Genomic DNA, 57671 nt, shown 5'->3' on the forward strand with positions numbered 1-57671 from the left:
AGCTCCTCAGGCGTTCTTCCGGCCTTCACCAGCTCGACCATGTGGGCCCGGAATTCCACAGGGTATGGGGTACGATGTCTGCCCATTTCGACACCTCCTGATCAAAAGGATAGGTGTCCGTTTTCGCGGGTCAATCTCAAGGTGGCCTTGGGGGTCGCTCGGAGCGCGAGTGATCTTGGACGGATCGTCGTACAGAAGCGTGGCATTTCCCCACGAAAAGTCGGTGTGGCCCGTTTCCAGGACCGTGGTCAACCGCTGTCTGGCTTGCACAACGTAGGGAGAGTCATGTTCCGATCTGATGTATTCGTCCAGCTTCACGCGGTAGGCGGCTAACGCGGTCGGATCCGCCGGATGTCCCATCAGTTGTTCGATTGAGTAACTCGATCCAGAATTCCAGAACTCGTCGAAGGCGTCGGAGACCTTCCTGACAATCGGACCGTGCACCAGAACATCGAGGTCCCCAAACGTAACGACACTCGATGCACCAAAGTATTCATCGCCGATATTTCGACCACCAAGAATGGCGGCCTCGTTGTCCGCCATCAGTGCCTTGTTGTGCATGCGCCGATCGACCCGGGAAAATTCCAGCGCAGCAGCGACTGACTTGAAGTGGCGATTCGCGACCGGGTTGAATAACCACACCTTCACATTCGGGTGCGAGCTGAGCGTGAGCAGAGCCTGGTCATCTGCATTGGTGCCAAGGTCGTCAAGCAGGATACGAACGCGTACTCCGCGGTCAGTTGCTTTAAGCGCCGCTGCAGCCAGTTCACGGCCTGTCAGGTCGCCGTGCCAGATGTAGTACTGCAGATCAAGCGAGCGCTCGGCCGTTTCGGTGAGCACAATGCGGGCGACAATCGCGTCGGTGGGGTCCGGCAGCAGGTGAAACGCGCTGCTGCCTGGATGATTCTGCTCTTCGGGCGCCAGGAGGTTGCCGAGTCGTGTGGACTCCGTGTTTTGAAGGGCAAGAGTTCGTGGCCGGTTGCTCTGCGGCGGCAGGCTGGCGCACGCGGTCAACACACCGGCTAGAACGCATACGATGAGACGCTGAAGCCTTGTCATGTGCGCACCTCGCTGATGCATCCGACGGGAGATTCACTGAGCGACGTGACGGATTTGCGAAAAACGCCCCGCTTGTGCTCACAGCGGACCTTCTATCGACAGAGCCGGCCACCAGACGAAGCGGTGCCCTGCGTAGGGTTGGCCGTTTCAGACGCCCGGCCGATGTGCTCACGCGTGCTGCCGGTCCGATGCCAGGAAGTCCTGATATCGATTCGACGCAGCCGACACACCCTCTCGCGCTCAACACGCCGTCCGCCAGGGGCGACAAGAACACACAATACGTCCTGTCACCCGGGCCCACGTATCTCGTCGTGATGGCTCGTCATCCGCGCCTTGCACCACCAAAGGGTCGTCCTTGTGTTTGTCGGTGGCAACCACCGACGAGCGCGAAGTGCTAGCCCGTCAATACATCAATACATCAATACATCAATACAATGTCCGCCAGCTTCAAATACGGGACACTACCGGCAAGCCGGTGCATTCGGATCGCGCTTTGCATGCGCAAGCACGAAAGCCGGCGCGCCGAAATGAGGTCTATTTATTGCCCTACCTCCTTGACTGTCAGTGAATTTTTCACGGACGTAACGCCCTGTACACCCTTTGCAAGCTCGCCCGCCTTATCGATTTGCGCCGGGTCAGGAACCGATCCCTCAAGCACCACTGCACCGCCCTTTGCGATCACGTTGATTCCCGAAGTCTTGACACCGCCCTTCGAGAGCGTGTGACGCACGTTCTTGCTGAGCGTGCGATTGGCCTGCTTGGTGGCGTGCGGACTTTCGGTTGACGGCGTAACCGGTTCGCTGGTTTGCGACCAGGCATTGATGGAAATGGCAACGATCAACGTACCGCCGGCCAGGGTCAGTGGCTTGATTACATTCATTGCTCGCTCCGGTTGTAAACCGCCGCGATGTCTTCCGGCGGCCTGTTCTTCAATCCGATCGAAGTACGCCAGCCCACATGCCTGACGCCACTGTGTGGGCGACGCCCTCTGTCACTAGCATATGAAATCCGTTGCAGGCCGCGTATTGGACTTTGGACCCATAACCGCGCGGTGGAAGGCAGCAACGACCCTGCACGGGAGCGGAGTAAGTAAGACGCTAAAGCATCCACGCTGGTCGACAGCGGGGACGACCGTCAGCAAAATGAAATTTCGCGTCCGCCCCTTAAATAGGGAAATCCCAGGATCGCGCGTGGCCGGGGCCCCACCTCTGGGTTCGCGGTGCAGCTTGTCCATTTCCTTCTCGATCTGGAGGATCCGCAACCGAAAGGCGTGCTTCCATGCGCAACCCGATTTTGGTGTTGACTTGCGTCAATTCTCGTAATCATTCCGGCGCTACCCTTTGAGTCGACATAGCCGGCGCGCATGAAACGTATGTACAGATAGTGACGTGTCGATGAGTAGAGGCATTGACTGCCTTGTGAACGCGATAGCGCTTGCTACCTCAGCGTCACCTGTCAAACCGTCACCGAGTTGAAGAGGTCCAGTCCGCAATGAACCGGCTCGCTGCAGCACCCCCGCCTGCCGCACCACGGACAGCGGCGGTCGCCGGGCTCGCCTTTTCGTTGTTGATGCTCATCAGTCTCGTGATCATGCGCCTTGCGGTCCCGGATGTCGCTACAGAGCGGGTTCCCGTAGAGCACGGTGTTGGCCGTGCCGTCTCACTTGCCCTTCACCTCATACCCTTTGCGGGCGTGGCGTTCCTATGGCTACTCGGCGTGCTGCGGGACAGGATCGGCGCACTGGAAGACCGTTTCTTCGGAACAGTGTTGCTGGGGAGCGGACTACTTTTCGTGGCAAGCCTGTTCGCGTCGGCGGCTGTTGCCGGAGCGCTCGTGAGTTCATCCAGTGCGCGATCCGCTGTCCGGATCAGCAGCGAAGTCTACTTTTTCGCGCGGGAAGTGTCTTACGCGTTTATGAACATATTCGCCATCAAGATGGCGGGCGTCTTCATGGCGTCAGCCTGCGTCATTGCCCGGCGCACGGCAATTTTCCCGCGCTGGATTGCGTCCATCGGATATGCGTGCAGCCTGACGCTTCTGCTCGTCATCTGGGGCTGGTTGTGGATAGTGATGCTGTTTCCGCTATGGACGCTGATGGTCAGCATCTACTTTCTCGCCGCAAAGAAACTCGATGCGGGCTGAGGTGTTCGTCAAACGGCGCCACGTACTCGAGCGAGACGAGCACCGTCGGTGACCAGAGGATCAATGAAAGACTATGCCGACGATATTGAATGCGTTAAGCGGCAGCCCGTTACTTGAGTCGAACACAGTCGATAGCGTGTAAAGGGCGCTCGTGCCTATGTCGCCATAGACGACGCAGAGTGCAGCAATTGCGAGCGCCGGGGGTGGCCGGTGCGGGCGGGACACGCCCATGTAGTCGGCCTGGCGTGCTGCGGAATGTCCCATGTTTCCCTCCTGACGCCGGCCATGACAGCAGATCGTCGTTACGGATCAACTGCACAGTTATTCTGCAGCGAAGGCTGATATCCCTGCACTCGCTCAGTTAAAGCACGCTTTTGGATTGGCAATGACCCCGTCTGACGGAGCTGTGGTCCCGGTGCCGTCACTGGCTTTTCCAGCAACTTCCACTCGCGAAGGCCGTCGACGAGTACGACGCGCTGCCACCCCGGAAAATGTGCGGTTGATTCCGCAAAACTTCCTCTCCCAGCAAGGTATTTACGGTCCTTTCGTCGCGATTCGCGGTGACGTTACCGAGTTCAATTCACCTCTCTTTCGCGGCACCGGGTTTGATCGCAGCACTCGTTCGAAAGAAGCGCTTGTCCGCCTTGCGCCGCACCGCCTTGGCGCACCTGGCGAACTCAGCACCGAACTCGTCATACCAGCAACGGAATCGATGAAGCGATCAACCAGACGAAATTGCTTTATCACGGCCATCGCTTCCCTGCCGTCGTCATCAGTTGCGCGTTTCGCTGGTATTTCTGGTTCAGCCTGATCCTGCGCGACATCGAAGAGTTGTTGCTCGAATGCGGCGTCGTGGTCACATACGAAACGCCTACCCCGCCCGTCCACCAACCTGATACAGCCTCGTGCGCCTCTCTTTCGCACAAGTCTCGGACTTCCAACGGCGTACGTAAATACTTGGCGAAAATCAACGAGGCGTGTAAGAGAACTTCTGGCCGCCGACGCTTGCTTCGTACATCAGCCCACCCTTGGCCACTGTAAATATGGCCATGCCTTTTCGATAAGCACCCGTCGTTTTGGCGTCTTTCTTGCCACCACTCACGTTAGTCGACGTGCCCGTCGTGCCTGTCTTTGCGCCAGCCGCCGCAGTGATCGCGATCGCATTGGCATCTGCGCCGAATTCAAAGTTGCCATTGGTGAATTCCTTGAGGGCTTGTTCATCCTCGAACAGAATGAGTTCACTGTACACTTGGCCGCCTAGTTGCAAGCCCACGGTGACCTGAGTCATCGACGTATCGCCGATATATTTCCCTTTCTCATAGACGCGGCCCTTGCCATGGGCACCGCCTATACCGACCCCTCCCTTGCCAATCTTCGGAAACACAGCGTACCCATAGGCACTATGCAGAAGACTGCCGCTTTCTCCCGCGTTCCTGAACAGGTTGAGTGTGTCCGTATATTCGTCGGCCCGAGCAGCAGAAACAGGCAACATCAGCAGGATGGTGAGCATCAATATCAGACGTTTGAGCATGATATGTTCTCCATGGTGAGGCCTCCGGCCCTCAGGACTAGCGTAATGCACGAGTTCGGTATTCGCTATTGGACCAAAGTCCAATGGCTTTTGAAGGTGGCGTTGCCGGATACTGATGCTGTCGAGCGCATTCCCAGCCACCCCCTCGGCTGTCGCGAGCAAACGTTCGTGTCGTTGGGTACGTGTACGCCGCTACAGGCACCGGCGACGTCAAAGGGGAGACGCTCATGGCGTTTTTGTGAAATGAGCGACGAGACCTCTTCCGCTGATCTCGGGCATATGGCGCGGATCATGCCATTTGCAATGTCGTTCCGTCTGCGGCTGGTCGAAATGTGAGGGCAAGCGGAATGAGTCGCCCACCCGAGCTACCGAACGCCGTCACCGCGCCGCGCAAGCGCTGGCGCATCCAGTGGATCTGGCTCGTGCCCACTGTCGCGGTGCTGGTTGGCATTTGGCTCGCAGTGCAGGCGGTGCTGTCGCATGGCCCGACCATCACGATCAGCTTCAAGACGGGCGAGGGTCTCGAAGCGGGCAAGACCAAGATCAAATTCAAGGACGTCGACATCGGCGTCGTCAAGAAAGTCGCGCTGTCGAAAGACTACAAGCGCGTGATCGCCACGGCCGAACTCACGCGCGACGCAAGCAACATGCTCATCGACGACACGCGCTTCTGGGTTGTGAGGCCGCGCATCGCGGGCGGCACGGTCTCGGGCATCAGCACACTGCTGTCGGGCGCCTACATCGGTATGGACATCGGACACGCGAAAGCGGAGCGGCGCGATTATACCGGCCTGGAAGTCCCCCCGGTGATTGCGAGTGACGTGCCGGGCCGCAAGTTCGTGCTGAAGGCGGCGGACCTGGGCTCAGTCGCCGTCGGCACCCCGATCTACTTCAGGCGCCTGCAGGTCGGACAGGTCACGTCATTCGATCTCGACAAGGACGGCGGCGGCGTCACGCTGCACATCTTCATCAATGCGCCCTACGACCGCTATGTGAACGGTGACTCGCGTTTCTGGCAGGCGGGCGGCATCGATGTGACGCTCGGCACCGGAGGCGTGCAGATCAACACGCAGTCGGTGGTGTCGATACTCGTTGGCGGCCTTGCGTTCGAAACGCCCGCGGCATCGCTGAACCAGCCCGAGGCACAGGTAAATGCAATCTTCCCGCTGTTCAACACGCGTGACGACGCGATGAAGCTGCACGACCGGGTGGTCGAGACGTACGTACTCGTTTTCCCTGGCTCGGTGCGCGGACTGGTCGTGGGCGCGCCAGTCGATTTTCGCGGCATCACGGTCGGCGAGGTTTCGGCGATCTACACACGCTTTGATCCCGACACGAAGCAGATCAGCATTCCCGTCGAAATCAAGTTCTATCCCGAGCGCTTCACGTCACGTTATGCAGCGGCGCTAAAGGGCGGCCGCCTGAGCGACAACCCCCGGGCGATGGCCGATTTCCTCGTCGATCGTGGTCTGCGCGGTCAGCTCAAAACGGGCAGTCTGATTACGGGGCAACTGTATGTCGCACTCGAGTTCTTCCCGAATGCGCCGAAAGCGCACATCGACTGGAGCCGCACGCCGCCTGAGCTGCCCACCACGCCAAGCGGAATGCAATCGCTGCAGGAGGCGATGAACCGGATCATCGCGCGCATCGACAAGCTGCCGCTCGAACAGATCGGCAACAACGCACAACAGACGCTCGCCAATAGCGCGCTGCTCATGCGCAACCTCAATACGCAGGTGGTGCCGCAGGCGAAGAGCGCGTTGTCGGCGGCGCAAGCGACGCTCGACTCCGCGAACACAGCGTTGCAGCCGGACTCGGCATTGCAGCAGGACACCAGCGACGCAGTGCGCGAACTGGCCCGCACGGCCGCCTCGTTCCGGGCGCTGTCCGACTATCTGCAGCGGCATCCGGAAGCGCTGGTGCGCGGCAAAGCGGGGGACTCGAAGTAAGGCCGTCCATGGAATCCGTCACGCCGCCGCCCTGGTCCCGCTTGCCATCGCGGCGGGCTCACTGAGCGGCTGCAAGTTGCCGCGCACGAACTCCTACACGTTGAGCCCCGATGCATCGCTCCAGCAAAGCGGCGATGCGCTGGCGGGCACCGTCGTCCGGCGATGTTCCGTGATCAACCGGATGCAGCTCGCAGCGCTGCAGATCCTCGACGGTGATTGGTGTCAGGCGCGAGCCCGGGAAACCGGGAGAACTCGCGTACGATGCTCAGATAGCTGTCCTGCGTCTTGGGGAAGGCGCGCATGGGCGTGCGCAGGGGACTGATGTTTGCGTGTCAGGAGATCAGGGATTGGGCTCCCGCTGGAGAACGAGGCGGATTGCCTGATTCGCCAACACAAGCAACGGCATCATGGACCTCTCAATAGCCACTAGCGTCGGGCCGGAGCCTTCCCACATGGAGGTAGTCAGACGCGAACGACCGACTACAATGAATGGTTGCAAGCGAAGCTGAAAAAGCGGGCTATCCGGAAATAGCCGTCAGCAATGTAACGTTTCAATTCCTTCATTGGAGGCATGCCCATGACGTGCCTGAACGAAAGGATTCTCGTTGCGCTATTTTTTCTGCTCAGCGGTTATGCGTACGCAGACGGTTTTGTCATCGACTCGCGCGAAGCGATGACGGTTGCGAACATCGCGCCTTTGCCCATGGAGCTTGTTCCGCCCATTCCGGAACCGCAACGCTATTTGCAGCGATACGAAATGGAATCCCGGTCGAATCAGTTAGAGCCGTATTACGCGCAAATCAAGGACTTCTATAGCGCGCCGCTAACGCACGACTTGCAACCCGGCACCTGGAAAACCGCACCACCTCGGGACCTGGCGCCGCAACAGGCATCGAATCTTCTACACCTGGGTCCGTCGACGGCGCCCCAACTCTCCATCGTCCAGTTACCGAACACGACTCTAACGCTCGGTGCACAACCGCAGCGAAGGCTGTCATTGACAGTCAATGACTGGGTCTTTTCCGCCACGGCGCGTGTCGCGGTTCTCCATTCACACGATACGGGCGCGACCTTTTCCGCTCGGCACCGCTATTAATCTGGAAAGCCGCGGTTGACTCGATGCCATTCGACCGCTAACGCTGCGTCAATACAATGTGAATGTCGCCTGTCCTGGAGAGCTGTCATTTCCGGGTAGCTCCGTCGAGCGGCAGTTCAGGCTCAACCGGTTGCTGACGCTTCGGTCCATGACCATGCCGATTCCGACTCCAGCAACAACGCCAGGCACAACTCGTGTAATTCCCGCCACGTCCAGAGCTTCGCGAGCGACTGCGCTGTGCCCGAAGAACAGGACACGGCGATTACCTGCTAATGGCTCATATCGCCAGAAACGCTTTAGTGTTATTTCGGCCGGACCAGTTGTTACAATTTGCAAAAGCTGTAACACAATGGTACTGGGATGGAATAGAAGATATTAGAGATTGGTTGCGCGCTAATGTGGCGGACTCATGACGATTCGTATACAAATCCGTTCGCGCCTTGCTGTGTCTGCTTGAGAGCCCGATGGACGCCTCTTTCTGCGGCAGACCGTTTGTCCGGAAAATTGGAGAAAATTCACGGTTAGTGCAATATCCCTGCATCCGAAATCTTCCACCCGGCAATAATTACACTCATGGTGACAATTCCGCCATCTTTCCAGAAGATTCCGACAACCCTGGCCGTCGCCTTCGCCGTAAGCTAACCTTTCTGCATAGGGGAATAGATATTCATTTTGGAGATCTAATGACTCTATCGGTTACTCATTCGGCCGCGTCGCTCACCCACCAAACGATCGAAGATCTTAAGCCCCGAAAACGTATTGGCCTTGTCATCTCGCAGGACTGTTCGATGGCGATCGTGGGCGCCGTTGCAGATGCCTTTCGGCTCGCGAACGAACTGACGCAAGCGGACAGTCGATCATCGTGGTACGAGCTGTCCTTGTTGTCGTCAGGCGGCGGTACCGTCGACGTCTCCTTCAGTCTTTCGTTTGGCACGCAAAGGCTCGACCAGTACGAACTCACCGACTTTCATGCCCGACCAGGCAGAAAATATGCAAATCTGCGTGCTGGATGAGGAACAACTACAGCGGACCCATATCCGTTGCGAACGCCGCGCAATACGCGGCGATGAGCAAGCGCAATTACCAGCGGCGCTTTAAGGTCGAATTTGGCATCACGCCCCTCGAATATCTGCTGCGTACTCGATTCGAGGCGGTGTGCTCAATGCTCGAAGACACTGAGTTGCCGATCGACAAGATCGCACGGTGTTGCGGTATGGGAGATGGGAACAGACTTGGCCGGATTTTCAAAGCGCGCACTGGAATGTCGCCCACGCAGTACCGGGCGCGAAAGTACGCGGCAAAGCCGGAAGACGCCCTTACGCCGCCATTACGCCCGTGATGCATTCGACACATGGCATCTCCAATGGGTACGGCCATCTGGACTCGACGGATCGATGGCCCCTTTTGGAAGCTGCAGTGCTATAGCTAAAGGATCCATCGGAGCCATTGTTAACTGGCGGACTGCGAACTGCACTGGCTGGCAAAAAACACCATGAGCGCATACGTTCATGTCGCGCAGGAGCTCGCGCATATCGGGCGGATGATCTCGCAGCTGGAGCGCATGGCTCCGAAGGACCTGTGCGGGCCAACAACTTCAGTGATATCGCCGACTTACTGGCGTGCACGGATCGAGGAACTAGCGACGGGGCTGCCTCCAGTTTTCGAACCGCAAGTGCGTGCGCTGCTGGTGCGCCTGGACGCGCTCTCGGAATCGCGCAGAACCCACGATGCGCGGCATCAGGCGTCAGTGGAATTCACGCTAACCCGTCAGCGTGCCGCCCATGCTTGAACCACCGAGAATCTGATCGCGAAGAAAGCCCCGAACATGTGGTTCAACCTATATCGTCAGCGCTTTGAGAAGCTTTCGCAAGACCCGTGCGGGTGGAAGCCAATTTGCCTGGCAAAGCGGACACTTGATGCCATTGCACGACACAACGTTTGCAGAATGGTGGACCCCGCAAGGCAACAGCCGGACTTCATTTTGCGTTAGCCCGACGTATGCCCGTGCCTATAGAGATGACTGCCTCGCCGCACGGAACCCCACTGGCGCAATATTGCGGCGCGTGACATAAATCGCGCTGCGGTTTACTGATCTGGTCGCCAGGCGCGATTGTCCGGTTTGCTTGCCGGTTGATCTGTATCAACTCCTCGCCTATCGTACATTGCAGGTCGGTCGGCAATCGCCGCATTCAGAAAGACTGTGTGAACGGGGCCGACGAGCTCAATGCGTCCCTTGCTTCGCGTGTCGGCCATCGCGGAGCCGGAAATGATGCCCTGCCTGACTTGCGGTTCGGGACGACACATCCGTTATCAAGCCGGAATCCGAACCGTCGCAAGCAGGCTTCTGCAGAGTGCGGCGAATGCTGAATCGTGAGACCGCCACGCATGGAGTGAGCGCGCCAGCGAACCGACCCGACACGGTCGACTGACTTTGTCAACCGGCTTTCTTCGAGAGAAATTTCCAGAAGGAGTTAACGTGAAATACTTATCGAGTATAGCCATGGCTGCGGCCCTCTCCGCGTGCGCCGCGCAACCCCCGGCCGGGGTGCAGTCCGTGGGAACCAGCCAGCAGCAGCCGAATGCCGTCGGCCATTGTATTGCCCAAAAATGGGCTGACCGGTCGCAGCAGCAGGTCGTGTCGCAAACCACGCTGGCCAACAACATGGCGATGGACGTGTATGTCCCCGGCCAGCAGCCGCCCAATGGAGCGGCCGCCGTCGTACGTCCAAACTATCAGGGCTCGGGCACGTGGGTGGGATTCCGTGCCTCGGGCGGCGCCAGCAGCGATGCGACAGGCGACGTCAGCGCCTGCCTATGACATGTCGGGTTCTCGCGGTCCAGCGGCATGCCGGACGAGCGATTGACTTGCCACTATCCCGCGGGTGTCACAGCCAGTAGCCGTCGCAATTCCCGGGACGACGACCTGCGCGACGGTTACCGGGCTGCCATCGCGATTCGAACTCGCAGCAAGACGGGGAAGCATTTGCCCGCAACCATGATGTCATCACGTGTGTGCTGTTCATCAACACAGGATCACTCGAACACCGGGTTGTCCTTACGTCCGGCTTGAGAATCACCTATTCTCTACGTTGTTCATCGGATGCCGCGCTGCTTTTCTCCTTGCCCGATGGTGGACAGGAGATCAATAACCAACCCTGGTGGAGGGCACGATGCAAAGAAGAAGCTTTATCTGCGCAACAGCCGCATTGACGGTGGGAGGCATCACCCTTGCAGCATGTTCGACCAGCGGTGACACGACGGACATGGCGAAGCGCCAGTCCATCGACACAGGCGTCGACCAGACGCTCACCCGACTCTACTCGAGTGTGCAGGGTTCGCGTGAACTAGCCGACCGGGCTAAAGGTGTACTTGTTTTTCCCTCGATAATCGAGGCGGGTCTGATCGTCGGAGGACAGCACGGCGACGGTGCCTTACGCGTCAACGGCACGACAGTCGGCTACTACAGTACGACGTCAGCATCGTTTGGTCTTCTTGCGGGCGCACAGTCGAAGGCGCTCATCATGATGTTCATGACTGCGGATGCACTCGACAAGTTTCGCAACTCGAACGGATGGACCGCGGGTGTCGATGCATCGGTTACGGTCATGAAAACTGGCGCCAGCAAGGCGATCGATACCGCTTCGGCAACTGCACCCGTCACGGCGATGGTGCTTACGAACGCCGGCCTGATGGGCGACCTGTCGCTGCAAGGGACCAAGGTCTCACGCCTGAAGATATGAACTACCTATGCTGTGCTTCAGCGACCATTGTGTCAGGATCTGCGTAGTGCTTCCTGTTCGCTCGGGAAGTCCGTCAACCGGTGCCGGCACGCTTTCCAGCTATCGGGCGAGACACTGACAACGCCGACATCCGAACGAGCACTGTCGCGACAGTTGTTCGATGTACTGATCCGCGCCGGATTGATTGCGGCGCTGTCAGTGTTCTGCTTTCGGATCTTTGTCCCGTTCCTGGATCTGATGGTATGGGCGCTGATCCTCGCAATCACGCTTTATCCGGTGCAGGTCCGGTTGCGGAGCAGGTTTCCGAACCGCGTATGCCTGATCGTGGAAGAAGAAGCCGACGGGCTCGCTCTCGCTTACGATGCTTACCGTCAATCCGCTCCTGAGAGGCTTTCACAAACCGCGCGATGAACAGCGCTCTGTCCGTGATCGTCCCCCGACGGAATACGCAGACTGGCTGTCGTGCAGGTCCACCGATGAGGCGCATTCACTTCTGCAGCTTTATACTGCCGAGGCGATGCACGCCCAGCCATATCCGCTGCACCTCGCAATCGGGTGCCGACGCAGCCGGAAGACGATCAACCGCCGCTGCCTTGAAGCCGCCGCATTGCCATGACCAGCAATCTCCACACGGATGCGCGGACACGCGCAGCAATGGGTCACACGCGCCGTCACGGGCGAAGTGAGGATCAAGCTGCGCCGTGGCAACGACCAATCTGGTTTCTGTGCGAGTCCCAGTTCTTTCAGGACGAAGCATGCAATTAATGCACACGCTTGAAGTTCATTTTGTTGAGCACCTGCTTTATTGCGGCGGCTACGCGTACGATTCCTTTGTGAAGTCTCCTGGTCTGTCCTAGACTCGGACTGAGTAGGCTTTACCTGCGGCGTTCCTCTGGCGGCGGAAAGATCTCCGTTAGATCAATAAACCGTCATGGCCTGATCCCGGCGGAGTCGCTTCTGTAACACCGGGCACTGGCGAGGCTCCCGCATGCCGGCGGTGGGGAGGCCGGCCCCACTGATCATGGTCCCTGGCAAGTGTGGTCTGCCGCCCGGATACCCCGCGGCAAGCTGCGAGGAGGCATGTGATGATGCTCACGCCGATTCCCCAACGCCCGTATCCCCGAGAGCTGCTCGACGTCCTGATCCGCGCGGGGCTTATAGCGGTTCTCGCCGTCTTCTGCTTTCGGATCTTCGTCCCGTTCCTCGATCTCATGGTCTGGGCGCTGATTCTCGCGATCACGTTGTATCCGCTTCAGGTCACACTCCGGGGCCCGCTTGCCGGCAAGGATGGCCTCATCGCCACGCTGATCATCCTCGTCGCATTCGCCGTCGTTCTCGTGCCGACCTATCTGCTCGGCGTCGCGGTGGCCAATTCAATAGAGCGCGCGATGGCCATTTTCAGGAGCGGCAGCTTCCACATTCCGCCGCCTGCCGAGTCAGTGGCCGCATGGCCAATAGTGGGTCAACGCGTGTATGACTTCTGGGCGCAGGCCGCAACCGATATCACTGGGCTCGCGCAACGGTTCGCCCCCCAGGTCAAGGAAGGCGGTCTCGCAGTGCTCGGCACGGTCACGGGCCTGGGAGCCGCTCTGGTCGTGTTCTTCATCGCGCTGGTCGTCGCGGGAATTTTCATGGCTTATGGCGAGAAGGGTTATCACAGCGCGGTGCAGATTGCTTCGCGCATCTTCGGACCTGAAAACGGCCGGCAGATCGCCGATCTTTGCACGGCCACCATCCGGGCTGTGGCCCAGGGCGTGGTCGGGATCGCGTTCATCCAGATGCTGCTGATCGGCATCGGGTTCGTCGTGATGGGTATTCCCGGTGCGGGCCTGCTTGCGCTCGCCGTGCTGCTGATCGGCATCATGCAGTTACCCGCGACATTGATCACTGTTCCCGTAATCGTCTATGTGATCGTTACGGAGGGCGTGAGCACGACGACGATCATTTTCTCGGTCTATGTTTTTGTCGCGGGACTCGCTGATAACGTGCTCAAGCCTCTCCTGCTTGGACGTGGTGTCGCCGTACCGATGCCCGTGGTGCTGATCGGGGCGCTTGGGGGCATGGTCACGGGCGGCGTGATAGGCCTCTTTATCGGTCCCGTGATGCTTGCTGTGGCTTACCAGCTATTCTGGCGGTGGGTGAAAGAGCAGCCGGAACGAGCCGCGCGTGTCCAGGAGGACCAACAGCAACTCAGGCAGCAACGGCAACCCGGACCGCGACATGTACAGCAGCGCCACCGGCACCCTTGAAGCTGAGGGGACGCCGTGTCGCCGCCTTCCATTCGCCCCTACGGGATGGCCGTAGTGCTCGGGGCAACCTGCTGCCTGAGTGGGTCGTGCGTGGAGCGCGGACTGACTTTCATCCGCAGGGCGCGCGGTGAATCAGTTGAAAAATTAGACCGCCGAGAACAAGCGAAAAGTCACGGATAGACGACAGCAACAAATGACCTCCCAAAGGTCGCAGCGATACTGGCTGCGCAATCCGTTGGAACGGGCATGCGTTGCGTTCCAGGGAGACAGAAAGCGCGTATAAGCCTTGACCGGTTTAACCGGGACTAAGAATGTCCGGCATTGATCCAGGCCATGGCATCAGCATGCAAGCAGCGAAGACTGACTGATATCGCGGTGACAAATCGCAGCGTCGGGGTAAGCACGGTCGCGTTGTCTATCTTGAGTGGAGGCCATATGAGCACCGTCACCCCGGCCGGGCATGTTGAACCGGAACAGCGTGAACCGATTCTGAATACCGTTGACCGCGTCTGCGAACTGTGTTTTGGTCTGTTCATGGCTCTGACGTTCATCGGCGCCGTCAAGGCAGTCACCGCTGGCGAAGACGCTGGATACAAGATGTTCCTCGCCGCCCTCGGGTGCAATCTCGCCTGGGGCCTCGCCGACGCAGTGATGTATCTCGTACGCACGCTTGCCGATCGAGGTCAGCGCCTGAAGCTCGTACTGACTGTGCGGCGGGAGGAAGACCAGGCGGTTGCCGTGCGTGCGCTGCGCGACGCATTGCCTGAGACGCTGGAACCACTTGTCGAAGACGCTGACCTCGAGCGGATTCGTGCGCGCCTGGCGACCTTATCGACGCTGCCATCTCGAGCGAATTTCGTGCGTGACGACTTCATCGGCGCGTCGGGCATCTTTCTGCTTGTTGTCCTGGGAACCTTCCCGGTCGCGGTGCCGTTTCTGGTCATCAAGGATCTTACGATGGCACTCATCGCCTCGCGCGCGCTCACACTCGTGATGCTTTTCACCGCGGGCCTAGCATTGGGACGCTATTCCGGCGCGGGGGCGATGAAAGCAGGCTTCGCAATGATCGCGCTTGGCGTTGTGCTGACGATGGCAATCATTGCGCTGGGCGGGTGATCGAGGCCTGAAGCTTGATTCGGACGCGCGTGATAGCGATATCGAATATCCAGCAGATATCGCGTGTGGCCATTCGATAAGTAAGTCGCGCGTCTCCGTTCAGCACGGAAATCACACCACTTCCCAAACGCCAGCGTGTTGTGGTCAGCGTCATGCTCAGCTCGGATGCCTCTGCAGTACAACTATCCGTCAATCAGGGAACACCATCAGGCTAGACTGACGACTTCCACCCCCAAGCTGTTGCGCATGTTCGGCGCACCAAGAAAAACCCGCCTCACGGCGGGTTTCTCCTCAATACCAAAGCAGACTGCCGCGAATCACGCCAGCAGCTTCCGCTCCGTCTTCCCGTACTTCACCGACTTCTCATCCGGAATCATCAGCCCGGTGTGCTCGTCCCGCCCCTGCAGAATGAAACGCGCGTTCGGGTTGCCGAGCTGCTCGGCCGCGAGCTTGCTATCCGCGCCGATCTCGCCCTTCTTCATCCGGTTCACGATCACGCCGACCGCAGTGTCCTTAAAGTCGCGCAGCATCCACGCGTCGCCGTCGCTGTCGCCGAACACGAGCAGCGGGCCATAGCCCTTCTTCGACTCCAGTTCGCCGCGAATGCCCACGGTCTTGCCCGGACCGTAGTTGAAGTGCCAGCCGTTCTTGTAGTCGCTCGTGTATTTGCCGTCCTTCATCTCCAAACGCATGCCGATCACGTTTTCCGGCGGCACGCCGTAGCCGTAGTTCGGATGGCCGGCAAACACGCGCACGACATCGTCGAGCGACGCGGTGCTCACGTACACGTCGATCCCGTTCGCACGCAGCGTATGCATCACCGCGCGAATTTCCTCGTGAATGCGGATGCCGTGGAAATGCTTGTCCGACACGACGCCAGCCTTGCCCGGCAGCGTATTCGGGCTTTGATACGCGACCTTGCGCAGCGCATCGCCGATCCCGTGGTCGTTCGACGCCGCCGCCATCGCCTGCATCTCGACAGGCGTCATGTTCTTGTAGAAGTAGATGATCCACTTGTATCCGACTTCCAGCGGATGCGTATCGCAGATCGCGTCGTACATGAAGTACAGCTTCGCGCGGAAATCCTTGAACTGGTCGGTTTCCTGGATCGCTTCGAGGCTCTTGTCGCCGGCGAGGCCCTTGTAGTTCGCATACAGCCAGCGGTAGTCGGATTCGACGTCGGCGGCGAGATCCTCCATCGTCACCGGTTTGCCTTCCGCCGTCGTGTAGTCCTTCATGAACGGGCCCTTAGGCACGTCCTTCCACATCACCTGAACGAATTCATCCGGCGTCATCTTGTACTGCAGATGATTGATCTGGTACATCAGCAACGCTTCTTCGCAGTCGTTCATGATGCACGTGTTGTCCCAATCGAACACCGCGTACGGACGACGATTCGGGTTGTATTGCTTGCTTTTCACGCCGTGCTGGTCGAGCACCGACTGCAGGCGCGCCGCGTTCAGCGGCGACCAGCGGCCCGGGTCGAGCGAGTCGGCCGTCGGCTTCCCGGCTTCGGCCGCACCTGCTTTGGTGACGAGCGAACCGGCCGCAGTGGCGACGGCAAGGGTGTTCAGAAACTGGCGGCGTTGCATGGCCTCTCTCCGTTGATTTGGCGACCCTGATTCCGCTTGGGTTGCGCTCGGCCGCTGCGCACAACGGCCGGCGTTCGTTCTCACGCCCACGCCGCCGGACGAGGCGTTAGAGCCTCGGGGCGACAGCGCATGACCCTGTGAAAATATGACGGAAATATGACAACGACCCGCCGCCTTGCGACGGCAAGCTGTCCAGGAACGACATGCGGAGGGATACGCCGCCAGCTAACGCCTCTTTCCCGCAGTGCCTAACACGCTCTTCCATGTGGCTCGGCCCGATGTGCAAGAGATTCACCAATTACCTGCACAACGGTCGAACTGCCCGCACCGTCGCCGCGTTCTCAGTACGCGCTTGGCCCGGCTGGCTATTTCGTTGCCGATCGCGTGAGACGAGTTAAAGGAGATAAATAGCGGGAGGTCAACCTTGAGGATGGCCCCCCTGGCCGAATAGTCCCGCCAGCACAGTCAGCCGTCCAATGGCGGTTGTGCACCCGGACTATGACACTACGCGCTTTATGCGCTCACCAGCAGCAACGGGTTGGGCTGCGTCAGTCCGCTCTTCAAACTGATCGCTGGAAAGCGGCCAGTGGAATTGAGCTCCCCGGAAGCGGCCAGTCGGCAGTGCGTACTCCCGACCCGTTACTGTGCTTGGAGAAACGTCAGCGAACGTCTCACGGCCGCCCAATCGCAGCCGCTCAAAGTCAACGACTAAACGTCCTGTAGATAGCCCACGGAAGTTTAGATATTCGAGCGACGATGCGACACTCACTACGCCCTTGGATGCCGAAGAACAGAAAGACAGCCTCATCAATCCGGAGGCGAGCAGCATATACGACATCGCTTCATGCTGGACCCCGCGCTTCGCGCCGTACCGCCTGCGGCGGCAGGCCAAAGCCACGCACAAAGGCTTCGCGCATATGGCGTCGATCGCGAAAGCCGGTCTCTCTCGCGATCACGTCCAGCGGATGCCGGCTTTGCTCAATCATCAGCCGCGCAGCCTCCAGGCGCAGCCCCTCGATGGCCCTGGCGGGTGACTGCCCTGTCTCCAGCGTGAATACGCGGCTGAACTGACGCGGGCTCAGGTTGACCTTCTGGGCCAATTCGTCGACGGTCAGCGGCCGACTCAAGTTTTTGCGCGCGTAGTTCAACGCGTTCTGGATACGGTCCGACTTCGGCGCGAGCTCGAGTATTTCGGAGTGCTGAGACTGTCCTCCCAAACGGTGTTGATGCATCACCAGTTTGTGCGCGACCGAACGCGCCACGTCCGCGCCCAGGTCCCTTTCCACCATCGCCAGCGCGAGATCGAGCCCAGCGGTCATCCCCGCAGACGTCCACATCGGACCGTCGACGATATAGATGCGGTCGGCCTCCACGCGGATGTCAGGAAAGCGCTTCTGCATCTCTTGCGCGAACGCCCAGTGAGTCGTGGCACGCCGCTTCGAGAGCAAGCCTGCTTCCGCGGCGATGAATCCACCGGTGCAGATCGCGGCGATTCGCCGCGCCCGGCTGCTGGCCTTGCGCAAGAAGGCGATCACCTCGGCGGACGGGGGCGACGCGATCGGGTCCCTGACGCCTACGACGATCCACGTGTCGATCGCGCTACGCGTGGCGAATGAATGCGCTCCGACCGCGATACCCATCGACGAGTACACATCCCCGCCCCCCACCGAGAAATTTTCCACTTTATAGAAGGCTTCACCCGCCACCACGTTGGCGAATTCGAAGACGGCCTGGGTCGCGAGCGCCATCACCTGAAAACCGTCGCTCAGCAGGTAACCAATGCGGTGCATGTCCGTTCTCCGTCGAAGGCATGGCATAAAAAACGACCATATTCGTCATTTGCGTCACCGTCACGGCAAACCATAATCCACTCACGCTATTCGGCAACCTCCAAACAAGGAGTGACATCATGACGCAAACACATCACGGGACAGCGCTTATCACCGGCGCATCCTCGGGTATCGGTGCGGTATACGCGGACCGCCTCGCCCGCCGCGGATATGACCTTATCCTCGTCGCACGCAATCGCGAGCGTCTCGTTAGCCTCGCCAATCGCATCACGACCGAAACGCGCCGGAACGTCGAGATTATGGACGCGGATCTCAGCGACAAGGATGGGCTGGCTGTCGTCGAATCAAAGCTCAGGCAAGACGCCACCATCACGCTGCTGGTCAACAACGCGGGCGTCGGCACGCACACGCCGCTGCTCGGCAGCAACGTCGATGCGATGTCGCGGATGATCGACCTGAACGTCTCCGCTCTGACGCGCCTAACATACGCCGCCGTGCCCGGCCTTGTCTCACGTGGCAAGGGCGCCGTCATCAATATCTCTTCAATCGTCGCCATCGCACCGGAGATCCTCAACGGCGTGTACGGCGGCAGCAAGGCTTTCGTGCTTGCTTTCAGCCAGTCTCTCCATCATGAACTGGCCGACAAGGGCGTCCAGGTCCAGGCAGTCTTGCCCGGCGCCACGGCCACCGAGTTTTGGCAGACGGGCGGCCTTCCTCTGGAGAATCTCGACAAGGCGATTGTCATGTCCGCCGACGACATGGTCGACGCGGCCTTGACCGGCTTCGACCGCCGCGAACTCGTCACTATCCCGTCGCTGCATGCCGTGGAGAAGTGGGAAGCCTATGAAGCCGCGCGCGGCGCAATGTCCACGCTTCTGTCTAGCAACATACCCGCGCCGCGCTATACCGCCGCGCAGTGAACGTGTGCCTTCGATAGTGCTAACGGAACGCATAACCCTGCGCGCGCCTCAGACTCGCGCGCTCTTGTTCGGAAATGATCATGTTTATTGTATCGCCAGCGCCGGCCCGGCGCAGCTCATTTGCATCGGCGACGGCTGCCCTTGGCATTGTCCTGAGCGCTGCCTTTAGTTACGCCCATGCTGCTCCAGTTGCCGATCAGCCTTCCGCGACACGGCGTGCGACCGCTGAAGACGACTCAATCCGTCCGTTCCCCAAAATCCATGTGCCGCAGCGAGCCCTTGACGACCTTCGTCGGCGGATCGCTGCCACCCAATGGCCCGAGAAGGAGACCGTCACAGATACTTCGCAGGGCGTGCCGCTCGCGACCATGAAAAGGCTCGCCCATTATTGGGCGACGGACTACGACTGGCGGAAGGCGGAAGCAAAGCTGAACGCGCTTCCCCAGTTCGAGACGACGATCGACGGCGTGAAAATCCACTTTATCCATGTGCGCTCGAAGAATCCCCACGCGCTTCCATTGATCATCAACCATGGCTGGCCCGGCTCTGTGCTCGAACAGACCAAGCTCATCGGTTTGCTGACGGATCCCGTCGCGTATGGTGGCAAGGCCGAGGACGCGTTCGACGTTGTGATTCCGTCGATGCCGGGGTACGGTTTCTCCGGCAAGCCGACCGGCACCGGTTGGGGTCCCGAGCACATGGCGCGCGCGTGGGCCGAGCTGATGCGCCGTCTCGGATACCAGCGCTACGTTGCCCAAGGCGGCGACTGGGGCGCGTTCGTTGTCGACCAGATGGGCTTGCAAGCTCCTGCGGGACTGCTCGGGATACACACCAACATGCCAGCGACTGTGCCGGCCGAGGTCGACAAGGCGCTCCAGATCGGCGCTCCCGCACCCGCCGCACTGTCGGCGGACGAGGAGCGTGCCTACGAGCAGTTAGCCCGGACGTTCAAGCAAGTGGATTACGCACGGATCATGGGTTCGCGTCCGCAGACGCTTTACGGCATTGCCGATTCACCCGTGGGACTTGCCGCGTGGCTGCTCGACCATAACGATGCCGATGGCCAGCCGGCCGCGGCTGTCGCTTCGGCCTTGGACCGCGCCACGAGCGCCACAGGTGAACTGACGCGCGACGAAATCCTGGACAACATCACCTTGTACTGGCTGACCAACACGGGCGTATCCGCGTCTCGTCTTTACTGGGAATACAAGGGTGGCTTCTTCAACGCCAAAGGCGTCAAGATCCCGGTGGCCGTGAGCGTGTTCCCCGGCGAGCAGTATCAGGCGCCGCGAAGCTGGACGGAGAAGGCCTACCCGAACCTCGTCTACTACCATCAGGCCGAGAAAGGCGGCCACTTCGCTGCGTGGGAGCAGCCAACGATCTTTGCTCAGGAACTGAGGGCGGCATTCAGGACGCTGCGTTGACCGACTTTCGCATCGCGCCACATCAGGCCGCAGCAAGGATATGTGCTCCGACAGAGTCGGCCTTCATGCGCTCGCGCAATACATTGTTCTCCTTAAACGCGTTCCTGGCGGGCAGCGATGTGATTGCCACCAGCGCAATACCCAATGCGCCAATCAATAAGTTGTTCGAACTGAACCCAAACATTGAGGAAACTGTTGTGACCAAGCTGGAAAAAGTCGTTTACTCGGGTAAGACCCATACCACTGTCAACCGCGACCCAAGTGCCCAGCGTGGCGACTACGGCGTCGTCGACATCAGGCTGTCCGCGCCTGGTGGTGACACCCATGAGATCGTCGCTGCCGAACCACACCCGACCGCTGAGCAGTTGTTTGCAGGCGCGTGGTCGGCCTGTTACATCACCGCGCTGGGGCTTGTGGCTGCGCAGAAGAAGGTGGTGCTACCGTCCGACTATTCCGTCGACATCCAGATCGATCTGGGCCAGACGGGGCCGGGCTGGTTCTTCAATGCGCGGTTCACTATCCACATGCCTGGCTTGGCACAGGACATCGCCGAAGCCATCGCGAACTCGGCGCATCAGCTTTGCCCATACTCGAGGGCGGTGCACGAAACCATCGATCTTGAGCAAACCATCATTACGTCGTGATGTGCTGCCGGCCGGTTGACCGGTCCAGCGTTCGCCGCACCGGCCAGCGGTGACGGCGAACGCCAGCCCGACTACCGAGGGGGCTCACGCTCTCGCCTGCAACATTGGTCGCTGGGCGGCGGTTCGCCGTTTTCGCCGGCGGCCTGCCGATCAATGTCATGCCGACCAACGGAGCCGTGTTATGAATGATCTTCTGAAGCAAGTGCTTGCTGCTCATGGCGGCCTTGACCGCTGGAATGCCTTCACGACGGTAAGCGCCAGAATCGTTTCCGGAGGTGAGTTCTGGGCGACCAAGGGTATTGCCACGGATGCTAACCCGCGCAGTCTTACTACTAAGACACAGGAAGAGTTGGCGACCATCACCCCCTATGGAGCCCCTGAGTTTGTCATGACGTTCGTTCCGGACCGCGTTGTGATCAGGAACAGCCAGGGAGAGACCATCGCGGGGCGCGACAATCCCAGGTCAGAGTTTGACGGGCACGGCGTGGACACACCCTGGGACCCACTACACCGGGCCTATTTCAGTGGCTATGCTCTGTGGACCTATCTGTCGACGCCATTCGTGCTTGCCATGCCAGGGGTTGCCGTACAAGAGGTCGCCCCTTGGGACGAGTACGGTGAAATCTGGCGGGTTCTGCGTGCGAAGTTCCCCCCGGCTATCGCCACCCACAGTGCCGTTCAGGATTTCTACTTTGGGCCTGATTTCCTGCTGCGCCGCCACGACTATGAGCTAGAAGTGTCTGGTGGCTTGGCGGTGGCTCAGTATGTGCATGACTTCGTCGCAATGCAGGGCATCCGCTTTCCGAGTCGCAGGCGGGCCCACCCACGTGGCGCTGACATGCGACCGGATCGCAGTCACACCTTGGTCTGGATTGATCTGTCCGATTTCGAGTTGCGCTAAGCCAACAGCTATGCGTAGCCGTTGAAAGGCGAGACATCGCTGGTAAATCCTGCCGGAACGCGAAAGGAATCAACGACCTCCATATTCATCCGGCCGAGCCGAGGACGTTCCGCGTGGGCGTCGTATGGAGTTTCTGAGCGTCGACGCTTCTCGATGCTTTCCGAAAGCAAGTCGAACGTCATGAGTTGGCCAGCAAGCAGTCATTGCGAAGATGGCTAACCCTGCGATCTGCTCGCCGAAGAATTCGACTCCCGCCGTCCCGGCCTTTCAGCTGGCATTGGGACATTGCCCGCGGTAGCGAAGGGACATTGGCGGGCGTCGCCCCCAGGGGCGAAGTACATGCCAGAAACCGAATCTAACCATCGAGTGAACGATATGGCTTTGCACAAAGCAGTCTTGGTAGCAGTGGCACTTGCAGCATGTATCGATGCGCACGCACAGATCGCCGGCACACAGCCTTTGAGCGTGACTATCGAGCAGTCCCAGGCGCTTCTGCAGGGATGGAGCGTCAAGAAGAGCGTGCTGGGCAAATCGGTCTACAACGACCAGAACGAAAAAATCGGCGCAGTCAAAGATCTGATCGTGGCCCCGGACGGCTCCGTGTCGGCGGCCATTGTCGCTACAGGCGGCTTCCTCGGCGTCGCCACGCATGACGTAGCGGTTCCCATCGCGGCTCTCGACCGATGTTGCTTGCGTTGAATTGCATGCCGTCGGTGAAGAATGGGTCCGCTTATGTTTTCGCCTCGGGATAATCGTGGGCATGCAGAAACCTGCTCGCAGCGTCCGCGCCATCGCATTACACCCCCACGTATTCATCATGGTTGAACCAGGTCGAGAACTGGCGACTTCGAAGCGCTTATCTGCACATGGTCCTCCGACAATCCCAGGTCGTGAAGCAGCGATGCGAGATAAACCAGCTCGCGGTCATACTTCATTTGCCGCTTCTTGCCGATAAACTCCGCGAACCACCATGTCCTGTGGACATGATTGAGGAGCGGCCTCGAATGAGCATCCGCGGCGAGCGCCGCCGCTTTCCGGGCGAGCTCGGAATCTGGTGCGACCATGCCACCGATAGTGACAGCGGATTTCATAGCCCTCCCTCGAATGACTACTTGTTTGACGAACCACGTTGTTGCCGCAATGCATCCGGAGGCTTAGTCTTGCGACGAACGCATCGACACGTCGCCGATCAGCACCCCTCTCAACCCTTCTCGCAACGCCGTAACATTGTCCACACCGTTCAGTTGCTCGAACTCCCGTTGCGCTTCCTGCCACAGAGGGGATGCTCTTTCGTGCAGGCGCCGTCCCTCCTCGGTGAGTTCGACAAGGCGGCTTCGGCCGTCGGTGGGCGAGGGCTTGATCGTGACGAAACCGTCGCGCTCCAGGAAGCCAACCATTTTCCCCATCGCCGTTCGTTCGATATCGAGCCGTTCGGCAAGGGCGTTGACAGGGGTACTTCCCACTTCGTGCAGGGCGGCCAGGGTGAGGAATTGCGTGATGCGCAGACCCGAGGGCTCGAGATGGCTATCGTAGAGTCGGGAGATCTGCCTGCTCGCCTTCCTCACGGCGAAGCAGTTGCATTGATCGATTCCGAGCGGCTGGTTAACGGGCAACATCTGTTGCACTCCTGATTTCGGTTAATTGCGCGAACGTTACGCGCGCGTCGTGCGAAAGTAACGGGTGACGCTCAGGTTGGATGGGTGACATTTTCAAGCCTCTCGATTCGTTTCAAGGACGTGTTCACACGAATGCGGCCCGATACTTCGCGACGAACTGCTGGACCGACAGCGGCGGCCTTCCGGTGATCTTCTCGACGGCGTCGTTGGTGCCCGAGAAGATGCCGTCGCGGTAGTTCTGCGCGACTTCGACCAGATGCTGCGTGAGGAACGGCGGAAACTTGTAAAGGGTTTCCATCTTGATTCGGAATTCCTCGATGGAAGTCGGCGCGTATTCGATCCGGGCGCCAAGAACCTCGCTCATCGCGGCTGCGATCTCGACGTGGTTCATCTCGACTGGGCCGTGGAGCGTGTAGGTCTTGCCCTCGTGGCCTTCGGGGTTGGCGAGGATGTGGGCGATCACGCGTCCCTGATCGTCGCTGGCGATGGGCGCGTGACGGCCGTTGTCAAACGGAAATTCGATCTTCTTCGTGGCCCATATCTCCCGCGCAAAATGTGGATAGACGAGCCAATCGGCAAAGAAGGTCGGGCGCAAATGCGTAGTCGCGACACCCGACCAATCGAAGACCTGCTCGGAGACCCAGTGATCCTGTGCCGCGTGGCTCATCGACTCCCGGCGCGCGGAAATCTGCGACATGTTGACGATCGCCGTGACGCCCGCTTCCTTTGCTGCCTGCGCGAAATAGGCCGCGGCCCCGATGATTCCCGGCGCGATCGGATGAAGGAAATACGCCGATCGGATGCCTTCCATTGCTGCCCGAATGCCGTCGATGTCGGTGAAGTCCCCGACCGCGACATCGACACCGCGCTGCCTCAGGACTGCCGCCCGATCATCATCTGTGCGCACATAGGCCCGCACGCGTTTACGCATCTTGAGCAGTTCGTCAATGGCAATACCTCCGGTGCGGCCGGTTGCACCGCTCACAAGAATCTCAGGCTCGTTCATGCTTCGCTCCAGTTCGAAAGTAAGAGCATATGCTCTCTTGAGGCAAATATTAGGAGCATATGCTCGTATGGTCAAGTTTTTTTGATTGGCGCCCCGGATAACATCACGCTCGGTTCGGCTGACGGCATTTCTCGTGAGCATCGACGGGATGCTGCGTAGGTGTCCCCGCAATTGAAAGCGCCACAGGCGTCGATATCGTCCTTGCTTACCTGGATGGCGGAATTTTCAGTGTCCGCTCACCTTGAGAAGAGACGGGGCCGTGCGAATCGACGAAGTGATTTCCTGTGATGTGGCTAGGGCGCTGGAGATCATCGGTAACGGCCCCGAGTATTCGATCTGCCCGCAGATTCGTACCAGCTGCAAACCGCAAATTGCCGTTCGCGCTGGTCATCGCTAGCAATTCACTGACCGACGATGCGACTGATCAGCTAGATGTGTAAGGGCCGCTACTATCTCTGGAGCCGACATTTGAGTGTCCATCCGCGGGCGAAATTCGCTGATCAGCGACAAGTTCACGGGGAGATATCACTCTCGCCGGTTCTCCACAGCTTTTTCAACAGAAAATGTGGATAACACCAAGGCATGATCAGACGTTAAGAGGTGATCTTTCAGACACGCGGCCGCTTCACAGTTCTCGCAGCACGGCCGCGCTCTTTTTTGCCCCGCGTTATCCCCAGGATTGGAACGAACTTTACTTTTGCAAATACTCCGCTTGTTTAACATCGTCGCGTCCATCGAGAACGGCGCAGCGAAAGCTGTGTCGAGCGCTTAGCGGATCGCGCACGTGCGCGGTTCGAACAACGGCATGCGGAGACCCATCAATGACAATGCCTTCGGGAACGGATTCGGACGCCCTGCACGCAATCGGCGGAGGCGTCTCACTGCGCGACGGCTGCGCGGCCGCCGTCAGGGACAGGAATAGCGATGCGATATGGCGCAGGATCACGCTGCGGCTCATGCCGCTGCTGTTTATTTCCTTCGTATTCAACTATATCGACCGCATCAACATCGGCTACGCGCAACTTCAAATGAAGCCGCAACTCGGCTTCACGGATGCGGTGTATGGCATCGGGGCCAGCATGTTCTATGTCGGCTATCTCCTGTTCGAGATACCTAGCAATCTCGCGATGCAGAAGATCGGCGCCCGCAAGACGCTCCTGCGAATCATGTTTCTTTGGGGGCTGGCATCCGCATCGACCATGTTCATCAGGACACCATTTGAATTCTATGCAGTTCGCTTTCTCCTTGGTGTCTTCGAGGCGGGGTTCTTTCCGGGCGTCGTGCTTTACCTGACTTTCTGGTACCCGCCTGAACGACGCGCCCGAATCGTCGCCATTCTCATGTCGGCTGGCGTCGCGGCCGGTATCGTCGCCGGGCCGTTATCGGGGTCGATCATCCAGAATCTCGATGGGCTTTGCGGCCTGAAGGGATGGCAATGGATGTATGTACTGCAGGGTTTGCCTTGCTGCCTGCTAGGGTTCCTCGCCTACTTCTACTTGAGTGACCGGCCTGAACAGGCAAGGTGGCTTGGTAAAGACGAGCGCGAACTGATTGCGTCGCAGGTCGGACAAGCACACCCACAAGTTCACGCGTCCGCATTGAGAGGGCTACACGCAGCCTGGCGACTTCCCTCGCTCTTTGTCCTCGCCTACCTCTATTTCGCACTCTGCTGCGGTGTCTACATGATGAGCTTCTGGCTGCCCGCGATGATTCAAGGATGGCGAGTTTTGAGTGTTCAGGCGATCGGCTTTTATTCCGTCATTCCCTATTCGATCGGGATGCTGGTCATGTTCTGGTTGGCACGCCGGTCAGATGCGCGGGACGGACACCGTAAGAACTTTGCCGTTTGTCTTTGCGTGGCTGCGTTCGGACTTGCCGCAACGACCTGCACGTCGGACAACTTCTGGATCTCGATGGCGCTCGTTTCGGCTGGGATGGCGGGACTCATATCGGCGTTGCCGCTTTTCTGGGCGCTAGCGACGAACATGCTGCCGAAAGAAGCAGCGCCAGTCGGCATTGCCACCATCACAACCGTATCGGGGCTCGCGGGCGCGTTATGCCCGTCCGCAATCGGTCTGGTCAAAACGCTGACGGGAAGCACTGCTATTGGCGTGTATCTCGTCGCCGCCCTGCTTGTCTCGGCTGGCATTGTCACATGGCAGCAGCGCTTGCTCTCGGCTCGCGCGTCGCGACGCTCCGTTCAGCAGTGAACGGTGAACTAACCAGTTCCTGGTTTGGGAAGAAAAGAAACTCACCGCGCTAATGAGGCGTGGCAACAATCACAAGGGAGACACATGGAATTGACGGCAAAGGCACTATGCGGCGCGACGTTGCTGCTCACGGTCGGAAGTGCGGCCGCGCAGTCGAGTGTCACGATGTACGGTGTGCTCGATACATTCGTGCAATACCTGAACAATGGCGGGACTGCTTCCTATTCGGAAAGAAGCGGCGGCTCGACAGGTTCGCTGCTCGGACTAAGGGGGAAAGAAGATCTCGGCGGAGGGCTTCAGGCAAAGTTCGACATTGAAACAGGCTACAACCTCAACAACGGCTCCCTGTTCGCCGACACGACAACGTTGTTCTATCGTCAGGCCTGGGTCGGACTGTTCGACGAGAAATATGGCTCGCTGACGTTCGGACGGCAGTATCAGCCCACTTTCACGGTCGCCTATAACGCCGATCCGTTTGCACTGAACGAGGTCCTGTCACCGCTTTCGGCATCCGTGCTGGCCGTCGACCGGAACACACTCGCGACCCAGGCCATCACCGGGCGCACCAGCAATGCCATGCTGTATCAGTCGCCGAACATGGATGGCGTACGGCTCTACGCGATGTACGCGTTCAGTGCGACGGTAACGCAACCCGTGCCGGCCACGACGGGGAATGTTCTCGACGTGGCGGTCACCTACACGGGATTCGGCCTGTACGCGGGTTTTGCCTATCAGTTCCAGCACCCCGGAACGGAGACGATCACTGTGGGTCCATTCACTTCGATGAACCTCGTCGCAAGCGAACACTACACGGGCGCCCTCGCCTACCGGTTCGGCATCGCGAACATCCAGCTCGTCTATACATACGCGCGGCCGAAAGATCCGCAGGCGGGCTCAGCAGCGGCACTCGTCGGGGCGGCACATCCCTTGAGTGTTGCCGGAGTCGGTGCGACGATCCAGGCAACGTCAGCGGACGTTATCGAAATCGAGTGCTTCGAACGCAACGTGCGCGGGGCTCACGACAACACGCCCGGCATCGAACTCGGTTACGACCACTTGCTGTCAAAACGTACCAGCCTGTACCTGCGAGCTGGCTATATAAAGAACAACGGAAGCGCCGCGACGAGCTGGCCCGGAATACGGGTCGTCACATCCACGGGCGCGACTAATTTTGGTGCGTCCCAGACGCTGGTCGCCGCGGGTGTCACACATCGCTTCTGATGCGCCGCTCGCGCGTTGGAAAAGGCATCGCATCGCTGCTGAAATGCGCGGCGTCGTGAGCGTTCGCCTCACACGCTCGCGACGCTCTGACGCAGTCGGAGTTGTATCGAACTAATCGTCGAATGATCTGAGTATGTCCATCGAGATAATTTCGACATGCCCGTAGCGCAGCGCAATCGCACCCTGAGCAGCCATCTCCTTGAGTTCGAGCGCGAGCGTTTGACGTGAGATGCCAAGCATCGTCGCCAGTGTGTCGTGCGAAACCCGGATGTCCGATCGATTTTCCGGCGCCAGCGTAGCGTCGCCACGAGCGAGGCGCATGAGACGACGCGCAATCCTCGTGCGCGTGGAATGCAATGTCGCGTCCTCGATCATCTGATAGAGAAGGCCCGTATGCTGACAGACCAACGTGGCGATTGCCTTCGCAAACACGGCGCGGTCCATGGACGCGTTGAACGCCTCAAGCGGAAACTTTAGGACTTGCGCGGGTTCGAGCGCCAGGACGTCGTGAGCATAGGGCCACCCCGTAACAGCAGACATTTGCGCGAACCAGTTGCCCGGTTCAAGGATGGCCAGAATAGCTTCCTTTCCGTCGCTTCGGACGTTCGACGCTTTCAGACGCCCTTCGACGATGCCGTAAAAGCCATCCGGCGCGTCGCCGCGCCGAAACAGCCGCTCGCCCATGTCGACGCGGACCAGCGTGCTATTGACGACCAGATTCTGTTGTTCCGCCAGCGGCAGCGAAGCAAACCACGCATTGCCGGACAACTTCTCAACGAGGGAGGTGCTGAATTCCATGGTGGGGCCGCATCGAAAATTGCTTGGAAAAGCCTGGGAATGCCTGAGATCTTACAGACTGGCGGGCATGCGCGATCGTAGCATGTGATCAAACCGCCTGGTTTGGCGGTGCAATGAGAATGGAGACAGCACAGTGAATGCGAGAGCCACGTTCCACGACATGAAGGAGAGTTCCCGTGAGGACTGGGAACGGATAAGCGCGGAATTTCCAGCCTTTGCGCGCGCGTTGCCAGATCGCGTGATCGCGCATCTGAAGCTGCTGGAGGGCGACTACGGCGGCTTTCCCGTCGACCGTTACACACATAGCCTGCAGACCGCCACGCGCGCGTTGCGCGACGGACGCGACGAAGAGTACGTCGTGGTCGCACTGCTTCACGACATCGGAGATACGCTCGGTGCGTTCAACCATCCCGACATCGCAGCGGCCATCCTGAAGCCGTTCGTGAGCGAGGCCAATCTGTGGATGGTCCAGAACCACGGGATCTTTCAGGGCCACTACTTCTTCCACCACCTCGGCATGGACCGGGACATGCGCGAGAAATTCCGGGGGCACCCGCACTACGACCGGACCGCCGAGTTCTGCGAACTGTACGACGCGCCGGCTTTCGATCCGCGCGCGCAAACGCTCCCCATCAGCGAGTTCGAACCCATGCTCCGGCGGTTGATGGCGCGCCCGCGCACGAGCATCTACACCGACTCGGCATCCTGATCCCGCCTACCCTCACCCATCGATACCTTCATGAATATTCCCTCCATCAAAGACGACGTCAGCGCGGAAGAATGGGCGCTGCGTTGCGATCTTGCCGCCTGCTACCGGTTGATTTCCCAATACGGCTGGACCGACCTCGTGTTCACGCACATCAGCGCGCGGCTGCCAGGACCGCAACATCATTTTCTGATCAACCCCTATGGTCTGCTGTTCGACGAGGTCACGGCCTCGTCGCTTGTGCTCGTCGATGGCGAGGGCCACAAAGTGCGTGACTCGCAATTTGACGTCAATCGCGCGGGCTTCGTCATTCACAGCGCGATTCATGCCGCACGCAGCGACGTGCAATGCGTGATCCACACCCATACGCGCGCCGGCGTTGCCGTGAGTGCGCAAAAACGCGGGATCCTGCCGATTTCCCAGCAATCGACATTCGTGCTCGGGTCTTTGGGATATCACGCGTATGAAGGGGTTGCGCTGCACGACGAAGAAAAGCCGCGACTTCAGGCGGATCTTGGTAATTCCACGTTCCTGATGCTTCGGAACCACGGCCTGCTGACGGTCGGCGCTACCGTCCCGGACGCATTTCTCGCCATGTATGTCTTCGAGCAAACCTGCCAGATACAGCTGGCGGCGCAGACGGGAGAAGAGCTGGAATTCATCGATTCCGCAATCCTTTCAGGCGCTCAGGAATCCGCGCGGGCCCAGACCAAAGGACTGGGTGGCCAGTTCGTCTGGCCCGCGTTGCTGCGAAAACTGGATCGCATCGACGATAGCTACCGGAGCTAGGGCAATCAGGAACGCGCCAGCAGTGATACGAATAGAGACGCAGAGAGGAAGATGCAATGTCATTTGAAGGAAAAGTCATATGGGTGACGGGCGCTTCGTCGGGCATTGGAGAAGCGTTGTCTCGCGAATTGCTGGATCGCGGCGCCTACGTCATCTTGTCGGGCAGGCAAACGGACGCGCTTGAGCGCGTCGCGGCAGACGCGCCGCAACGCGCGCTCGTCCTCCCGTTCGAGGCCACGAACTGGGATGCGCTGCCAGACATCGTCGACAAAGCGTGGAAGTGGCGTGGCGCGATCGACCTACTCGTCAACAATGCGGGCATCAGTCAGCGTAGTCTCGCAATCGACACCCAGTTGCCGGTCTACCGCACGCTGATGGAAGTCGATTATCTGGCGCCCGTCGCGCTCACCCAGCTTGTCCTTCCCCGCATGATCGCGCGAGGCGTCGGGCATATCGCGGCTGTCAGCTCAGTGGCAGGGAAAGTGGGCGTTCCGCTCAGGACAGGCTACTGCGGCGCCAAGCATGCCGTGGTCGGATACTTTTCCGCCCTGCGCGCGGAAATCGAAGCCGCATACGGCATTGCGGTCACGGTGATCCTGCCCGGTTCCGTGAAAACGCCGATTGCCATTAACGCCATAGAGGGCAACGGTGAGCGGCGCGGGCGCTCGGACCCGAACATCGAGCGTGGAATCGATGCGAACGTTGCTGCCCGCACCATCCTTGACGGAATCGCAGAGCTAAGAAGGGAAGTGGTTGTGGCAGACGGGATCGAGGCCATCGCATTGCAACTCTTGCGGGACCATCCCGAGAAGCTGTACGAGGTGACGGGTCAGGAAGGCGCCCGCCTCGCCAGCATGCGCAACGACGCAGGCTCCGGCACCTCGCTCGACCCGGACCATAGCGGGCTCATCCAGCCTTGATGTCCTGTGATGGCCGCTGCGGCAGTTTCCCGTCGTAGCTCGCCGTCCCCTCTTCCTCGACCATGCGCACGATGCGCGTGGACTCGATTACGCAGGCTCAATGACGCAGAAGTCAACGATATTGGCGCGCTGCATCCGGGCCAACAGGCAAGTGGAATTGAACGCGATTCGCGCTCATCCGCTGCTTGCCCTTTCACTGTGGAGATCTCTAATTATGCGCATGCAGATCGGGACTTTTCTCGCCCGAAGGCTCGTGGAGACAGGTGTACGTCACCTCTTTGGCGTGCCGGGCGATTTCAACCTGTCGTTCCTCGAACAGATTCAGGAGGCCGATGGCATCGAATTCGTCGGCAACTGCAACGAGCTGAATGCCGCGTACGCGGCCGACGGCTACGCCCGTACCTCGGGCCTCGCCGCGTTCGTCACGACCTTCGGCGTTGGCGATCTCGGTGCGATCGGCGGTATCGCGGGCGCCTATGCGGAGAACGTGCCCATCGTGCACATCACCGGCGCGCCGCCGCTACATGCCGTGAATAGCGGTGCACTGGTCCATCACACGCTCGTCGACGGCGATTACGACAACATCGGCCGCTGCATGGCCGAGTTCACCGTTGCGCAGGCGCGCATCACGCCCGCCAACGCGGCATTCGAAATCGACCGGGTGCTGCGCTCGTGCTGGCTCGAACGGCGGCCGGTCCATTTGCAACTGCCTTCGGACGTCACGCATATCGTCATCGACGTTCCGGATTCGCCGCTTGTGCTGGCCGACCCGTCGAGCGATCCTGAGCAACTGCGCATCGCGGCGCTGCGCATTGTCGAAGCGCTGGACGCCGCGAGCGCTCCCGTGCTCGTCGTCGATGCAGATGCTGACCGCTTCGGCGTGACGGACCTCGTGCTGAAGCTCGCGGAAAAATGCGGCATACCCTGTGCGTCGCTCATGCCGGCAAAGGGCGCGCTCGACGAAACGTCCCCGCACTATATCGGCATCTACGCCGGCGCGGCGAGCGCGGGACCGGTGCGCGCTTGCGTCGAGAATGCAGATTGTGTCATCGGAGTCGGCCTGCGCTTTACCGACTCGAGCACCGGGCTGTTCTCGCAACGCATCAACCGGGAGACGTTCATCGATCTGCGTCGGCATGACCTGAGCATCGGTGCGCTGCAAATGCCGGGCGTCATGCTGCGGGATGTGCTCGCCAAGGTCGTGGAAAACGCGAAACCGGTCGCCCGCGCTGCGGCAATCGATTCGCCCGTTGCCGCGTACAGCGTCGAACCTGCTCCATCACGCGCCGACGAAGCCTTGACGCACGCAACGCTATGGCCGCGCGTGTGCCGTTTCCTGAAACCCGGTGACGTGATCGTCGGCGAGGCCGGCACTGCGCATGCAGCGCTGGTTTCGATGAGTCTACCTGCAGCCGCCAGCTACATCGCGGCGCCGACCTGGGGCGCCGTCGGCTACGCGCTGCCGGCGCTATTCGGTTCGCTCACGGGTGCGTCGTCGCGCCGGCATCTGCTCTTCATGGGCGACGGATCGTTCCAGCTCACCGTGCAGGAGCTGTCTTCTATCCTGCGCCGCGACCAGAAGCCCGTGATCTTTCTGTTGAACAATGGCGGCTACACGATTGAGCGGCTGATTCTGGGCGCACGATCCGCCTACAACGATGTCGACAATTGGCGTTATGCGGAGTTGCCACGCGTATTCGACCGGCGCGACAACGCACTATCGCTCGTTGTAAAGACGGTTGATGAACTGGAAGCCGCGCTCACGCAGGCAGAGGCCGCCGACCGGCTCGTATTCATCGAACTGAAGCTTCCGACCATGGACGCACCTGCTTTACTGAAGCAGTTCGCCGGTCGACTGGCCGACTTCGACTACGGCGAGCGCGGTCCGAGAAATCCGTCGCCGACAGTTGCGCACGTCAGCGATGCACATATCGCAGTCAACCACGCCGTGGACGAGCGAGCATGAACGGCATCGCAAACCGGAACGACGTACTCACGCTCGAAGCGCAAGGGCTGCCTGCAGACCTCCCGGCCAGCACGTACGAGATGATCTGCCGCGGCGCCGCCATCGATCCGTCGGCGCCCGCGCTCTCGTTTTTTCTCACCGCCGACGCATATCGCGAGGCCGAGTGCTGGAGCTATGGCGAGCTGGTCCGTGACATCACGCGCACGGCCAATCTGTTCACGAGATTGGGCACACACGCGGATTCAATTGTGGCTTACGTTCTGCCGAATCTGCCAGAAACGCAATTCGTGATTTGGGGCGGTCAGGCTGCGGGTATCGTTTGTGCGATCAATCCGCTGCTCGAAGGCGAGGCGATAGCCGAGTTGATCAACGCATCCGGCGCCGAAGTTCTCGTGACACTCGGGCCCTCCCCAGGCACAGCGTTGTGGCAGAAGGTGCAAGCCGTCCTGCACAAGATCGGGTCGTTGCGGCATCTCGTGCTCGTAAATCGGGCTGAGCGCGTCGCGTGTTCGCAGCCATCGCGCGATGACAGTGTGCGCAGCGCTATTCCGGCGCATATCGGAATACACGACTTCGCGAGCGCCATTGCGAGTGAATCGGGAACCACACTCAATCGCACTCGCCCGCCGAGCGCCGACGACTTGTCATCCTACTTCTGCACGGGCGGCACCACAGGTCTGCCCAAAATCGCCATGCGCCGCCATGGCAACGAAGTCGCCAATGCGTGGAGCGCGGGCCAGTTCTTCGGTGAAAGCATTGGTCCTGGCAAGACGCTCTTTTGTGGACTGCCGCTTTTCCATGTGAATGCCGTCATGGCGACGGGGCTATTGCCCTTCTCGAAGGGCGCCCACGTTGTGCTTGGCACGCCAAACGGCTATCGCGGCGATGACGTCGTCGAACGCTTCTGGGAGATCGTCGCGCACTATCGCATCAATTTTTTCAGCGCGGTCCCAACGCTCTATGCGTCGCTGCTCCAGATCCCCGTAGGCGTGCATGATGTGAGTTCGCTCGAGTATGGCCTTTGCGGCGCCGCCGCGCTGCCAGTCGAGGTCTTTCGCGCCTTCGAGAAGCGAACTGGCATTCGGATTCTCGAAGGTTATGGCATGACCGAGGGAACGTGCGTGAGCAGCGTCAACCCACCGTTCGGCGAACGCAGGCCCGGGTCGATCGGGCTGAGCCTCCCAGGCCAGGCGATGAAAGCGGTCGTCGTCGACGAAGCCGGTCACTATGTCCGCGACTGCGAACCCGATGAGGTCGGTGTGATCGTCAGTTCAGGGCCCAACATTTTCGTCGGGTATGCGCGTCCCGAACACGACGACGGACTCTGGCTGGAACTCGGGGACGGAAAACGCTGGCTCAACACAGGCGATCTGGGGCGTTGCGATGCCGAAGGCTATTTCTGGCTGACCGGGCGCAAGAAAGACCTGATCATTCGGGGTGGACACAATATCGATCCGGCGGCAATCGAAGAACCGCTTCATCGTCATCCTGCTGTCCAGCTTGCTGCGGCTGTCGGTCGTCCGGATGCGCATGCCGGAGAGCTTCCTGTCGTCTATGTTCAACTGAAACCGGGCGCGACCACATCCGAGGCCGATCTCGGCGAGTTCATGTACCGCGAGATCGGCGAGCGTGCGGCGATGCCAAAACAGATCAGAATCGTGGACGCAATACCGCTCACCGGTGTCGGCAAGATTTTCAAGCCGGAGCTCAAGCGCCGCGAAACGGCAGACGTCGTTCGTCTGGCGCTCGTCGAGGCAGGAATCGATGGCGCATCAGTCAAGGTAGACATGGACGGACTGCGCGGGATGTCGGTCTCCGTCGGATTGCCCGAACTCGCATACGAGCAAGCGGCGATTTCCGTACTCGGGGGTTTCCCTTTCGAAGTTGAACTCTCGATTCTGGTACAGCCATGAACGCCCCACATCCACAAGCCGCCGCGAATGACGAAATCGGCGCGAGTCTCCCTGCAAATATCGAGGCCCGCTACCGCAATCTCCCGCGCCCGCCTCAGTTCGATACGCTCGCGCAAGAGCGGCTGCACCGCAAACAACGCCTCGCAGCCGCCTTCCGGCTTTTCTCCAGGTTCGGCTTCGACGAAGGCGCAGCCGGCCACATCACTGCGCGGGACCCGGAGTTCACGGACACTTTCTGGGTCAATCCGTTCGGCGTTCACTTCAGCCAGGTGAACGTTTCTAACCTGATTCGTTGCGACCACCACGGCAATGTCGTCGAAGGCTACTATCCCGTCAATGCGGCAGCCTTTGCCATTCATTCTCGCCTGCACCAGACACGGCCTGACGCGGTCGCTGCCGCGCATTCGCACAGCACCTACGGCCGCGCATGGTCGACGCTCGGCCGCCTGCTCGACCCGATTACTCAGGACGTTTGCGCCTTTTACGGGGATCACGCCGTCTACAATGAATTTGGCGGCGTGGCAGTCGAGCTGGACGAAGGACAGCGCATCGCCAATGCACTCGGGCCGTACAAGGCGGCGATCCTCCAGAGCCACGGTTTGCTGACGGTTGGCAAGACTGTTGACGAGGCCGCATGGTGGTTCATCACGATGGAGCGCTCCTGCCAGGTTCAGTTGCTGGCGGAAGCCGCGGCGGCGCGCACGGGAGCGCCGCCGAAGACGATTGCCGATGACGCGGCACGCCAGGCGCATTCGATCGTCGGCAGCGCGCACGCGGGCTGGTTCCAGTTCCAGCTCCTCTATACCCGCATCGTCAAGGAACAACCTGACCTGCTGGACTAACCTACGCCAGGAGCATTGATTGTGATTGCTGTTCGAGCACTGCTGTTCGATACCTTTGGGACCGTTGTGGACTGGCGCGGAGGTTTGATTTCTCGCCTCGATGAGTGGGGGAAAGCTCGTGGCATCGCCGCGGACTGGCCAAATCTGGTGGATCGTTGGCGAATGGCCTATCCACCGTCGATGCAACGTGTGCGAACGGGCGAGCGAGAATGGGCCGTACTGGACGTACTGCAACGGGAATCGCTGCAACAGCTCGTCATTGAATTGGGGATCCCGGGTTTGGACGACACTGCGGCTGACGAAATGGTCCGTATGTGGCACGAGTTGCCGCCCTGGCCAGACTCCGTAGCGGGCCTGCAAAGGCTGCGCACGCGGTACGTCATCGCACCGCTATCCAACGGGCAAGTCGCGCTGCTCGTGCGGATGGCGAAAACCGCAGGGCTTCCGTGGGATGCAATATTCGGGGCAGACCTGTTCCGTCATTACAAGCCGGATCCAGAGACGTATTTTGGTGCAACGTCTTTGCTTGGCTGCGAGCCTCACGAAGTGATGCTCGTGGCCTCGCATCCATCCGATCTTGATGCAGCCGCAAAGTGCGGGCTGCGGACATGCCATGTTTCGCGGCCACTGGAATACGGGGCCGGTCGCATGGTTGAGGCGACACCAGAGCCCGGCCGCTTCGATATGACGGTCGATAGCCTCGAAGCATTGGCAAGCGCACTGGGTTGCTAGCAGGCCTGCCCCTACGTCGAAGCGCAGCAGGTCCATGCATGACGTCTAGCTGGTCAGCGCACCGCTGATTTAGTTAGACCGGCGATGCGCACGGAACGCTGTATGTCGACCCCATCCACGATTCAAGAGAGAAGCAGGTCTTCGATTCAAGCGGTGAAATGCGGGATGCAAGATCACCCGCGGCGTTTCGCGGATTTCGATGTGGCAGGCGGACGTGCAGTCGGCTTTTCAGATGCAACCGAACGGGTAGCCTTCGACGTGCCGGGACCAGTGTCGTCCTTCGCCTTTTTCAGGGCGGCGGCGCCGGACTTAGCGGTCTGCGTCGCGACCTTGCCTTTCGGTGCCGATTTCACGGTTCCGGACAACTTCTTCGGCGTAGTCAGAGTAGACTTTCTCGCTTTTTGCGAAATGGATGGTTTGCGCGTGCTGCCTCGGACCTTGTCGGCATCTGCAAAGGGTTCCGTGTCAATGTCGATACCGAACACATCGCCTAGAACCGCATTGTCGAGCAGCTTGCCAGACGCCGGGACGGCTTTCCCCGCACCGGACAAATTCGCGCTTGTGTTATTGACGAGATCGGAAGGGTCAACGCCACGTAACGTAAAGAGCAATTCGGGCTGCTGGTCGAGCCGTGCGCCGATGCCATACAGTACTGCCGCGACGTGCTTGCACATCACAGCCCAATCCAGGCAGTCGCAGCCGAACCTGATATCTTTCGGTGCGGGGAAAAGCCCGGTGCCGGGTTTGCAGATGCGGCCCATCACGGCAGCCGATAGCTTGCCCAGCAGCAATTCGACGATGGAGTCAATCGACGACGAACAGTCGGCGCTCAACGCGCGCCACTGCTTTTCAGGACAGGCTGCGACATCAATATTGATCTCGTACAGGCTGGATCCCATGACCTGCGCATGGATCTTGCCAGCCGTAATCTGCAGATCGATCACCGAACCATTGCGCACGTAGGTGCGACCTCTCGGCAGGCGACTGTCGTAGTCGCTGTAATGCTCCAGATTATCGCACCACGCTTTGCCCCAGAAAGTCTTCGCAATCGCGCCGCGATACGGTGCGATGGGTGACAGGGTCCTGCCATCCTTGATCGCTCTGGCGACCAGCTGCTCCGCTTTTTTTCGGCGCTCGGCCACCGGCACGTATGGTTTCCATCCACCGAAATTAGCCATCAGCGTTCCTCTCAATGATCAGTTTTCCTGCGCGCAATGAATATCGAGCCTGACAAGATCGAGCAGCTCCCGGTCACTCATCTCGGTCAGCTGCAGTTCCGCACCGCCTTCAAGCACATCCTTCACCAACTGCTGCTTCGTTTCGATCAACCGGTCAATCCGATCCTCGACCGTACCCTGGCAGACAAACTTGTGCACCAGAACATTCCTGCACTGGCCAATGCGAAATGCCCGATCGGTCGCCTGATTCTCTACGGCGGGATTCCACCAACGGTCGAAGTGAATCACGTGAGAAGCCGCTGTGAGATTGAGTCCCGATCCTCCTGCTTTGAGCGACAGCACAAAGAACGGTGTCGATTCGTCTTCCTGGAATTGCCTGACCAGTTCGCGCCGTTTGCCTACGGGTGTTCCGCCATGGAGAATCAGGCCCTCCCTGCCGAAAAGCGATCCAAGGAACGCGGCAAGTGGCTCGGTGGTCTCGCGGAATTGCGTAAACACCAGTACCTTCTCCTGCTTCGCCGCGATCACGTCGACCAACTCCCGCAGGCGGGCAAATTTGCCGCTGGCTTCGGGGCTCCACGCCGCGTCGCCAAGCCACTGGGACGGATGGTTGCATATCTGCTTGAAACGCATCAGGTAGCTTAATACGATGCCTTTGCGTTCAATACCGTCGGCGCCGTCAAGCGCCGCCGCCAGGTCCTTTACCGCGCGTTGGTACAACGCGGCCTGAACGGGGCTCAGGTGACACCATGCTTTGAGTTCGGTTTTTTCGGGAAGATCTGCGATAACACGCTTGTCTGTTTTCAGGCGGCGCAAAATATAGGGCCGCACAAGCGTGCGAAGCGGACCGAAATGCTCGATTTTTGCCAAACGCCGGCTGAGATCGGCAAACTCCTTCGCCGACCCCAACAGGCCCGGATGCGTGAAATCAAAGATGGACCACAGATCCGACAGGCGATTTTCCACCGGGGTACCCGTCAGCGCGATGCGTGACTGTGCCTGAAGCTTCTTTACCTGTTTCGTCTGCCTCGCACCGGGATTCTTGATCGCCTGGGCCTCGTCGACAATTGCGATCCGCCACTGGATCGTTTCCAAAGCGGGTTGACGCAGCAGCGAACCGAAACTGGTAATCACGAGGTCTGTCTGCGTGAGCCGGGCACCGTTCAGTGCACGTAGTTCTTCTGCTGGCGTCATCGACGGGTGAGCCACCAGCACACGCAGGCCCGGTGCGAAGCGTTCAGCTTCTGCTGCCCAGTTTGCCAGCAGGGACGCGGGTGCGACCAGCAGGCTCGGGGGCGAGTCGGCCTGTTCGCGCTTCAGGATCAATAGCAGGGAGAGTACCTGCATCGTCTTTCCGAGGCCCATGTCGTCGGCCAGACATGCACCCAGCCCGAGCCGGCTAAGCAGGTATAGCCATCGCACGCCGGCTTGCTGGTACGGCCGAAGCTGGGCTCTCAGGTCGGGGCCCGGATCGACTTGCGCCAACCCTTCCGGTTTTCGCAAATGCCCAAGTGTCTCTGCAAGCCAGTTTCCAGCAACGACCTCTGCCCAGTCGCGCTCTTCGCAGCCTTCAGATTCGTCTCCTGACACACCCGCCAGGAGACGCAAGGCATCGTTCAATGGCAGTCCTGATTGCGCGGCCTTCTCCAGACTCTCAAAACGTTGCAGCACGTGGCCAAGCTTTTTCGTGTCCACTTCGATCCAGCGCCCGCGAATCCATTGGAGACCATCGGCGCCTCTGAGCAGATGCCGGATCTCGGCAGGACTTAACGCCTCGCCACCGAGCGACACCTCCATTCTGAAGTCGAGCAGCGCATCCTTGCCGAGGAGCGACGGAGGCTGCGCCCCAACGCTGGCCTTGACCACAGGTCGCGCGGGGCGCCCCATCGTCCAGGTAGCCGGCAGCCGAACCATGATTCCGGCAGATCCCAGAGCGGGTAGATCGCAGAGAAGGCGGTAGGCGTCAGCCGGCATCCAGCGCAACGGGTGGTATATTTCGCGCGATTCGAGCATCGCACGAAGCCAGTCGCAGCGTTCAGCGGCACGCCGAACCGGCATCAGGAGGGAGAGCAGCTTCGCCTTGTTCCGCGCACCGGAAAATTCCTCGAGCGCCCGTGAGAGTGGTTGATGTTGTGTCTTGCCATGGGCCGAGATGCGCGCTGCGTAGGTTGCGAGGAAGGCGAATGGGGCTTCAGGATCCTTGCGGTTTTCGGCAAGGTTGAAGTGAACACGGCCCACAAGATTCCAGGCCGGATGACGCGACCTGAGAAATGCCTGAAGCGACTCCCCTGTGCTTGCCAACTCATCACGCAAAGCGATGTCGATTTCGCCCCACAGTGCCGCCAGAACATCCGGCGCGAGATATTCGGCACCTGTCATGGGCGGCGCATCTTCGATCAGCCTGTCGAAGTCCCCTGTGTCCGGTTGAGAGACCGCGACTTCCTCGCCTTCTGGCGTCGTGCATAAAGACGTGACATAGCGCGCCCCAAAGTCGCGCCACCATGCCCACGCAGGCGGCAGTGCACGCCCTATGGTTGCGCTCCCCAGATAGAGCAGCCCATGACCCGTGCCGCGCCTGAAGGAAGCACCCAGTGCAACGTCATCTGGCAAGGCAGGCGCATCGACGTCTGGCGTTGCAAGGAGGTGGCCTGCCGGCGTGATTCTTGGCGCGAGACGATCGCTATCGTTCGAAGACATGGATGGTCGAGAGGAAAGTTCCTGGGGCGAATGGCGGTTCGAATGCAGGCGGGCAAGTAGCCTCGCGGGCAGATCACGTAATATCCATCTACCATCAATCTGTATAAAGATACAGTACTTCCGGAAGGTGTGATGGAACACCTGATCAGGGTCTACAACGAGAGAGGCCGATAACCGCTCGACTGGCTTCGCCGGCAGGTTGGCGACGCGACGATTGCCAGCGCCGTCGAGCGGTGTGCTGTATCCGGCAAGCCGTATCTCTCCGCTGTTTGCAGACGCCTTGGTGTTCGAGCCGAACACTCTCTGGCTACCATGCGGAGCATCCTTGCGGCGCGAACGCCGTCAGCAAAACTGGGCTACCTGGCCTACCCGTTTTCGTTGAGTAACCACGGGGGAATATCCTGCACGCGATGGAGCACGCGCCAAATTTCAACGTGATCGGCGCGATCTAGATAGAAAACGAGGTGCGGGTAACGTTTGAGCGGCCACGACCCAAGTCCAGGCAGATCGAGGGCGGATCAGTTCGCGGACATATTCGCTGCTGGTGCCATAGCCCCGTTCGTTCACCTGCTCATCGACGAAGCTCTTCAGCGTATCCGGTAAGGAAATGTTCATGGTCGTCATGGACCAATCATAGGAGGCTTGCCAAATTTTGCCAAAAAGGCGGTTCGCCGGGCTGACATATTCAGGGCGCGGCCATTTGGCGTTGAGCCGGTTCATGCAACCGGCGCCGGCATCCGGTGACGCTCGCAGCCCGTTTCCTGAGGGCAACCGGCTGGCCCGCCTGCGGCCCCATCACAAAACGGAAATGGCCCACAACGGACCATTGACTTTGCAGAATGGGGTTATCGAAGCCGGTTACAGCGGTTGAATGTTTGCCGCCTGCTTGCCTTTGGGTCCCTGCTTCACCTCAAAGCTCACCTTCTGATTTTCCTGCAGTGACCTGAAGCCTTTAGCCTGAATTTCGGAGAAGTGCGCGAACAGGTCTTCGCTACCGTCGTCCGGTGTAATGAACCCAAAACCCTTCGCATCGTTAAACCACTTTACTGTACCTGTTGCCATTTTGCCGTCGTTTCCAAAACCGTTGTAGTGAATTCCGACCGGCACCCGCCGATCGCACTATCTATTTTTACCTGATGGACTTCGATCTAGCAACAGGCATTTTCGAGGGCCAGAGAGACATATCGTTGTCACATTACTGCGCCAGGAGGCGCCGCACCACACAAGAAAATGCAAACCCGGTGGCAAACGGTCAACTCCGACTCTAAATCAGCTGCCGATATGGCTAACTAATTCGAGCGGAATGTTCTGTCAGTTCTTGCGGTCGTCTTACATACCTCATGAAGCAAATTCAGGTCGGAAGTACCTAATGTATTTTCGACTGACCGATCGGAGACTGCTTCAATGTCGGCCAACGAGAAAAAGTGAGTGCACGCCGCTAAATACGACCCTATCACCGTCGGATGACTTCCATCGGGCTCGTATAGGTCGATTTCAGGTCGCAGTCTGCGAAACTGAGCCCAAGCCAAGCCGACTGGGATAACTCTGGCACTGGTCGCTTTAGCCAAACCCTGAAACGCCGTAACGATATTTGCCTGCGACGCCGGGTCATTCTTCCGAGCCCAAGTCATGTACAGATATGGCTTCGCACCGGAGATTTGAATCTCATCGACGAATCTTCGCACATGTTCCTGCATGCTTTTCAATGCACGGAGCGGTCGAGTGCTTTGGTCCTGCAACACGACCGCATTCCATTTCTGGGCGGCTAGACGCTTTTGGACTTCGCCCCGGTTCCAATGCGCCGCAAGCGATGCTCCGCCAAATGCGATGACATCTGCCTTCACCCGCAGATCGGGAATGCTTGTCTCAAGGAGGCTGGCAAGCATCGTTGGCATATCGTTCCTCGTTGTATAGCTATTGCCAACAAAGAGGACTCGAAACTCGCTGCTCATGGTGATGGGATGTAACGACGCGTCCGCGAATCGATGTGATGACTCAACGACATATTAATGTTCATCTACTTCATCCACATAGTACGCCGATTGAACGCCGGTCGCCTGTGCGATGTCGAACAAGCTTCCCCAAGGTTGGTAGAAACAGGTCCGACGGGCCCGCTTGCCATTGGCCTTCGGGATAAACACCTTCTGATAGGGTCCGGCCGGTAAGTTTCCTGCCTGAGCGCAAGCGCCAGTTCGCCGAGCCACTTCTGCACTCCGTACGCTTCGACCTCCGCGAAGTCCTGCTGATCGACACCCGCGACACTGAGCGTACGCATGCGCCAGCACATCCTCGGGATAGATCTTGTCGTACAGAGCGTAGAAGCGGTACCCGGCTTCTGCCTTCGGTTTCGCGGACACCTGCTCGGACGCCACGGGCCTGGTTTGTCTACCGACTTGACTTCCAGATGGCACGAACCGAACGCAGTGCGTGCGTACGTTGCGCATGCGAATGTCTGCGCGTGCACAGCTTCGGCTCGTCGAGCAAACTCAATCGGGGGCGAGCCATGGCGACGATTCTAGCCGTCGATCGCTCCAGTAAGCTCTGGCGCGACCGTAAAAAGATCGCCGACGACACCGTAGTCCGCGACACCGAAAATGGGCGCTTCCGGATCCTTGTTGATCGCGACGATCACTTTCGAGTCTTTCATGCCGGCGAGGTGCTGGATCGCACCCGAGATACCCACGGCCACGTACAGTTGCGGCGCGACGATCTTGCCGGTTTGCCCGACCTGATAGTCGTTCGGCACGAAACCCGCGTCGACTGCGGCACGCGAGGCGCCCAGCGCGGCGTTCAGCTTGTCGGCGAGCGGTTCGAGCACCTTCGTGTAGTTCTCGCCGTTGCCCAGACCACGGCCACCCGAGACGATGATCTTTGCCGACGTCAGTTCCGGACGGTCCAGCTTCGTCACTTCACGGCTCACAAACCGTGAGGTGCCCGCATCGGGCGCTGCTTCGATCTTCTCGACCGTTGCACTGCCGCCTTCGGCTGCGATTGCATCAAAGCCGGTCGTGCGTACCGTGATGACCTTGATCGGGTCTTGAGATTGCACCGTCGCAATTGCGTTGCCCGCGTAGATCGGACGCTCGAACGTATCGGGTGAATCGACTGCCGTGATGTCGCTGATCTGAGCGACGTCGAGCTTCGCGGCGATACGCGGCACGATGTTCTTGCCGTAGGCGGTGGCCGGAGCCAGGATGTGCGAATAGTCCGTTGCGATATTCAGCACCGTCGCTTCGATGTTTTCCGCGAGGCCCACTTCGAGTTGCGGCGCATCGGCCAGAAATACTTTGCTAACGCCCGCGATGTTCGCTGCCGCGTCGGCTGCGGCCTGCGCGTTGTAGCCCGCGACCAGCACGTGAATGTCACCGCCGATCTTCTTCGCGGCTGAAATAGTAGTCAGCGTCGCGGCCTTGATCGACGCGTTATCGTGTTCTGCTATTACCAGGCTAACCAGATTCGTCATTTGCTCTGTCTCCACGTTCTACCTAAAGCACCTTCGCTTCCGTCTTCAGCTTCTCGACCAGCGTCTTTACGTCCGGCACTGTCACACCAGCGGAGCGCTTGGGCGGCTCGGCGACTTTCAGCGTCTTGAGACGCGGCGTGACATCGACGCCGAGGTCTTCGGGCCTGATCGTTTCGAGCGGCTTTTTCTTCGCCTTCATGATGTTCGGCAACGTCACGTAGCGCGGCTCGTTCAGGCGTAGATCAGTTGTGACCACGGCGGGAAGCGTCAGCGACAGCGTTTCAGCTCCGCCGTCCACTTCGCGCGACACGCTCGCCTTCCCGTCAGCCACAACAACCTTCGAAGCGAACGTCGCTTGCGGAAGGTTAGCCAAAGCGGCGAGCATCTGCCCGGTCTGATTCGAGTCGTCGTCGATGGCCTGCTTGCCCAGCAATACCAACGAAGGCTGTTCCTTGTCGACCAGCGCCTTGAGCAGTTTGGCAACGGCCAGAGGCTGCAGGTCTTCGGATGACTCGATCAACACAGCACGATCCGCGCCTATCGCCAACGCCGTACGCAGCGTGTCCTGCGCCTGAGCTACACCGCAAGAAACCGCCACCACCTCGCTAACCACGCCGGCTTCCTTCAACCGCACCGCTTCCTCAACCGCGATTTCATCGAACGGATTCATCGACATCTTCACGTTCGCAATGTCGACACCTGTGCCGTCCGACTTGATCCGGACCTTCACGTTGTAGTCGACCACTCGCTTTACACCTACCAGCACTTTCATACCGTCTCCTTCGAATATGTCGAACCCGTGCGCGCCGCCATCGGCGAACGGATCATGTCAGCTGCGCGCTCGGCCAGCATCAGCACCGTCGCATTGGTGTTGGTCGAGGTTATCGACGGCATCACCGACCCGTCGACGATGCGCAGGCCGGTCGTTCCGCGCACCCGCATTTCAGAATCGACGACGCTCATTTCGTCCTCTCCCATCCGGCACGTGCCAACCGCGTGATACACAGTCGAGCCATTGTCACGCACGTATTGCAGTAACGTCTCATCGGTGTCCGCCTGACGGCCTGGTACGGTTTCGTCGACGATGTAGCGGGCGATCTCGGGCTGCGCGAAGATCCGGCGGCCGATCTTGAGTCCTTCCACCATCGTGTTGCGGTCCAGTTCGCTGCTGAGGTATGACGGTGCGATCGTCGGCGCTGCCGCGATCTCGCTGCTGGTGATATGCACGTGCCCACGGCTTTCCGGGCGCATCTGCCAGACGCCGCAGGAGACGCCGGGCTCCGACTCCAGCACTCCGATCCGGCCCTCGACGAAGCTGCCTGGCGCGATCACGAACTGCACGTCGGGCCGGGTTGCGAGCCGTGTCTGTGCAAAGCCGCCGACGATCGCCGCACTATAGGTCAGTACGCCGGTCCCCGACACGACGTAGCGCATCATCTCGCGCGCGAGCGCGAGTCCGTGCGAGCGCTCGTTCGCGGTTCCTGCACCCCGTACCCGATAGCCGAGCCGGACTACATAGTGATCTTGCAAATTGTTGCCGACGCCCGGTAACGCGATGCGTGTTCGAATGCCCGCATTGTCGAGCACGTTCTTATCGCCGATGCCACTCATTTCGAGCAGCCTGGGCGTGCCGATCACGCCGGCGCTTAGAATGACCTCGCGGGTCGCGCGAAACTGCATCGAAACGCCTGCGGTCGTCGTCGCATTGACGCCGCTCACGTGCTTGCCGTTCATTTCGAGCCCGGACACCTGGACGCCGGTCACAACCGTGAGATTCGGCCGCGCCATTGCTGGCCGCAGATAACCGCGCGCTGCGCTGGACCGGCGACGTCCGTCGCGCGTTTGCTGGTAGTACCAGATCGACGGACCGCGCGTGTCGCTGTTCGGATCATCTACAAAATCGAGACCGGCCTTTTGGGCGGCTTGCACGACCGCAGCGCAAATCTCCGGCGGATTCTCCACCCGGCTGACCTGGATCGGACCATGCGTGCCGCGTTGCGGACTGTTGCCCTCGGTCCACGTTTCGGAGCGGCGGTAGAACGGCAGACAGTTGCCGAAGGTCCAGCCCTTGGCGCCCGACTGCTCCCAGCTATCGATATCCTCCGCAAACGGGCGCACATAAAGCAGGCCGTTGATCGCGCTGGACCCGCCGAGTCCGCGTCCACGCGGAAACAGGATTGCACGGCCGCTGGTCTCGGCGTCGGCCCGCGTGCGATAGCGCCATGTCACGGTTGGATGATCGAGCAATCGCACGAAGCCGGCCGGTACGTGGATGAACGGGTGACGATCGCGCTCGCCGGCTTCGACAAGAATCACTTTGACGTTCGGGTCTTCGGTCAGGCGGTTTGCGAGCACGCAACCCGCCGTCCCCGCGCCGACGATTACATAGTCCGTTGTGTACGATTTCATGACTTCTCTCCGACCGCGGCCGGTTCACGACCTTCGAGTGCTGCGATCTCCTCCTCGGCAAAACCGAACTCGGCAAGTACTTCAGCTGTGTGTTGTCCGAGCGTAGGCGGCGGACGGCGGTAAGCTACCGGGCTGCCGTGAAAATTCACCGGACTCGCGATGTTCGTTACCCTGCCCGCAAGCGGATGCTCGATCTCGACGACTGCGTGGTTATGCGCGATCTGCGGGTCCTCCGTCAACGCGGTGTGATAGTCCTGCACGATCGCGCACGGCACGTCCGCGGCACTCAGATGCGCCACCCAGTATTCGGCGGTATGCAGCAGAAACTGCTGTTCGAGGATCACGTCGAGCGCATGCCGATTCGCAGTCCGCGCGGTGTTGCCGACAAAGCGTTCATCGCTCAGCAAGTCTTCGCGGCCCAACGCCCGGCAAAGGTTCTGCCAGAATTTTTCGGTGAAGCAGGCTGCAAAGAAATAGCGGCCATCGGACCCCTGATAGTTGCGATACGGCACCATCGTCGGATGGCCGCTGCCGAGACGCTCCGGCGCTTTGCCGCTTCTCAGCGTCTCGCCGTCGCGCGGGATGGTGCTGAAAAGCGCAGCCGACAGCAGCGACGTATCGATGCGCTGACCTTCGCCGTGCCGTTCGCGATGCAACAGCGCCGCAGAGATGCCGAACGCGAGCAGCGCAGCCGCGCCGAAGTCCGGCAACGGCGCCCCGAGCCGAACCGGATTGCCGCCGGCTTCGCCCGTCATGTCCATGAGACCCGCCACGGCCTGCACGATCGGATCGTTCGCGGGCCATGCGGCGTAAGGACCGCTTTGTCCGAACGCCGACACGCTTGCATAGACGATCATCGGATTGCGCGCTTTCACGGTCTCGTAGCCGATGCCGAGGCGATCCACCGTGCCCGGTCGAAAGTTTTCGACGACGACATCCGCCTGCTCCGCCATGCGCAGAAACGCATCGCGTCCTTTCGGCGACTTCAGGTCGAGGCGGATGCTGCGCTTGTTACGGTTCTGCGACAGGAACTGCACGCTTTCGCCTTCGACGAATTGATTACCGAGATTGCGCGAGAGGTCACCGGCCTTCGGTTCCTCAACCTTGATCACGTCCGCGCCGAGGTCGGCAAGCAGCACGGTCCCGACGGGACCCGCGGTCATGACGGTGAGATCGAGAATGCGGTAGCCCGACAACGGGCCGACTTGCTTCTTATCCATGATTTGCCACCTGGGAATGCGATGCGTCCGTGAGTTCGGGACGGGGGTAATCGAGCACGTCGAAGGCGAGACGGAACGGGTCGGCCTCACCGCGCGTGATGGTCAATGCATGACCGAAACGGGCGTCGTCGCGCTCAGGACAGTCGGTGCGATAGTGGCTGCTGCGCGATTCGCGCCGCTCGATACACGCCTGCACGATGACGTCGGCAGTCGTCGCCATGTTGTCGATCGTCAACGCATCGATCACCTGCGGCGGCGTGGCCGCGCCCCCTGCGGCAAACTCGGCGCGCGCCTCGCGAGCGGCGGCTAACGCGATGTTCAGACCGCTTTCCGTCTTCTCGACGAGGCAATGCGCCTGCATCGCTGCACGCAGATCGGAGGCGATACGTTGAGCGTCGAACGACGCATTCGGTTTCAGCGCTGTTTCGAGGCGCCGTGCAAGTGGCGCCACATCGGACGTGCCGGGTGCCGCGCTGCCGCGTGCGAATGCGGCCGCACCCACGCCTGCGCGATGGCCGAAAACCTGACCTTCGGCAAGCGAGTTGCCGCCCGGACGATCCGGACCGCGCACGCCGCCCGCGAGTTCGCCGATCACGAAGAGCCCCTCGATGGTCGACATCGCGTCGGTGTTGGTCATCCGGACACCGCCATTCAGGCATTGAAAAGCAATCCCGACGTCGAGCAGATCACGCTTCGGATCGAGTCCCTTGGCGCGCATCCAGCGCATGGTGTTCGGAATGGCGGCCGCCAACCGTTCCTCGGCGATGTCGGCGAAAGAGAAATGCACCGCGCCGCGTTCCGTGCCTCTGCCCTGCGCGATTTCCGTTGCGATCGCGATATCGATATAGCGCGACTCGTTCGAGATCGTGAACGGGAACACTTTCTCGTCCATCGCAGCCTCGGGCGTCACGCCCGTTGGCAGATAGTCCGGGAGGAATTCGTGACCGTCGCGATTGAGCATCTTCGGATGCAGGATGAAGCACGACTTGCTGAAGAGTTGCACGTAAGGGTGCACCATCGCCGGCCCGAACTGGTGGAACTCCATGTTCACGAGTTCTGCGCCGTGGCGGAAGCAGATCGCCTGGCCGTCACCGGTCATCTCCGCTGTCGACACCTGCTGCGAGAACAGACCGTGCGCGCCGCCCGTGCCAAGCACGACGGCCCCCGCCGAGACCACCAGCAGCCGCCGCGAATCGAGGTCCATCGCAACCACGCCGCTCACGCGCCCTGTCGAATCGCGCAGAAGGTCGATCAACGCCGCCGGCTGACGGGTCTCGACACCGAGCTTTCTGGCTTGCTCGGCGAGCGCGCCCACGAAGGCCTTGCCGGTTTTGCCCTTCACGCCTAGCGCGCGCGCATAGCTGCCGAAGTCGCTGCGGATGAGCTTATAGCCATCGTCGACGCGGTCGAACGGCACGCCGAGTTCGATCAGGTCTGCGATGCGCTTCGGTGCGTCCTCCGCCAGAACGCGCACCAGGTCGCGGTCGATGAAGCCGGCTGCCGGACGCATGGTGTCTTCGTAGTGCACGGTTGCGCTATCGTCGGGACTGCCGTAGCCGGATGCCCCCATGCTCATGATTTCGCTAGCGCCGTGCACCGTACTGCCACCCTGTCCGACGGGCGCCTTGGCCAGCATGAGGACCTTCGCACCCGCCTGTGCCGCCGACACGGCAGCACGCGACGCCGCGCCGCCACCGCCGACCACCACTACGTCGGCTTGCGCGTAGTCGACGCCAAAGCCGAATTTCTCCAATGTCCGAACTGCCGTCACGTCTGTCTCCGCTTACGATTTGAGCGCGCGCGCCACGATGTTGCGCTGAATTTGATTGGTGCCGCCGAAGATCTGGAACATCTTGGCTTCGCGGTAATGACGCTGCATCGCGTATTCGGCGGAGTAGCCATTGGCACCCATGATCTGGATGCCGTCGGTCGCGACCTGCACGTAGGTGTCCGACGCGAAGTACTTCGCCTGCGACGACTCCACGTCGCAGTTTTCGCCTTCGTCGAGCAGCTTCGCCGCCCGAAACGCCATCAGGCGAGCGGCATCCACGCGCGTCTGCATATCGGCGAGCAGATGCGACACGGCCTGGAAATCGATGATCGACTGCCCGAACTGTTTCCGGTCGTTCGCATACCAGCGCGCAAGATCGATCGCCGCCTGTGCGCCGCCCACGCACATCGCCGACAACGCGATGCGCTCCTTCGACAGCACCGTGGTGAGCTTCTTCCAACCCACGTGCAAGCCGCCCACGATCATTTCTTTCGGGACACGCACTCCGTCGTACACCACTTCGCAGGTCCGGATAGCGTGGCCGCCGAGCAAATCGATCGGATTGATGGTCAGGCCTCTGGATTCCTTCGGTACGAGGAAGAGGCTGATCCCGTCGTGCTTCTTCGCTTCCGGATTGGTGCGCACCGCGGTCAGAATGTAGTCGGCCTGCAGCGCGCCGGAAATCCACATCTTGGTGCCGTCGAGAATGAAGTCGTTTCCGTCGGCCACGCCGCGCGTCGTCAGCGAGGCGGCATCCGAGCCGGAGCCGTTTTCGCTCAGTGCGAAGGCAAGAAAGGCACGCCCTTCGGCTAGCTTCGGCAACACCAGAGCCTTGATATCGTCCGGAGCAAAGCGCGCCAGCGCGCCGCCCACCATGTTCACGTTGGCATTCCAGAAGCGCGCGAGCGCGATGGTGTGATACGCGACGACCTCCAGATACGCGGCCATGTCGAGATAGCCACCGACGCCGCCGTACTCTTCGGGCAGCGTGATGCCGAACCAGCCCTGTGCGGCGGCCACCTTCACGAGTTCCTCTGGGAAGCGCTTCTCTTCGTCGCACTGGCGAACGTATTCCGGCGATGCATGGCGCGTCAGCACCCGATTCACCGAATCTCGAAATTCGAATTGATCGGCATTCAGATAGGGTTTCAGGTCGCGCCGGTTGACCAGATTGCTTGCGTATTCGGGATTCACTCTGTTTCCTCCTTGTCCGATCAGTACACCTTGCGTTGAGCCATGTCTTGTTCGGCTTGGCCGAGCGGGATTGCACGCAACATCTCCGAACGCGACTTCGCCCCCGTCATCAGGAACGCAAGATCCGAGCCGCTGAGAATGAAACGCGCGCCTTTTTGCACGTAGGCGGTCATCAGTGCCTCGTCGTACACCCCCCCGACGCCCGGCACCTTGCCGTGCCGGTGACATGCGGCGCACACGGCGTCGACGGCGGCCGCTACACGCACATGGCCGAGTTGTCCGGTGATACCGAGATCCGCCGCGAGATCGGTCGCGCCCACCAGCAGCACGTCGATGCCCGGCACCGCCGCGATCGCGTCGGCGTTCTCGAGCCCTTCGCGGGTTTCGATCATCGCCACGACCAGCACTTCTTCGTTGATCGCGCGAACCACATCGGCGATCGGAAGAGCCTGGAAGCCGACCTGCGGCAACATGCCCGGGATCGACCGCCCGCCGGCAGGCGGGAAGCGGCACATGTCGGCGATCCGCGCGGCCTGTTCGGGCGTACTCACGTGCGGCACCACGATGCCCATCGCGCCGGTATCGAGCAGTCGAGTGGCGTGGAACGGCTCGTGCCCCGGCACGCGGATGATCGGCGTCACACCGCCCACCAGAGCGGCGGCGCAAATCTGGGCGGCCGTGTCGATGTCCATCGAATTGTGTTCCATATCGATGAACAGCCAGTCGAAACCCGCCGTCTGCGCGATCTGCGCAATGTCGACGGTGCGGGCCTGGCGCAGCCCCATGCCGAGTGCCAGTTCACCCGCGGCGAGTTGTGCTTTCGCGTGATTCTTGATGGTTTTCATGATGGATTCCATTCAGGCGGTGCCGTCGAGCGGCTCGTCGTTCGCCAGTTCCAGGTTGATGAATTTGGTGTCCATGTAGTCGCGGATCGCGTTCGGTCCGCCTTCGCGTCCAAACCCGCTGTCCTTGCTGCCGCCGAATGGCGTCTCCGCCGTCGACGCCACGAACGTGTTCACGCCGACCACGCCGGCCTGCAAGCGCTCCGTGGTTTCCAGCGTGTTGCGCATCGAGCGCGTGAAGACATACGCCGCGAGCGCGAACGGCAGCCGGTTCGCCTCGGTGATGACTTCGTCCATCGTCGTGAACGGGGTGAGCGTCCCGACCGGGCCGAACGGCTCGTCGTTCATCAGGCCGATGTGCGAAGCGGGGTTGGCGACGAGCGTCGGCTCGTAGAACCAGCCGCGACCGAATTGCGAGGGGCGTCGGCCACCGCATAGCACGCTGGCGCCTTCACTCACGGCTTCATCGACGAGACGTTCGATCGCGTCGCGGCGCTTCGACGTGGTCAGCGGACCGAGATCGGTGTTCTGCTGCAACGGATCGCCGACGCGCAGCGCTTCGGAGCGCTCGACCAGCGCCTTCACGGTCTTGTCGAAGATCGATTCGTGGATGTAAAAACGAGTCGGCGATGCGCAAACCTGGCCCGCATTTCGGAACTTGCCCAGCGATGCCAGATGCGCAAAAGCGCCGATGTCAGCGTCGCGATGCACGATCACGGGCGCATGGCCGCCGAGTTCCATCGTGACCTTCTTGAGGGTCTTCGCGGACATTTCGACGATCTGACGGCCGATAGGCACCGAGCCGGTGAAGCTGATCTTCGCCACGCGCGGGTCGGCCATGATCGTCGGCGTAACCGTGTCGGGTTTGCCGATCACCAGATTGACCGCGCCCTCGGGGAACCCGGCATCGACGAAACAGCGCACCAGTGCCATCGTCGCGCCGGCCGCTTCGTTTGACGGCCGGATCACGATCGTGTTGCCGGCGGCCAGCGCCGGGCCCATCTTGCGGGCCAGCAGTAGCAGCGGGAAATTCCACGGCGTAAAGGCGGCGACCACCCCGAGCGGCTCGTAATGCACCAGATACCGTCCGCCCTTGACGCGACTTTCGTAAGACATACCGAACACACGGCGCGCTTCATCGGCGAACCAGTCGATCGACTCAGCGGACGCAATCGCTTCCCCACTGGCCTGTGCGATCGGCTTGCCTGTTTCCAGCGCGACGATTCGCGCGAGCTGCGGCGTGCGTTCGCGGATGAGCGCCGCAGCCCGGCGCAGCAGCGCCGAACGCTCCCACGGCGTGAGCTTGCGCATTGCGGCTGAGGCCTCGGTCGCGGCGTCGATGGCCTCGGTGACCTGTGCCTGCGTGGCCAGCGGCATATAGCCCAGCCGCTGTTCCGTCGCAGGATTGATCGAAAGCTTGCCGTTGTCAGCCGTCGCGGCTTGCCAGCGTCCTCCGAGCAGCAAGCCGTGCTCGCGGTAGTGCGCCTCTAGTTCCATTTGCTTCCTCCTGATAGGTATCGCGGATGCTCCCGGCTTTGTAGGTGCTTTCCCGGGAAGTCATTGCATGCACTCTTTTTCTTATAACAACATCTTGACACCGAAGTGTCAACACTTTTATAGTTTGTGTCAGCGAAATATGATTCGTCGCATACACTTTCAGTAGCCGAGGTTCACAACAAGAACGCCACCGGCGCCGCCGAATGCGTCATCCAGCATTTCCTTTCCATGGAGCGAGACGAAAATGAGTGTGTATTCCCGTCGTAACTTTCTTCAAACGCTCGGAGCCGCCACGGTGGCGGCGATGGGGACCGGCGCCTTGCCGTCGCTCGCTCGGGCGCAGACCGCGCAGTTCAAGCTGAAGTACGCGAACAACCTCGCGCTGTCCCATCCGCTCAACGTTCGCGCGAAAGAAGCCGCGGACGCCATCAAGAAGGAATCCGGCGGCCGTGTCGAGTTGCAGATTTTCCCGAACGGTCAGATGGGCACGGATACCGACATGCTGTCGCAGGTTCGATCGGGCGCCATCGACTTCCTGACCCAAGGTGGCGTGGTGCTGTCGACGCTCGTGCCCGTCTCGGCGATCAACGGCATCGGCTTCGCGTTCAAGGACTACAACCAGGTATGGGCAGCAATGGACGGCGAGCTCGGGAGCCACATCCGCACGGCGATCTCGAAGGTCGGGCTCGTCGCGATGGAGAAACCGTGGGACAACGGCTTTCGGCATCTCACGAGCTCGGTCAAGCCGGTGCAAACCCCGGCCGACCTTAAAGGCTTAAAGATTCGCGTGCCGGTCAGCCCCCTTTGGACCTCGATGTTCAAGGCGCTCGACGCCTCGCCCACCAGCATCAACTTCAGCGAGGCGTATTCGGCGCTGCAAACCAAGGTCGTTGATGCAGAAGAAAACCCCCTCGCGCTGATCGAAACCGGACGCTTCTATGAAGTCCAGAAGTTCTGCTCGTTGACCGGCCATATCTGGGACGGCTTCTGGTTTCTCGGCAACGCGCGGTCTTGGGGCAAGCTGCCGCCGGACTTGCAGACGATCGTGGCGAAACACCTGAATGCGGCCGCAGTGGCTGAACGCGCGGACGTCGCCGCACTGAGCACATCGCTGATCGGGAAGTTGCAGTCACAGGGCATGGCGTTCAACAAGCCCGATATCCAGCCGTTCCGTGCCGCGCTGCAAAAAGCCGGCTTTTACGACCAGTGGCGCAAGAAATACGGCGATGAAGCCTGGGCGTTGCTCGAAAAGTACACGCAAAAGTTCGCATGAGCGCGGACCATCGAAGAGTTTCCGGAGAGCGAGTCATGACTTACCGAGTTCATCCCGAGCAGGTGTTCGCCCACGACATGGGCGCGCCGAAAGACCGACATGCGACATCGAAGGTCGTGCGCTTCGGCAACGCACTGGAGTTGGCCATCAAGTGGATCACCGAAGTGCCCGCCGCGTTGCTGCTGGTGGCCGAGGTCGTCCTGCTGCTCACCAACGTTACCTGCCGCTACGTGCTGCATAATCCGTTGATCTGGGGTGACGAACTCGCGTCGATCCTGTTCATCTGGCTGTCCATGCTCGGCGCGGTGGTGGCGTTGCGGCGTGGCGAGCATTTGCGGCTGACGATGTTCGTCGCCAGAATGTCGCCGCAAAACCGCGCGTTTGCGGAAACGCTTGGAAATTTCATCGTGATGACGTTCGTGCTGCTGCTGGTGCGGCCGGCAACCGATTGGGCGATGGACGAGTGGATCATCAGTACACCGGCACTGGATCTGCCAAATACCGTTTCCGCGGCCGCGATTCCCGTGGCGGCTGCGCTGATGCTCGTGCTCGCCATTACCCGGTTGCTCGAACGCTCGTCGATGCGCGATTGCGCGAAGGCTTTAGCGCTGGTGGGCGGGGTCGCCATTACGCTCTACTTTGCACGGCAAGCGCTTGCGCCACTGACCGCGGTCAGCCTGATCCTTTTCTTCGCCGTCGGCGTGATTACGATCATCTGTCTCGGCGTGCCGATCATGGTCGCCTTTGGCGTGTGCACGTTTGCTTATCTCGCAACCATCACCGGCGCGCCGTTGTCGATCGTCGTGAGCACCATGAATCAGGGAATGTCCAGCCTGATCCTGCTCGCCGTCCCGCTCTTCATCCTGCTCGGCGCGCTGATGGAAGCGATGGGGCTCGCCGAAGCGATGATCCGCTTCCTCGCCTCGCTGATTGGCCATAAGCGCGGCGGCCTCGCCTACGTGCTGATCGGCGCCATGTACCTGGTGTCCGGCATCTCCGGTTCGAAGGTGGCGGATATGGCGGCGCTCGCGCCGGGCCTGTTCCCGGAAATGAAAAAGCGCGGCGCGAATGAAGGCGATCTCGTCGCAATGCTCAGTTCGTCGGCGGCCATGTCGGAAACAATTCCGCCCAGTCTCGTGCTGATCACGATTGGGTCGGTAACCGGCGTTTCGATTGCGGCGCTGTTCACGGGCGGCTTCATGCCGGCCGTAGTCGGCGCGGTAGCACTCGCGGCAGTCGTCTGGTTCAAAAGCCGCGGGGAAATCCTGCAAGGCGTTCGACGGGCCTCCCGGGCCGAGATCGGCCGCGCATTTATGATGTCGCTACCTGCGCTCGCGCTGCCCGTCGTGATCCGCGCAGCCGTGGTGGAAGGGATTGCGACCGCGACGGAAGTGGCCACGATCGGCGTCGCTTACACCTGCGTGGCGGGTTTGTTACTATACCGCCGCTTCGACTGGAGCCGGCTCTATCCTATTCTGGTGGAAGCGGCCTCGCTGTCCGGCGCGATCCTGATCATCATCGGTTGCGCAACGGCGATGGGATGGGCGCTTACGCAGTCGGGCTTCTCCGCGCAACTCGCGACCTTGATGATGGCAGCGCCCGGGGGCTCGCTCGGCTTCCTGGCGATCTCCGCCATTACGTTCGTGATGCTCGGCAGCTTTCTGGAAGGAATTCCGGCAATCGTACTGTTCGGGCCGCTGCTGTTCCCGATCGCGCGTGCGATGGGCATCTCCGACGTGCACTATGCAATGGTCGTGGTATTCGCAATGGGACTGGGCCTGTTCGCGCCACCGCTTGGCCTCGGCTTCTACGCGGCGTGCGCGGTCGGCAAGGTCGATCCGTCAACCGCAATGCGCCGCGTTTGGCCCTATCTGGGGGCTTTGGCGGTGGCCCTCATCGTGATAGTGCTGGTTCCGTGGGTATCGACGGGTTTTCTGCAAGCAAAATAAAGGTATCGAATGGCACAGAAAGGGCAACGGACATGAAAAACGCGTTTAACAGTGAACTGAACGGCAAGGGGAACGCGCGCGCGCCCGAGGTAATTGCGTCGAAGCTCGACGACATTCGCGATCAGGTGCGCGCCATGATTCAGCGGGGGGACTTGCGCCCCGGTGAACGCGTGAATGAGCAGGCGCTCGCAAACCAGATCGGCGTCGGCCGCAATTCGGCGCGCGAGGCCCTGCGCTCGCTCGAACAGGCGGGGCTCGTGCGAATCGTCCCTAATCGGGGCGCCGAAGTACGGCGGCTGTCGCTCGAAGAGGCGATGGATCTCTACGAGATTCGAGCAGGGCTCGCACGCACGGCGGGACGTCTCGCCGCGCTGCGTCTGACCACCGACGAGGAGCAGTCGCTGAGCCTTCTCGTTGACAAGATGGACTCCGCCGTAGCCGAGCGCAACACCTCTCTGTATCAGACTCTGAACACCGAGTTCCACCGTCAACTAATGGCAGCCACCAAGAATCCGCGGCTGATCACGATCAACCAGGCTGTCGAAGACGAGCTGACGCTTTACATCCACAAAGGCGTGTATTCGTTCACGCAGATGCAGCGTTCCTCGAAAGAACACCGCGAGCTTTTCGAGGCGCTGCGTGCGGGTCAGGCCGACGCGGCTGCACAGGCTTTCGAGAATCACGTGCAGACGGGCAAGAAGCGCATGCTCGACACCGTGTCCACGAGCCCGTCCGAACGTTAATGACCTTGGAGTAGCTTGTTGAAAACCATAGTGTTTCTGGACCGCGCGACGCTGTCGGCCGATCTACCCGATTTTCCGTTCCCACATCGCTGGGTTGAATATCCGTCCACTACGCAAGAACAGGTGGTACAGCGCTGCCGTGACGCGCAGATCGTCGTGACCAACAAGGTGCCGCTGACGGGAGAGGTGCTTGCGCAGTTGCCGCAACTGGAAGTGATCGGCGTGCCGGCCGCAGGCGTCAATCATCTGGATATAAAAACATGCCGCCAACGGAGCATCGAAGTAGTCGCATGTCCGGGCTATTCGACGATCTCCGTGCCGGAGCACGCGTTCGCGCTGATGCTCGCGCTGCGCCGCAACCTGGTTCCTTACTGGAACGACGTTTATGGTGGAGGCTGGAGCGGGTCACCCACTTTTTACGCTGAACTGCATCCGATCGCGGATCTGCACGGTTCGACGCTCGGCATCGTCGGCGCCGGTCACGGTGGAAAGCGACTCGCCGAACTGGCCGGCGCGTTCGGCATGCGTGTGCTCTTCGCCGAGCGCAGGCACGCCAAGGCGGT

48 protein-coding genes and 6 pseudogenes (1 of these 54 running past the window's edge) are annotated in these 57671 nt (G+C 60.3%); 31 read left to right on the top strand and 23 right to left on the bottom strand.

Features of this window, described 5'->3' with window-relative positions:
- Positions 1–138: 138 nt before the first annotated feature.
- Together J8I87_RS29775 and J8I87_RS29780 are read right to left on the bottom strand one after the other, a co-directional pair.
- Positions 139–1059, bottom strand: a pseudogene (locus J8I87_RS29775) (phospholipase D-like domain-containing protein); the annotation flags it as partial.
- Positions 1060–1597: 538 nt separating this feature from the next.
- Positions 1598–1939, bottom strand: a complete 342-nt coding sequence (locus J8I87_RS29780; RefSeq protein ID WP_209935743.1) for a BON domain-containing protein — start codon at positions 1937–1939, stop codon at positions 1598–1600.
- A 611-nt stretch (positions 1940–2550) separates the two neighbouring features.
- Between J8I87_RS29780 and J8I87_RS29785 the strand changes: the two genes are divergently transcribed.
- Positions 2551–3201: a hypothetical protein gene (locus tag J8I87_RS29785; RefSeq protein WP_209935744.1), complete on the top strand. Its 651-nt coding sequence runs from the start codon at positions 2551–2553 to the stop codon at positions 3199–3201.
- 19 nt (positions 3202–3220) lie between these two features.
- Here the strand turns inward: J8I87_RS29785 and J8I87_RS29790 are convergent.
- Positions 3221–3432, bottom strand: a pseudogene (locus tag J8I87_RS29790) (KUP/HAK/KT family potassium transporter); the annotation flags it as partial.
- 489 nt (positions 3433–3921) lie between these two features.
- Here J8I87_RS29790 and J8I87_RS45065 point away from each other — a divergent pair.
- Positions 3922–4071, top strand: a pseudogene (locus J8I87_RS45065) (IS6 family transposase); the annotation flags it as partial.
- Positions 4072–4168: 97 nt separating this feature from the next.
- Here the strand turns inward: J8I87_RS45065 and J8I87_RS29800 are convergent.
- Positions 4169–4732, bottom strand: coding sequence for a YSC84-related protein (locus J8I87_RS29800; RefSeq protein WP_209935746.1), 564 nt, complete (start codon positions 4730–4732; stop codon positions 4169–4171).
- A gap of 45 nt (positions 4733–4777) precedes the next feature.
- On the opposite strand from J8I87_RS29800, the gene J8I87_RS29805 reads away from it, so the two are divergent.
- The 11 genes and pseudogenes from J8I87_RS29805 to J8I87_RS29850 all read left to right on the top strand — a co-directional run bounded on the left by J8I87_RS29805 (position 4778) and on the right by J8I87_RS29850 (position 14882).
- Complete coding sequence (locus tag J8I87_RS29805) at positions 4778–5068, top strand: hypothetical protein (protein WP_209935748.1); 291 nt, start codon at positions 4778–4780, stop codon at positions 5066–5068.
- A gap of 11 nt (positions 5069–5079) precedes the next feature.
- Entirely contained in the window at positions 5080–6681 is a 1602-nt protein-coding gene (locus tag J8I87_RS29810; RefSeq protein WP_209935749.1) for an intermembrane transport protein PqiB, read from the top strand.
- A 577-nt stretch (positions 6682–7258) separates the two neighbouring features.
- On the top strand, positions 7259–7777 hold the full coding sequence (locus tag J8I87_RS29815) for a hypothetical protein (protein ID WP_209935750.1): 519 nt from the start codon (positions 7259–7261) through the stop codon (positions 7775–7777).
- A 683-nt stretch (positions 7778–8460) separates the two neighbouring features.
- Positions 8461–8790, top strand: a complete 330-nt coding sequence (locus tag J8I87_RS45070) for a hypothetical protein (protein ID WP_245254254.1) — start codon at positions 8461–8463, stop codon at positions 8788–8790.
- Positions 8787–9116, top strand: a complete 330-nt coding sequence (locus J8I87_RS45075) for a helix-turn-helix domain-containing protein (protein ID WP_245254255.1) — start codon at positions 8787–8789, stop codon at positions 9114–9116. The genes J8I87_RS45070 and J8I87_RS45075 overlap by 4 nt, the downstream gene beginning before the upstream one ends.
- Positions 9117–9269: 153 nt before the next feature.
- Complete coding sequence (locus J8I87_RS29825; RefSeq protein ID WP_209935751.1) at positions 9270–9566, top strand: hypothetical protein; 297 nt, start codon at positions 9270–9272, stop codon at positions 9564–9566.
- A 687-nt stretch (positions 9567–10253) separates the two neighbouring features.
- A complete protein-coding gene (locus tag J8I87_RS29830; protein ID WP_209935752.1) occupies positions 10254–10595 on the top strand; it encodes a hypothetical protein in 342 nt (113 codons plus the stop codon).
- A gap of 352 nt (positions 10596–10947) precedes the next feature.
- Positions 10948–11517 (top strand): YSC84-related protein, encoded by a 570-nt coding sequence (locus J8I87_RS29835; protein WP_209935754.1) that lies wholly within the window; start codon positions 10948–10950, stop codon positions 11515–11517.
- Positions 11518–11631: 114 nt separating this feature from the next.
- Positions 11632–11841 (top strand): annotated as a pseudogene (locus tag J8I87_RS29840) (AI-2E family transporter); the annotation flags it as partial.
- Positions 11842–12602: 761 nt separating this feature from the next.
- The gene (locus J8I87_RS29845) at positions 12603–13766 is read left to right on the top strand and encodes an AI-2E family transporter (RefSeq protein WP_209935755.1); all 1164 of its coding nucleotides are present in this window, start codon (positions 12603–12605) and stop codon (positions 13764–13766) included.
- A gap of 435 nt (positions 13767–14201) precedes the next feature.
- A complete protein-coding gene (locus tag J8I87_RS29850; protein WP_209935756.1) occupies positions 14202–14882 on the top strand; it encodes a hypothetical protein in 681 nt (226 codons plus the stop codon).
- Between the two features lie 317 nt (positions 14883–15199).
- On the opposite strand, the gene J8I87_RS29855 is transcribed toward J8I87_RS29850, so the two are convergent.
- Together J8I87_RS29855 and J8I87_RS29860 are read right to left on the bottom strand one after the other, a co-directional pair.
- On the bottom strand, positions 15200–16474 hold the full coding sequence (locus tag J8I87_RS29855) for a haloacid dehalogenase-like hydrolase (protein WP_209935757.1): 1275 nt from the start codon (positions 16472–16474) through the stop codon (positions 15200–15202).
- A gap of 842 nt (positions 16475–17316) precedes the next feature.
- Positions 17317–18264, bottom strand: coding sequence for a GlxA family transcriptional regulator (locus J8I87_RS29860; RefSeq protein ID WP_209935759.1), 948 nt, complete (start codon positions 18262–18264; stop codon positions 17317–17319).
- A 119-nt stretch (positions 18265–18383) separates the two neighbouring features.
- Between J8I87_RS29860 and J8I87_RS29865 the strand changes: the two genes are divergently transcribed.
- The 5 genes and pseudogenes from J8I87_RS29865 to J8I87_RS29885 form a co-directional block, all read left to right on the top strand.
- Positions 18384–19184, top strand: a complete 801-nt coding sequence (locus J8I87_RS29865; RefSeq protein ID WP_209935760.1) for an SDR family NAD(P)-dependent oxidoreductase — start codon at positions 18384–18386, stop codon at positions 19182–19184.
- A gap of 80 nt (positions 19185–19264) precedes the next feature.
- The gene (locus tag J8I87_RS29870; protein WP_209935761.1) at positions 19265–20608 is read left to right on the top strand and encodes an epoxide hydrolase family protein; all 1344 of its coding nucleotides are present in this window, start codon (positions 19265–19267) and stop codon (positions 20606–20608) included.
- Entirely contained in the window at positions 20605–21252 is a 648-nt protein-coding gene (locus tag J8I87_RS29875) for an OsmC family protein (RefSeq protein ID WP_313066749.1), read from the top strand. The genes J8I87_RS29870 and J8I87_RS29875 overlap by 4 nt, the downstream gene beginning before the upstream one ends.
- Before the next feature lie 181 nt (positions 21253–21433).
- Positions 21434–22153 (top strand): hypothetical protein, encoded by a 720-nt coding sequence (locus J8I87_RS29880; protein ID WP_209935762.1) that lies wholly within the window; start codon positions 21434–21436, stop codon positions 22151–22153.
- Positions 22154–22528: 375 nt separating this feature from the next.
- Positions 22529–22834, top strand: a pseudogene (locus J8I87_RS29885) (PRC-barrel domain-containing protein); the annotation flags it as partial.
- A 134-nt stretch (positions 22835–22968) separates the two neighbouring features.
- Here J8I87_RS29885 and J8I87_RS29890 read toward each other — a convergent pair.
- The 3 genes from J8I87_RS29890 to J8I87_RS29900 all read right to left on the bottom strand — a co-directional run bounded on the left by J8I87_RS29890 (position 22969) and on the right by J8I87_RS29900 (position 24775).
- Complete coding sequence (locus tag J8I87_RS29890; protein WP_313066752.1) at positions 22969–23244, bottom strand: HD domain-containing protein; 276 nt, start codon at positions 23242–23244, stop codon at positions 22969–22971.
- A gap of 63 nt (positions 23245–23307) precedes the next feature.
- The gene (locus tag J8I87_RS29895) at positions 23308–23769 is read right to left on the bottom strand and encodes a MarR family winged helix-turn-helix transcriptional regulator (RefSeq protein WP_209935763.1); all 462 of its coding nucleotides are present in this window, start codon (positions 23767–23769) and stop codon (positions 23308–23310) included.
- 124 nt (positions 23770–23893) lie between these two features.
- Positions 23894–24775 (bottom strand): NmrA family NAD(P)-binding protein, encoded by an 882-nt coding sequence (locus J8I87_RS29900; RefSeq protein ID WP_209935799.1) that lies wholly within the window; start codon positions 24773–24775, stop codon positions 23894–23896.
- 827 nt (positions 24776–25602) lie between these two features.
- Between J8I87_RS29900 and J8I87_RS29905 the strand changes: the two genes are divergently transcribed.
- Positions 25603–26985 carry an MFS transporter gene (locus J8I87_RS29905; RefSeq protein WP_245254257.1) on the top strand — a complete coding sequence of 461 codons (1383 nt, stop codon included), beginning with the start codon at positions 25603–25605 and terminating at the stop codon, positions 26983–26985.
- A gap of 84 nt (positions 26986–27069) precedes the next feature.
- A complete protein-coding gene (locus tag J8I87_RS29910; RefSeq protein WP_209935764.1) occupies positions 27070–28206 on the top strand; it encodes a porin in 1137 nt (378 codons plus the stop codon).
- 111 nt (positions 28207–28317) lie between these two features.
- On the opposite strand, the gene J8I87_RS29915 is transcribed toward J8I87_RS29910, so the two are convergent.
- Complete coding sequence (locus J8I87_RS29915) at positions 28318–29004, bottom strand: Crp/Fnr family transcriptional regulator (RefSeq protein WP_209935766.1); 687 nt, start codon at positions 29002–29004, stop codon at positions 28318–28320.
- A 133-nt stretch (positions 29005–29137) separates the two neighbouring features.
- Here J8I87_RS29915 and J8I87_RS29920 point away from each other — a divergent pair, with 133 nt between their 5' ends.
- The 7 genes from J8I87_RS29920 (at position 29138) to J8I87_RS29950 (ending at position 36872) form a co-directional block, all read left to right on the top strand.
- Positions 29138–29713: an HD domain-containing protein gene (locus tag J8I87_RS29920; RefSeq protein WP_209935767.1), complete on the top strand. Its 576-nt coding sequence runs from the start codon at positions 29138–29140 to the stop codon at positions 29711–29713.
- A 30-nt stretch (positions 29714–29743) separates the two neighbouring features.
- The gene (locus J8I87_RS29925; protein ID WP_209935768.1) at positions 29744–30499 is read left to right on the top strand and encodes a class II aldolase/adducin family protein; all 756 of its coding nucleotides are present in this window, start codon (positions 29744–29746) and stop codon (positions 30497–30499) included.
- A gap of 56 nt (positions 30500–30555) precedes the next feature.
- Entirely contained in the window at positions 30556–31419 is an 864-nt protein-coding gene (locus J8I87_RS29930; protein WP_280923113.1) for an SDR family NAD(P)-dependent oxidoreductase, read from the top strand.
- A 220-nt stretch (positions 31420–31639) separates the two neighbouring features.
- Entirely contained in the window at positions 31640–33385 is a 1746-nt protein-coding gene (locus tag J8I87_RS29935; RefSeq protein WP_245254265.1) for an alpha-keto acid decarboxylase family protein, read from the top strand.
- Positions 33382–35298 (top strand): acyl-CoA synthetase, encoded by a 1917-nt coding sequence (locus J8I87_RS29940; protein WP_209935771.1) that lies wholly within the window; start codon positions 33382–33384, stop codon positions 35296–35298. Before J8I87_RS29935 ends, J8I87_RS29940 begins: the two co-directional genes overlap by 4 nt.
- On the top strand, positions 35295–36140 hold the full coding sequence (locus J8I87_RS29945; RefSeq protein ID WP_209935773.1) for a class II aldolase/adducin family protein: 846 nt from the start codon (positions 35295–35297) through the stop codon (positions 36138–36140). Before J8I87_RS29940 ends, J8I87_RS29945 begins: the two co-directional genes overlap by 4 nt.
- Positions 36141–36161: 21 nt before the next feature.
- Positions 36162–36872: a haloacid dehalogenase type II gene (locus tag J8I87_RS29950; RefSeq protein WP_313066784.1), complete on the top strand. Its 711-nt coding sequence runs from the start codon at positions 36162–36164 to the stop codon at positions 36870–36872.
- Between the two features lie 173 nt (positions 36873–37045).
- Here J8I87_RS29950 and J8I87_RS29955 read toward each other — a convergent pair whose 3' ends face one another.
- From J8I87_RS29955 to J8I87_RS30015, 13 genes and pseudogenes are all read right to left on the bottom strand, one after another.
- Positions 37046–38050, bottom strand: a complete 1005-nt coding sequence (locus J8I87_RS29955; RefSeq protein ID WP_209935775.1) for a hypothetical protein — start codon at positions 38048–38050, stop codon at positions 37046–37048.
- 18 nt (positions 38051–38068) lie between these two features.
- Positions 38069–40747, bottom strand: a complete 2679-nt coding sequence (locus tag J8I87_RS29960) for a DEAD/DEAH box helicase (RefSeq protein WP_209935801.1) — start codon at positions 40745–40747, stop codon at positions 38069–38071.
- 513 nt (positions 40748–41260) lie between these two features.
- Positions 41261–41371: pseudogene (locus J8I87_RS29965) on the bottom strand (type II toxin-antitoxin system ParD family antitoxin); the annotation flags it as partial.
- Positions 41372–41605: 234 nt separating this feature from the next.
- Complete coding sequence (locus J8I87_RS29970) at positions 41606–41809, bottom strand: cold-shock protein (protein ID WP_209935776.1); 204 nt, start codon at positions 41807–41809, stop codon at positions 41606–41608.
- A 227-nt stretch (positions 41810–42036) separates the two neighbouring features.
- Positions 42037–42642: a hypothetical protein gene (locus J8I87_RS29975; protein WP_209935777.1), complete on the bottom strand. Its 606-nt coding sequence runs from the start codon at positions 42640–42642 to the stop codon at positions 42037–42039.
- 620 nt (positions 42643–43262) lie between these two features.
- A complete protein-coding gene (locus J8I87_RS29980; protein WP_209935802.1) occupies positions 43263–44201 on the bottom strand; it encodes an electron transfer flavoprotein subunit alpha/FixB family protein in 939 nt (312 codons plus the stop codon).
- A 31-nt stretch (positions 44202–44232) separates the two neighbouring features.
- Positions 44233–44982, bottom strand: coding sequence for an electron transfer flavoprotein subunit beta/FixA family protein (locus tag J8I87_RS29985; protein WP_209935779.1), 750 nt, complete (start codon positions 44980–44982; stop codon positions 44233–44235).
- Positions 44979–46619 (bottom strand): GMC family oxidoreductase, encoded by a 1641-nt coding sequence (locus J8I87_RS29990; protein ID WP_209935780.1) that lies wholly within the window; start codon positions 46617–46619, stop codon positions 44979–44981. Before J8I87_RS29990 ends, J8I87_RS29985 begins: the two co-directional genes overlap by 4 nt.
- Entirely contained in the window at positions 46616–47839 is a 1224-nt protein-coding gene (locus J8I87_RS29995; RefSeq protein WP_209935781.1) for a CaiB/BaiF CoA transferase family protein, read from the bottom strand. The genes J8I87_RS29990 and J8I87_RS29995 overlap by 4 nt, the downstream gene beginning before the upstream one ends.
- Positions 47832–49610, bottom strand: a complete 1779-nt coding sequence (locus tag J8I87_RS30000; protein WP_209935782.1) for an FAD-binding protein — start codon at positions 49608–49610, stop codon at positions 47832–47834. Before J8I87_RS30000 ends, J8I87_RS29995 begins: the two co-directional genes overlap by 8 nt.
- Before the next feature lie 12 nt (positions 49611–49622).
- Complete coding sequence (locus J8I87_RS30005; protein ID WP_209935783.1) at positions 49623–50804, bottom strand: acyl-CoA dehydrogenase family protein; 1182 nt, start codon at positions 50802–50804, stop codon at positions 49623–49625.
- A gap of 20 nt (positions 50805–50824) precedes the next feature.
- Positions 50825–51649 carry an HpcH/HpaI aldolase family protein gene (locus tag J8I87_RS30010; RefSeq protein WP_245254259.1) on the bottom strand — a complete coding sequence of 275 codons (825 nt, stop codon included), beginning with the start codon at positions 51647–51649 and terminating at the stop codon, positions 50825–50827.
- Between the two features lie 12 nt (positions 51650–51661).
- Positions 51662–53143 carry an NAD-dependent succinate-semialdehyde dehydrogenase gene (locus J8I87_RS30015; RefSeq protein WP_209935786.1) on the bottom strand — a complete coding sequence of 494 codons (1482 nt, stop codon included), beginning with the start codon at positions 53141–53143 and terminating at the stop codon, positions 51662–51664.
- Positions 53144–53387: 244 nt separating this feature from the next.
- Here J8I87_RS30015 and J8I87_RS30020 point away from each other — a divergent pair, with 244 nt between their 5' ends.
- The 4 genes in view from J8I87_RS30020 to J8I87_RS30035 are tightly spaced (at most 35 nt apart) and all read left to right on the top strand, a layout consistent with a single transcriptional unit that may run on beyond the window.
- Entirely contained in the window at positions 53388–54416 is a 1029-nt protein-coding gene (locus tag J8I87_RS30020) for a TRAP transporter substrate-binding protein (RefSeq protein WP_209935787.1), read from the top strand.
- Positions 54417–54451: 35 nt separating this feature from the next.
- Positions 54452–56365 carry a TRAP transporter large permease subunit gene (locus J8I87_RS30025; RefSeq protein WP_245254260.1) on the top strand — a complete coding sequence of 638 codons (1914 nt, stop codon included), beginning with the start codon at positions 54452–54454 and terminating at the stop codon, positions 56363–56365.
- Between the two features lie 32 nt (positions 56366–56397).
- Positions 56398–57108: a GntR family transcriptional regulator gene (locus J8I87_RS30030; protein WP_209935788.1), complete on the top strand. Its 711-nt coding sequence runs from the start codon at positions 56398–56400 to the stop codon at positions 57106–57108.
- 18 nt (positions 57109–57126) lie between these two features.
- Positions 57127–57671: the 5' portion of a D-2-hydroxyacid dehydrogenase gene (locus tag J8I87_RS30035; RefSeq protein ID WP_209935789.1), read on the top strand. The gene runs 385 nt beyond the window's last position; the window shows 545 of its 930 coding nt (coding positions 1–545); the start codon lies at positions 57127–57129; its stop codon lies beyond the right edge, outside the window.

The organism is Paraburkholderia sp. LEh10 (genome assembly GCF_017814945.1).
Taxonomy (GTDB): domain Bacteria; phylum Pseudomonadota; class Gammaproteobacteria; order Burkholderiales; family Burkholderiaceae; genus Paraburkholderia.

What these genes read in the sequence shown, in the direction of transcription:
- J8I87_RS29780 (WP_209935743.1), bottom strand. Translation starts at nt 1,939, where the DNA reads ATGAATGTAATCAAGCCACTGACCCTGGCCGGCGGTACGTTGATCGTT.
- J8I87_RS29785 (WP_209935744.1), top strand. Translation starts at nt 2,551, where the DNA reads ATGAACCGGCTCGCTGCAGCACCCCCGCCTGCCGCACCACGGACAGCG.
- J8I87_RS29800 (WP_209935746.1), bottom strand. Translation starts at nt 4,732, where the DNA reads ATGCTCAAACGTCTGATATTGATGCTCACCATCCTGCTGATGTTGCCT.
- J8I87_RS29805 (WP_209935748.1), top strand. Translation starts at nt 4,778, where the DNA reads ATGCACGAGTTCGGTATTCGCTATTGGACCAAAGTCCAATGGCTTTTG.
- J8I87_RS29810 (WP_209935749.1), top strand. Translation starts at nt 5,080, where the DNA reads ATGAGTCGCCCACCCGAGCTACCGAACGCCGTCACCGCGCCGCGCAAG.
- J8I87_RS29815 (WP_209935750.1), top strand. Translation starts at nt 7,259, where the DNA reads ATGACGTGCCTGAACGAAAGGATTCTCGTTGCGCTATTTTTTCTGCTC.
- J8I87_RS45070 (WP_245254254.1), top strand. Translation starts at nt 8,461, where the DNA reads ATGACTCTATCGGTTACTCATTCGGCCGCGTCGCTCACCCACCAAACG.
- J8I87_RS45075 (WP_245254255.1), top strand. Translation starts at nt 8,787, where the DNA reads ATGAGGAACAACTACAGCGGACCCATATCCGTTGCGAACGCCGCGCAA.
- J8I87_RS29825 (WP_209935751.1), top strand. Translation starts at nt 9,270, where the DNA reads ATGAGCGCATACGTTCATGTCGCGCAGGAGCTCGCGCATATCGGGCGG.
- J8I87_RS29835 (WP_209935754.1), top strand. Translation starts at nt 10,948, where the DNA reads ATGCAAAGAAGAAGCTTTATCTGCGCAACAGCCGCATTGACGGTGGGA.
- J8I87_RS29845 (WP_209935755.1), top strand. Translation starts at nt 12,603, where the DNA reads ATGATGCTCACGCCGATTCCCCAACGCCCGTATCCCCGAGAGCTGCTC.
- J8I87_RS29850 (WP_209935756.1), top strand. Translation starts at nt 14,202, where the DNA reads ATGAGCACCGTCACCCCGGCCGGGCATGTTGAACCGGAACAGCGTGAA.
- J8I87_RS29855 (WP_209935757.1), bottom strand. Translation starts at nt 16,474, where the DNA reads ATGCAACGCCGCCAGTTTCTGAACACCCTTGCCGTCGCCACTGCGGCC.
- J8I87_RS29860 (WP_209935759.1), bottom strand. Translation starts at nt 18,264, where the DNA reads ATGCACCGCATTGGTTACCTGCTGAGCGACGGTTTTCAGGTGATGGCG.
- J8I87_RS29865 (WP_209935760.1), top strand. Translation starts at nt 18,384, where the DNA reads ATGACGCAAACACATCACGGGACAGCGCTTATCACCGGCGCATCCTCG.
- J8I87_RS29870 (WP_209935761.1), top strand. Translation starts at nt 19,265, where the DNA reads ATGTTTATTGTATCGCCAGCGCCGGCCCGGCGCAGCTCATTTGCATCG.
- J8I87_RS29880 (WP_209935762.1), top strand. Translation starts at nt 21,434, where the DNA reads ATGAATGATCTTCTGAAGCAAGTGCTTGCTGCTCATGGCGGCCTTGAC.
- J8I87_RS29890 (WP_313066752.1), bottom strand. Translation starts at nt 23,244, where the DNA reads ATGAAATCCGCTGTCACTATCGGTGGCATGGTCGCACCAGATTCCGAG.
- J8I87_RS29895 (WP_209935763.1), bottom strand. Translation starts at nt 23,769, where the DNA reads ATGTTGCCCGTTAACCAGCCGCTCGGAATCGATCAATGCAACTGCTTC.
- J8I87_RS29900 (WP_209935799.1), bottom strand. Translation starts at nt 24,775, where the DNA reads ATGAACGAGCCTGAGATTCTTGTGAGCGGTGCAACCGGCCGCACCGGA.
- J8I87_RS29905 (WP_245254257.1), top strand. Translation starts at nt 25,603, where the DNA reads ATGCCTTCGGGAACGGATTCGGACGCCCTGCACGCAATCGGCGGAGGC.
- J8I87_RS29910 (WP_209935764.1), top strand. Translation starts at nt 27,070, where the DNA reads ATGGAATTGACGGCAAAGGCACTATGCGGCGCGACGTTGCTGCTCACG.
- J8I87_RS29915 (WP_209935766.1), bottom strand. Translation starts at nt 29,004, where the DNA reads ATGGAATTCAGCACCTCCCTCGTTGAGAAGTTGTCCGGCAATGCGTGG.
- J8I87_RS29925 (WP_209935768.1), top strand. Translation starts at nt 29,744, where the DNA reads ATGAATATTCCCTCCATCAAAGACGACGTCAGCGCGGAAGAATGGGCG.
- J8I87_RS29930 (WP_280923113.1), top strand. Translation starts at nt 30,556, where the DNA reads ATGTCATTTGAAGGAAAAGTCATATGGGTGACGGGCGCTTCGTCGGGC.
- J8I87_RS29935 (WP_245254265.1), top strand. Translation starts at nt 31,640, where the DNA reads ATGCAGATCGGGACTTTTCTCGCCCGAAGGCTCGTGGAGACAGGTGTA.
- J8I87_RS29940 (WP_209935771.1), top strand. Translation starts at nt 33,382, where the DNA reads ATGAACGGCATCGCAAACCGGAACGACGTACTCACGCTCGAAGCGCAA.
- J8I87_RS29945 (WP_209935773.1), top strand. Translation starts at nt 35,295, where the DNA reads ATGAACGCCCCACATCCACAAGCCGCCGCGAATGACGAAATCGGCGCG.
- J8I87_RS29955 (WP_209935775.1), bottom strand. Translation starts at nt 38,050, where the DNA reads ATGGCTAATTTCGGTGGATGGAAACCATACGTGCCGGTGGCCGAGCGC.
- J8I87_RS29960 (WP_209935801.1), bottom strand. Translation starts at nt 40,747, where the DNA reads ATGTCTTCGAACGATAGCGATCGTCTCGCGCCAAGAATCACGCCGGCA.
- J8I87_RS29970 (WP_209935776.1), bottom strand. Translation starts at nt 41,809, where the DNA reads ATGGCAACAGGTACAGTAAAGTGGTTTAACGATGCGAAGGGTTTTGGG.
- J8I87_RS29975 (WP_209935777.1), bottom strand. Translation starts at nt 42,642, where the DNA reads ATGCCAACGATGCTTGCCAGCCTCCTTGAGACAAGCATTCCCGATCTG.
- J8I87_RS29985 (WP_209935779.1), bottom strand. Translation starts at nt 44,982, where the DNA reads ATGAAAGTGCTGGTAGGTGTAAAGCGAGTGGTCGACTACAACGTGAAG.
- J8I87_RS29990 (WP_209935780.1), bottom strand. Translation starts at nt 46,619, where the DNA reads ATGAAATCGTACACAACGGACTATGTAATCGTCGGCGCGGGGACGGCG.
- J8I87_RS29995 (WP_209935781.1), bottom strand. Translation starts at nt 47,839, where the DNA reads ATGGATAAGAAGCAAGTCGGCCCGTTGTCGGGCTACCGCATTCTCGAT.
- J8I87_RS30010 (WP_245254259.1), bottom strand. Translation starts at nt 51,649, where the DNA reads ATGAAAACCATCAAGAATCACGCGAAAGCACAACTCGCCGCGGGTGAA.
- J8I87_RS30015 (WP_209935786.1), bottom strand. Translation starts at nt 53,143, where the DNA reads ATGGAACTAGAGGCGCACTACCGCGAGCACGGCTTGCTGCTCGGAGGA.
- J8I87_RS30020 (WP_209935787.1), top strand. Translation starts at nt 53,388, where the DNA reads ATGAGTGTGTATTCCCGTCGTAACTTTCTTCAAACGCTCGGAGCCGCC.
- J8I87_RS30025 (WP_245254260.1), top strand. Translation starts at nt 54,452, where the DNA reads ATGACTTACCGAGTTCATCCCGAGCAGGTGTTCGCCCACGACATGGGC.
- J8I87_RS30030 (WP_209935788.1), top strand. Translation starts at nt 56,398, where the DNA reads ATGAAAAACGCGTTTAACAGTGAACTGAACGGCAAGGGGAACGCGCGC.